51 protein-coding genes and 2 pseudogenes (1 of these 53 only partly in view) are annotated in these 57,072 nt (G+C 59.4%); 24 read left to right on the forward strand and 29 right to left on the reverse strand.

From position 1 onward, the window contains the following. Nucleotides 1-621: the 3' portion of a circularly permuted type 2 ATP-grasp protein gene (locus HFK74_RS14140; protein ID WP_180204026.1), read on the forward strand. Its footprint begins 1,866 nt before the window's first position; 621 of the gene's 2,487 nt are visible here — the last part of the coding sequence; its start codon lies off the left edge, out of view; the stop codon is at nt 619-621. Further along, nucleotides 621-1,511, forward strand: a complete 891-nt coding sequence (locus HFK74_RS14145) for a transglutaminase family protein (protein ID WP_180204027.1) — start codon at nt 621-623, stop codon at nt 1,509-1,511. The genes HFK74_RS14140 and HFK74_RS14145 overlap by 1 nt, the downstream gene beginning before the upstream one ends. A 215-nt stretch (nt 1,512-1,726) precedes the next feature. Here the strand turns inward: HFK74_RS14145 and HFK74_RS14150 are convergent, their stop codons facing one another. Beyond that, nucleotides 1,727-1,906: a hypothetical protein gene (locus tag HFK74_RS14150; RefSeq protein ID WP_046819824.1), complete on the reverse strand. Its 180-nt coding sequence runs from the start codon at nt 1,904-1,906 to the stop codon at nt 1,727-1,729. Nucleotides 1,907-1,976: 70 nt separating this feature from the next. After that, entirely contained in the window at nt 1,977-2,564 is a 588-nt protein-coding gene (locus tag HFK74_RS14155; protein ID WP_180204028.1) for a TIGR00730 family Rossman fold protein, read from the reverse strand. A gap of 343 nt (nt 2,565-2,907) precedes the next feature. Here HFK74_RS14155 and azu point away from each other — a divergent pair, with 343 nt between their 5' ends. Further along, a complete protein-coding gene (azu, locus tag HFK74_RS14160; RefSeq protein WP_180204029.1) occupies nt 2,908-3,354 on the forward strand; it encodes an azurin in 447 nt (148 codons plus the stop codon). Between the two features lie 176 nt (nt 3,355-3,530). Here the strand turns inward: azu and nadE are convergent, their stop codons facing one another. From nadE to HFK74_RS14175, 3 genes are all read right to left on the reverse strand, one after another. Next, nucleotides 3,531-4,358, reverse strand: coding sequence for an ammonia-dependent NAD(+) synthetase (gene nadE / locus HFK74_RS14165; protein ID WP_180204030.1), 828 nt, complete (start codon nt 4,356-4,358; stop codon nt 3,531-3,533). 14 nt (nt 4,359-4,372) lie between these two features. Next, nucleotides 4,373-5,578 carry a nicotinate phosphoribosyltransferase gene (pncB, locus tag HFK74_RS14170; protein WP_180204031.1) on the reverse strand — a complete coding sequence of 402 codons (1,206 nt, stop codon included), beginning with the start codon at nt 5,576-5,578 and terminating at the stop codon, nt 4,373-4,375. Between the two features lie 77 nt (nt 5,579-5,655). After that, complete coding sequence (locus HFK74_RS14175; RefSeq protein ID WP_180204032.1) at nt 5,656-6,543, reverse strand: LysR family transcriptional regulator; 888 nt, start codon at nt 6,541-6,543, stop codon at nt 5,656-5,658. Nucleotides 6,544-6,718: 175 nt separating this feature from the next. On the opposite strand from HFK74_RS14175, the gene HFK74_RS14180 reads away from it, so the two are divergent. The 9 genes from HFK74_RS14180 (at nt 6,719) to HFK74_RS14220 (ending at nt 17,715) form a co-directional block, all read left to right on the forward strand. Further along, nucleotides 6,719-8,209, forward strand: coding sequence for an aldehyde dehydrogenase family protein (locus HFK74_RS14180; protein WP_180204033.1), 1,491 nt, complete (start codon nt 6,719-6,721; stop codon nt 8,207-8,209). 175 nt (nt 8,210-8,384) lie between these two features. Next, complete coding sequence (locus HFK74_RS14185) at nt 8,385-9,668, forward strand: FAD-binding oxidoreductase (RefSeq protein ID WP_180204034.1); 1,284 nt, start codon at nt 8,385-8,387, stop codon at nt 9,666-9,668. 362 nt (nt 9,669-10,030) lie between these two features. Beyond that, complete coding sequence (locus tag HFK74_RS14190) at nt 10,031-11,164, forward strand: branched-chain amino acid ABC transporter substrate-binding protein (RefSeq protein WP_180204035.1); 1,134 nt, start codon at nt 10,031-10,033, stop codon at nt 11,162-11,164. Nucleotides 11,165-11,404: 240 nt separating this feature from the next. After that, complete coding sequence (locus HFK74_RS14195; RefSeq protein WP_180204036.1) at nt 11,405-12,319, forward strand: branched-chain amino acid ABC transporter permease LivH; 915 nt, start codon at nt 11,405-11,407, stop codon at nt 12,317-12,319. Nucleotides 12,320-12,322: 3 nt separating this feature from the next. After that, the gene (gene livM / locus HFK74_RS14200; protein ID WP_180204037.1) at nt 12,323-13,606 is read left to right on the forward strand and encodes a high-affinity branched-chain amino acid ABC transporter permease LivM; all 1,284 of its coding nucleotides are present in this window, start codon (nt 12,323-12,325) and stop codon (nt 13,604-13,606) included. Beyond that, nucleotides 13,603-14,475 carry an ABC transporter ATP-binding protein gene (locus tag HFK74_RS14205; protein WP_180204038.1) on the forward strand — a complete coding sequence of 291 codons (873 nt, stop codon included), beginning with the start codon at nt 13,603-13,605 and terminating at the stop codon, nt 14,473-14,475. The genes livM and HFK74_RS14205 overlap by 4 nt, the downstream gene beginning before the upstream one ends. Further along, nucleotides 14,472-15,188, forward strand: a complete 717-nt coding sequence (locus tag HFK74_RS14210; RefSeq protein ID WP_008058947.1) for an ABC transporter ATP-binding protein — start codon at nt 14,472-14,474, stop codon at nt 15,186-15,188. Before HFK74_RS14205 ends, HFK74_RS14210 begins: the two co-directional genes overlap by 4 nt. Before the next feature lie 722 nt (nt 15,189-15,910). Continuing rightward, complete coding sequence (locus HFK74_RS14215) at nt 15,911-16,681, forward strand: SDR family oxidoreductase (protein ID WP_180204039.1); 771 nt, start codon at nt 15,911-15,913, stop codon at nt 16,679-16,681. Nucleotides 16,682-16,809: 128 nt separating this feature from the next. After that, nucleotides 16,810-17,715 (forward strand): cation transporter, encoded by a 906-nt coding sequence (locus HFK74_RS14220; protein WP_180204040.1) that lies wholly within the window; start codon nt 16,810-16,812, stop codon nt 17,713-17,715. Nucleotides 17,716-17,728: 13 nt separating this feature from the next. Here HFK74_RS14220 and HFK74_RS14225 read toward each other — a convergent pair whose 3' ends face one another. From HFK74_RS14225 to HFK74_RS14255, 7 genes are all read right to left on the reverse strand, one after another. Next, on the reverse strand, nt 17,729-18,862 hold the full coding sequence (locus HFK74_RS14225) for an AGE family epimerase/isomerase (protein WP_180204041.1): 1,134 nt from the start codon (nt 18,860-18,862) through the stop codon (nt 17,729-17,731). A gap of 173 nt (nt 18,863-19,035) precedes the next feature. After that, on the reverse strand, nt 19,036-19,608 hold the full coding sequence (locus HFK74_RS14230; protein WP_180204042.1) for a HupE/UreJ family protein: 573 nt from the start codon (nt 19,606-19,608) through the stop codon (nt 19,036-19,038). A gap of 29 nt (nt 19,609-19,637) precedes the next feature. Next, complete coding sequence (gene ureG, locus HFK74_RS14235) at nt 19,638-20,252, reverse strand: urease accessory protein UreG (RefSeq protein ID WP_008058937.1); 615 nt, start codon at nt 20,250-20,252, stop codon at nt 19,638-19,640. A 37-nt stretch (nt 20,253-20,289) separates the two neighbouring features. Next, the gene (locus tag HFK74_RS14240; protein ID WP_180204043.1) at nt 20,290-20,964 is read right to left on the reverse strand and encodes an urease accessory protein UreF; all 675 of its coding nucleotides are present in this window, start codon (nt 20,962-20,964) and stop codon (nt 20,290-20,292) included. Continuing rightward, complete coding sequence (ureE, locus tag HFK74_RS14245) at nt 20,961-21,461, reverse strand: urease accessory protein UreE (protein WP_180204044.1); 501 nt, start codon at nt 21,459-21,461, stop codon at nt 20,961-20,963. Before ureE ends, HFK74_RS14240 begins: the two co-directional genes overlap by 4 nt. 187 nt (nt 21,462-21,648) lie before the next feature. Further along, on the reverse strand, nt 21,649-22,281 hold the full coding sequence (locus HFK74_RS14250) for a TetR family transcriptional regulator (protein ID WP_180204045.1): 633 nt from the start codon (nt 22,279-22,281) through the stop codon (nt 21,649-21,651). Between the two features lie 173 nt (nt 22,282-22,454). After that, nucleotides 22,455-22,871 carry a hypothetical protein gene (locus HFK74_RS14255; RefSeq protein WP_180204046.1) on the reverse strand — a complete coding sequence of 139 codons (417 nt, stop codon included), beginning with the start codon at nt 22,869-22,871 and terminating at the stop codon, nt 22,455-22,457. A gap of 376 nt (nt 22,872-23,247) precedes the next feature. Between HFK74_RS14255 and HFK74_RS14260 the strand changes: the two genes are divergently transcribed. Beyond that, nucleotides 23,248-25,317 (forward strand): AsmA family protein, encoded by a 2,070-nt coding sequence (locus HFK74_RS14260; RefSeq protein WP_180204047.1) that lies wholly within the window; start codon nt 23,248-23,250, stop codon nt 25,315-25,317. A gap of 79 nt (nt 25,318-25,396) precedes the next feature. Here HFK74_RS14260 and HFK74_RS14265 read toward each other — a convergent pair whose 3' ends face one another. The 3 genes from HFK74_RS14265 to HFK74_RS14275 form a co-directional block, all read right to left on the reverse strand. Further along, a complete protein-coding gene (locus tag HFK74_RS14265; RefSeq protein ID WP_180204048.1) occupies nt 25,397-26,077 on the reverse strand; it encodes a hypothetical protein in 681 nt (226 codons plus the stop codon). Between the two features lie 75 nt (nt 26,078-26,152). Further along, nucleotides 26,153-26,914, reverse strand: a complete 762-nt coding sequence (locus HFK74_RS14270; RefSeq protein WP_180204049.1) for a hypothetical protein — start codon at nt 26,912-26,914, stop codon at nt 26,153-26,155. Nucleotides 26,915-27,108: 194 nt separating this feature from the next. Then, nucleotides 27,109-28,047 carry a LysR substrate-binding domain-containing protein gene (locus HFK74_RS14275; protein WP_180204050.1) on the reverse strand — a complete coding sequence of 313 codons (939 nt, stop codon included), beginning with the start codon at nt 28,045-28,047 and terminating at the stop codon, nt 27,109-27,111. Between the two features lie 120 nt (nt 28,048-28,167). Here HFK74_RS14275 and HFK74_RS14280 point away from each other — a divergent pair, with 120 nt between their 5' ends. The 3 genes from HFK74_RS14280 (at nt 28,168) to HFK74_RS14290 (ending at nt 30,110) form a co-directional block, all read left to right on the forward strand. Next, nucleotides 28,168-28,806: an FMN-dependent NADH-azoreductase gene (locus HFK74_RS14280; protein WP_180204051.1), complete on the forward strand. Its 639-nt coding sequence runs from the start codon at nt 28,168-28,170 to the stop codon at nt 28,804-28,806. After that, nucleotides 28,807-29,112 (forward strand): multidrug efflux SMR transporter, encoded by a 306-nt coding sequence (locus HFK74_RS14285; protein WP_046819737.1) that lies wholly within the window; start codon nt 28,807-28,809, stop codon nt 29,110-29,112. Nucleotides 29,113-29,219: 107 nt separating this feature from the next. Beyond that, nucleotides 29,220-30,110: a triacylglycerol lipase gene (locus HFK74_RS14290; RefSeq protein WP_180204052.1), complete on the forward strand. Its 891-nt coding sequence runs from the start codon at nt 29,220-29,222 to the stop codon at nt 30,108-30,110. 4 nt (nt 30,111-30,114) lie between these two features. On the opposite strand, the gene HFK74_RS14295 is transcribed toward HFK74_RS14290, so the two are convergent. Beyond that, nucleotides 30,115-31,002 carry a DMT family transporter gene (locus tag HFK74_RS14295; RefSeq protein ID WP_180204053.1) on the reverse strand — a complete coding sequence of 296 codons (888 nt, stop codon included), beginning with the start codon at nt 31,000-31,002 and terminating at the stop codon, nt 30,115-30,117. A gap of 95 nt (nt 31,003-31,097) precedes the next feature. On the opposite strand from HFK74_RS14295, the gene HFK74_RS14300 reads away from it, so the two are divergent. The 4 genes and pseudogenes from HFK74_RS14300 (at nt 31,098) to HFK74_RS14310 (ending at nt 33,519) form a co-directional block, all read left to right on the forward strand. Further along, nucleotides 31,098-31,886 (forward strand): helix-turn-helix transcriptional regulator, encoded by a 789-nt coding sequence (locus HFK74_RS14300; RefSeq protein ID WP_180204054.1) that lies wholly within the window; start codon nt 31,098-31,100, stop codon nt 31,884-31,886. A gap of 72 nt (nt 31,887-31,958) precedes the next feature. After that, nucleotides 31,959-32,255, forward strand: a pseudogene (locus tag HFK74_RS14305) (PsiF family protein); the annotation flags it as partial. A 45-nt stretch (nt 32,256-32,300) separates the two neighbouring features. Beyond that, a pseudogene (locus HFK74_RS33485) lies at nt 32,301-32,396 on the forward strand (PsiF family protein); the annotation flags it as partial. Between the two features lie 109 nt (nt 32,397-32,505). After that, the gene (locus HFK74_RS14310; RefSeq protein WP_180204056.1) at nt 32,506-33,519 is read left to right on the forward strand and encodes an AI-2E family transporter; all 1,014 of its coding nucleotides are present in this window, start codon (nt 32,506-32,508) and stop codon (nt 33,517-33,519) included. Between the two features lie 114 nt (nt 33,520-33,633). Here the strand turns inward: HFK74_RS14310 and HFK74_RS14315 are convergent, their stop codons facing one another. After that, on the reverse strand, nt 33,634-34,908 hold the full coding sequence (locus HFK74_RS14315) for an Hsp70 family protein (protein WP_180204057.1): 1,275 nt from the start codon (nt 34,906-34,908) through the stop codon (nt 33,634-33,636). A 296-nt stretch (nt 34,909-35,204) separates the two neighbouring features. Here HFK74_RS14315 and HFK74_RS14320 point away from each other — a divergent pair, with 296 nt between their 5' ends. Further along, nucleotides 35,205-36,152 carry a DnaJ C-terminal domain-containing protein gene (locus HFK74_RS14320; protein ID WP_180204058.1) on the forward strand — a complete coding sequence of 316 codons (948 nt, stop codon included), beginning with the start codon at nt 35,205-35,207 and terminating at the stop codon, nt 36,150-36,152. 23 nt (nt 36,153-36,175) lie between these two features. Further along, nucleotides 36,176-36,481, forward strand: coding sequence for a chaperone modulator CbpM (locus tag HFK74_RS14325; protein ID WP_180204059.1), 306 nt, complete (start codon nt 36,176-36,178; stop codon nt 36,479-36,481). A gap of 16 nt (nt 36,482-36,497) precedes the next feature. On the opposite strand, the gene HFK74_RS14330 is transcribed toward HFK74_RS14325, so the two are convergent. Continuing rightward, on the reverse strand, nt 36,498-37,625 hold the full coding sequence (locus tag HFK74_RS14330) for a sensor histidine kinase KdpD (protein ID WP_180204060.1): 1,128 nt from the start codon (nt 37,623-37,625) through the stop codon (nt 36,498-36,500). Nucleotides 37,626-37,866: 241 nt separating this feature from the next. Between HFK74_RS14330 and HFK74_RS14335 the strand changes: the two genes are divergently transcribed. Further along, on the forward strand, nt 37,867-43,149 hold the full coding sequence (locus HFK74_RS14335; RefSeq protein ID WP_180204061.1) for a DUF6543 domain-containing protein: 5,283 nt from the start codon (nt 37,867-37,869) through the stop codon (nt 43,147-43,149). A 57-nt stretch (nt 43,150-43,206) separates the two neighbouring features. Here the strand turns inward: HFK74_RS14335 and ureC are convergent, their stop codons facing one another. The 11 genes from ureC to urtA all read right to left on the reverse strand — a co-directional run bounded on the left by ureC (nt 43,207) and on the right by urtA (nt 53,421). Further along, nucleotides 43,207-44,907: an urease subunit alpha gene (gene ureC / locus HFK74_RS14340; RefSeq protein ID WP_180204062.1), complete on the reverse strand. Its 1,701-nt coding sequence runs from the start codon at nt 44,905-44,907 to the stop codon at nt 43,207-43,209. 145 nt (nt 44,908-45,052) lie between these two features. Then, on the reverse strand, nt 45,053-45,358 hold the full coding sequence (locus HFK74_RS14345) for an urease subunit beta (RefSeq protein WP_140669666.1): 306 nt from the start codon (nt 45,356-45,358) through the stop codon (nt 45,053-45,055). Then, entirely contained in the window at nt 45,358-45,891 is a 534-nt protein-coding gene (locus HFK74_RS14350) for a GNAT family N-acetyltransferase (RefSeq protein ID WP_180204063.1), read from the reverse strand. The genes HFK74_RS14345 and HFK74_RS14350 overlap by 1 nt, the downstream gene beginning before the upstream one ends. A 6-nt stretch (nt 45,892-45,897) precedes the next feature. After that, a complete protein-coding gene (locus HFK74_RS14355; RefSeq protein WP_180204064.1) occupies nt 45,898-46,431 on the reverse strand; it encodes a GNAT family N-acetyltransferase in 534 nt (177 codons plus the stop codon). Between the two features lie 9 nt (nt 46,432-46,440). After that, a complete protein-coding gene (gene ureA / locus HFK74_RS14360; protein WP_007937143.1) occupies nt 46,441-46,743 on the reverse strand; it encodes an urease subunit gamma in 303 nt (100 codons plus the stop codon). 135 nt (nt 46,744-46,878) lie between these two features. Further along, nucleotides 46,879-47,718, reverse strand: a complete 840-nt coding sequence (locus HFK74_RS14365) for an urease accessory protein UreD (protein WP_180204065.1) — start codon at nt 47,716-47,718, stop codon at nt 46,879-46,881. 30 nt (nt 47,719-47,748) lie between these two features. Then, complete coding sequence (urtE, locus tag HFK74_RS14370) at nt 47,749-48,447, reverse strand: urea ABC transporter ATP-binding subunit UrtE (protein ID WP_008031204.1); 699 nt, start codon at nt 48,445-48,447, stop codon at nt 47,749-47,751. Nucleotides 48,448-48,559: 112 nt separating this feature from the next. Next, nucleotides 48,560-49,432: an urea ABC transporter ATP-binding protein UrtD gene (gene urtD / locus HFK74_RS14375; protein ID WP_008058879.1), complete on the reverse strand. Its 873-nt coding sequence runs from the start codon at nt 49,430-49,432 to the stop codon at nt 48,560-48,562. Next, nucleotides 49,429-50,508 carry an urea ABC transporter permease subunit UrtC gene (urtC, locus tag HFK74_RS14380; RefSeq protein ID WP_180204066.1) on the reverse strand — a complete coding sequence of 360 codons (1,080 nt, stop codon included), beginning with the start codon at nt 50,506-50,508 and terminating at the stop codon, nt 49,429-49,431. Before urtC ends, urtD begins: the two co-directional genes overlap by 4 nt. Continuing rightward, nucleotides 50,508-52,010, reverse strand: a complete 1,503-nt coding sequence (urtB, locus tag HFK74_RS14385; protein ID WP_180204067.1) for an urea ABC transporter permease subunit UrtB — start codon at nt 52,008-52,010, stop codon at nt 50,508-50,510. The genes urtC and urtB overlap by 1 nt, the downstream gene beginning before the upstream one ends. Nucleotides 52,011-52,155: 145 nt before the next feature. Further along, nucleotides 52,156-53,421: an urea ABC transporter substrate-binding protein gene (gene urtA / locus HFK74_RS14390; protein ID WP_180204068.1), complete on the reverse strand. Its 1,266-nt coding sequence runs from the start codon at nt 53,419-53,421 to the stop codon at nt 52,156-52,158. Nucleotides 53,422-53,594: 173 nt separating this feature from the next. On the opposite strand from urtA, the gene HFK74_RS14395 reads away from it, so the two are divergent. After that, nucleotides 53,595-57,020: a hypothetical protein gene (locus tag HFK74_RS14395; RefSeq protein ID WP_368738163.1), complete on the forward strand. Its 3,426-nt coding sequence runs from the start codon at nt 53,595-53,597 to the stop codon at nt 57,018-57,020. Nucleotides 57,021-57,072: the final 52 nt, after the last annotated feature.

Here is a 57,072-nt window from a genome sequence, read left to right on the forward strand (position 1 = left end):
GAGACCGAAGAGCCGGACTTCGGCGAGTTACTCGACTTCCTCAACCGGCTGGTGATGTCCCTGGCGGCGCTGTCCGGTTTTGCCCTGGACGACATGACCCGGGACGAAGGCTGGCGATTCCTGATGATCGGCCGGCGGATCGAGCGCCTGCAATTTCTCAGCGGCAGCCTGGCGGCGTTTCTGCGTGGCGCCGGGGCTTTCGATCAGGCGGGACTGGAATGGTTACTGGAACTGGGCAACAGCAGCATCACCTATCGTTCGCGGTATCTGGCGGTGGCGCAATTGATCCCGGTTCTTGACCTGTTGTTGCTCGATGAGCAGAACCCGCACGCGGTGCTGTTCCAGTTGAAGCTGGTGACCCGCACACTCAAACGCCTGTGCGACGACTTCGGTGTACCTCGCGAAGCGGGCCTGCCGCCGTTGGTGGAGCGTCTGGCGCGCTTCGATCTGGGCTGCCTGGAAAACCCGTTGTTCGGCGCCGCCAGCGTGCGTGCTGCCATCGAAGGGCTGGCCGATCTGCTGCAGGAAATTGCCGATGCCAGCGGGCAGGTATCGGATCGCCTGGCCTTGCGTCACTTCGCCCACGTCGATGATGTCAGCCAGCGCACGGTGTCCGTCTGATGAGCGCTCATTACCAGATTTTCCACGATACCCATTATCACTATGACAGCCCTGTGTCCCTGGCCCAGCAACTGGCGCATTTGTGGCCCAGGCCTTGTGCGTGGCAGCGTTGCTCCGACCAGCAATTGCAGATCAGTCCAGACCCGACTTCACGCCGCGATGAGCTGGATGTGTTCGGCAATCCGTTGACCCGGCTGGCGTTCGAGCGCCCCCATGATGAACTGCTGGTCAATGCCAGCCTGACAATTGAGGTGCTGCCCCGGCCCTTGGTCGATTTCAATCGATCTCCAGCCTGGGAAGACACCCGCAATGCGTTGACCTACAGCGGCCAGCCGCTTTCGCCGCAATTACTCGAAGCCTGCCGTTACCGGTTCGAATCACCTTATGTGCATCTCAAGCGCAACTTCGTCGAGTTTTCCGAGAGCTGCTTTCCGGCGGGGCGGCCGCTGTTGCTCGGGGTCCAGGCCTTGATGGAGAAAATCTTCAGCGAATTCACCTTCGATGCCGAAGCGACGCAGGTCGCTACCCCCTTGGTGGAAGTGCTGGAACGCCGGCGCGGGGTTTGTCAGGACTTCGCCCACCTGATGCTCGCTTGCATACGCTCCCGTGGATTGGCCGCGCGCTACATCAGCGGCTACCTGTTGACCCAGCCACCACCCGGTCAACCGCGATTGATCGGCGCCGATGCGTCCCATGCCTGGGTCTCGGTGTTTTGTCCGGTGTCGGGCTGGGTGGATTTCGATCCGACCAACAATGTGCAACCGGCGCTGGAACACATCACCCTGGCCTGGGGCCGGGATTTCTCCGATGTGTCGCCGTTGCGGGGAGTGATCCTGGGAGGCGGTAATCATGATCCCGAAGTTCGGGTGACAGTGATGCCATTGGAGTAAACCAAGCCCCCCCTGTGGGAGCGAGCCTGCTCGCGATAGCGCCGGCACACCCAGAAGTTCTGTTACAGGCAGATCGCTTTCGCGAGCAGGCTCGCTCCCACAGGGGGATGCGGTGTTTGGGAGTCATTCGATCGGCCTGTGAGGGCCGGCAGCATCGCTGCCAACCCTGGACACAGATCCATGGGCCCGATCAGATCATCCGGCCCGGAGGGGACTCAGGCGTCGGGTGCCTGATCTTTCGGTGCATCAACATCGTCATCTGCTGCGACTTCACCGTCAGGGTTCAGTGCCGCTTCGTCAGCCATTGCTTTCTTGCGCTGAAGCTTTTCCTCTTTCTTCTGTTCCTTGGCCAGGTCTCTCTGACGTTTGGCGAAGGAGTAATTGGGTTTGGCCATGGGCGATCCTCTGGGGTCGAAGGTGAGGTTTGAGCGGCGCGTATTCTGCCCTGTATCGATGCCTAAGTCGTTAGTCGGGTTTTTGCTCAACCCATTTGGGCGCAACGGTCGGCTGCCAGCGATCGAGGGCGTCGAGCAGCGTCTGCGGCGATTCGCTCACCTGCAGCATGTCACGGTGTGCCGCGCGAACGAAGCCTTCGCCGACGATATGATCGAGAAAACCGGTGAGTTTGCTGTAGAAACCATTCACTTCCAGCAAGCCCAACGGTTTGCCGTGGTAGCCCAACTGGCCCCAGGTCCAGACTTCGAACAACTCTTCCAGGGTGCCCAAGCCGCCGGGCAACGCGATGAAGGCATCGCTGAGTTCAGCCATCCGCGCCTTGCGCGCATGCATGCCGTCGACCACTTCCAGGCGGGTCAGGCCGCTGTGGCCGATTTCCTTGTCCTTGAGGCTCTGCGGGATGATCCCGATCACTTCACCGCCGGCCGCCAATGCCGCGTCGGCGACGATACCCATCAGCCCCACGGCCCCACCGCCGTAGACCAGGGTCAGCTTGCGTTCGGCCAAGGCCTGGCCAAGGGTCACGGCTGCTTCACGATAAGCGGGGTTGGTGCCAGTGCTGGCGCCGCAAAATACACAAACGGATGTTAAAGACATGCCTTGCTCCTGGGTCGATCAGGGCCACAGGGTAAAGGCAGGCGCGTTGCGCTCCAAGGGCTAAACTTCGCGCTTGGGCGTTTCGCAGGTTCCGCTGGCACCGCAGGCATAGGCGGCGAGCAAGCTGCACAACAGGGTATTGATCGACATGACAGACGCTCCGAAAAATGAGGACAGTCCATGATAGGGCCGGGGTAGACGCCTGGCTGGTAGATTGTCTTGATCGGTCCCATAGCCCGAAAGTTGTATACAATTTTTGCTTCAGGTCATAGGAACTTGCGAAGTTTTCAGGCAGTCTTCTGTTCATTCGCATTTTTCATTCACCCTGCCTTGGAGATTCACCATGTTTGCCAAACTTGTTGCGGTATCCCTGTTGACACTGGCCAGCAGCCAATTGATGGCTGCGGAGTGCAAAGTCACCGTTGACTCCACTGACCAGATGTCTTTCGACACGAAGGCCATTGAAATCGACAAGAGCTGCAAGACGTTCACCGTGGAGTTGAAGCACTCCGGCAACCTGCCGAAAAACGTCATGGGCCATAACCTGGTCATCAGTAAAGAAGCCGACATGCAGCCGATCGCGACCGACGGTCTGAGCGCTGGCATCGACAAGAACTACCTGAAAGAAGGCGACGCCCGCGTCATCGCCCACACCAAGATCATTGGCGCCAAGGAGACCGACTCGGTGACCTTCGACGTGTCCAAGCTCGATGCCAATGAAAAGTACGGCTTCTTCTGCTCGTTCCCGGGCCACATATCGATGATGAAAGGCACTGTGACCCTGAAATAAGCAGGTTCACCGCGTTATCGTTCTTCGCGGGCAAGCCTCGCTCCTACGGGTACAGTGGTGTACTTGTAGGAGCGAGGCTTGCCCGCGAAGAGGCCGGTAGCATCGACGCATGACACCGGCCAAAGAAAAGCCCGCTGAGAATCACTCCTCAGCGGGCTTTTTCATTCACTCACGCCTCAAGGCGCAAACGGCATCACCCGCTTGTGATGCGTCTTGTTGTACGTATTCACGATGATCTGGAACGCCTCTTCGCGCACCGGCTGCCCATGCAGGAAGGCGTCGATCTCGGCGTACGTCACGCCATGGGACGCTTCGTCCGGTTTGCCCGGAGACAGGTCTTCAAGGTCGGCAGTCGGGATTTTTTCCACCAGCGATTCGGGTGCGCCGAAGCTGCGGGCGATGGCCCGGACCTGGTTTTTCACCAGGCCACTGAGCGGTGCCAGGTCGCAGGCGCCGTCACCGAACTTGGTGAAGAAGCCCATCACCGCTTCCGCCGCATGATCGGTGCCGATCACCAGGCCATGGGCCGCGCCGGCGATGGTGTACTGGGCGACCATGCGCATGCGCGCCTTGGTGTTGCCGAGCACGAAATCCACCGACACCGCGTGCTTGCCTTCGAACGCCGCGACTTCGTTGGCCAGGGCCTTGACCGCCGGGCCGATGTTCACCGTGTGGCGCTCGTCCGGTTTGATGAAGTCCACCGAGGCCTGGGCGTCATGTTCATCGAACTGGGTTTCGTACGGCAGCCGCACGGCGATGAATTTGTAGGCGGCATCGCCGCTGCGCTGGCGCAGCTCACGGACCGCACGCTGGGCCAGCAGGCCGGCGGTCAGGGAGTCGACGCCGCCACTGATGCCCAGCACCAGGGTCTTGAGCCCGGAATTGACCAGGCAATCCTGGATGAAGGTAATCCGCCGGGCGACTTCGGCTTCGAGGGCAGCTTCGTCGGCGAATGGCGGTTGAACCTTGAGCTGATCAGCAATCTCACGCTGTACGGCTTGCATGAATTCACTCCTTGCTAGAGGGGGGCAGGAACTTGGAAAACGTGTCGCAAATAGGCGACGAAATTCGGGTCTGTGCAGTGAGTCTTGCCGGGCTCGTCGGAGATCTTCGCCACCGGCGCGCCGTTGCAGGCCGTCATTTTAAGCACGATGCTCATCGGTTCGACACCCGGAATATCACAGGTCAGGTTGGTGCCGATGCCGAAGCTGACATTGATTCGACCCCGCAGCGCCCGAAAAATCTCCAGGGCCCTGGGCAGCGTCAGGCTGTCGGAGAAGGTCAACGTCTTGCTCATCGGGTCGATGCCAAGCTTGTGATAGTGCGCGATGGCTTTTTCCGCCCACGCCACGGGATCGCCCGAGTCGTGGCGCAAACCGTCGAAAAGCTTGGCGAAAAACAGGTCGAAATCGCCCAGGAACGCATCGATGGTGATGCAGTCGGTCAGCGCGATCCCTAGCAGGCCACGGTATTCGCGAACCCAGCAATCGAGGGCGGCGATCTGGCTGTCGATCAGCCGCGGGCCGAGCTGCTGGTGGGCCATGATCCATTCGTGGGCCATGGTGCCCAACGGTTTCATGTCCAGCTCCCGGGACAGGTGCACGTTGCTGGTGCCAACGAAGCGCCCAGGGAAATCGTGCTTGAGCACGTTCACCACTTCTTCCTGTACGCGGTAGGAGAAGCGACGACGGGTGCCGAAATCGGCTACCTGCAATTCGGACAATTCCTCGCTGCTGGCGTTGGCGCTCAGCCAGTCGAACTTGCGATAGAGCTGCTCGCGCGCCTGCTCCAGGACAATCTCCCGATAGCGATAGCGGTTACGCACCTCACTGACGATGGCCAGAATCGGTACCTCGAACAGGATCACGTGCAACCACGGGCCTCGCAGGCGGATGAACAGTTCGCCGTTTTCGATGCCGGTGTGGATGTAGCGCAAGTTGAAGCGGAACAGCCCGAGAAAACGCAGGAAATCCGGCTTCAGGAAGCTGATGCGTTCCAGAAAACTCAATTGGTCGGCGCTCAGGCTCAGCTCGGCCAGCCGTTCGATCTGGAAACGGATCTCCGCCAGGTACGGGCGCAGATCTTCACTGTTACGGCAACGAAACTCCCATTCGACCTCTACGTTCGGGTAGTTGTGCAGCACCGCCTGCATCATCGTCAGTTTGTAGAAGTCGGTGTCGAGCAGGTTCTGCACGATGCGATCGGCAAACACACTCTCGCTCATAACGGGGGTTCTCCACATTGAATAAGGCTAGTGGCGCATATCGCTGGTGTTGATTGCCAGCGATTTTTGAAGCGTCCCTACACCTGCTCCAGCATCCACCTCACGAAATCGCGCACCTTGGGCACTTCCGCCGAATGTTCCGGGTACGCCAGGTAATAGGCGTCGGTGCTGGGCATTGCATGCTGCCAGGGAATGACCAGCTTGCCGTCGGCCAGTTCCTCTTCCACCAGGAACCTTGGCAGCAGCGCCACACCGCAGCCGACTTGCGCCGCGCGGATGCACATATAAAAGGTTTCGAAACGCGGGCCGTGGTAGCTGTGTTCGGTGTGGTAGCCCTGACTGTCGAACCAGTCGTGCCAGGCTTGGGGGCGGGAGGCGTTTTGCAGCAGGACCAAGTCGGTGAGTTGCGTCGGGTCGGTGAACGGCATGTCGGGCAGGCTGCCCGGGGCACAGACAGGCACAAGCTCTTCGCTGAACAACTTCAGGCATTCGGTACCGGGACGTGAACCCTGGCCGAAGTAGAACGCCAGGTCGCTGCGCCCTTGCAGCAGGTCGTCGGCTTCCTGTTCATTGCACAGGTCCAGATGGATCGACGGATGGCGCAGGCGCCAGCCCTTGAGGCGTGGCACCAGCCAGCGGGCGCCGAAGGTCGAGGGTGTGGAGACGCGCAGGACTTCGGTTTCACCCCCGTAGGAACGCAGGTAATGGGTCGACATCTCAACCTGGGTGAGGATTTTTCGTACCTCCACCAGGTACAGGTCGCCTGCTGGCGTCATTTGCAGGCGTCGGCGGACCCGGCGAAACAGCAGGTGCTGCAACAGCTCTTCCAGTTGCGCCACCTGTTTACTGACGGCGCTCTGGGTCAGGTTCAGCTCTTCCGCCGCCCGAGTGAAACTCAGGTGGCGGGTCACGGCTTCGAAACACTGCAGCGCAGTGATCGAGGGCAAATAGCGTTTGTTCAGCATGGGCGGTCCTTTGTACTTGTCTCTTTATTGCCAACAATGCACAGCATGAATAAACGGAATGATATCTCTCTTAATGGTCGTTTGTTGAGTAACCTCGGGAGCGCTAAAACTACAGGTCTGATCAGTCGTGATTCGGCGGCTGCACACGTTCCGTTTTTTGCTTGAGGAGTGACCCATGGTTGCCGCATTGCTTGATCGTCTTGGTGTGAACCCGGCCCTGTACCAGAACGGCAAAGTGCCGGTGCATTCGCCGATCGATGGCAGCACGATTGCCACCGTCAACTGGGAAGGTGCCGCTGAAGTCGAGCAGCACATCAGTCGTGCAGATCATGCATTCGAACTGTGGCGCAAGGTTCCGGCCCCGCGTCGCGGCGAGCTGGTACGGCAACTGGGTGACATCCTGCGCGAATACAAGGCCGATCTCGGCGAACTGGTGTCCTGGGAAGCGGGCAAGATCACCCAGGAAGGCCTGGGTGAAGTTCAGGAAATGATCGACATCTGCGACTTCGCCGTCGGCCTGTCCCGTCAACTGTACGGCTTGACCATCGCCTCCGAGCGCCCTGGCCACCACATGCGCGAAACCTGGCACCCGCTGGGCATCGTCGGCGTGATCAGCGCCTTCAACTTCCCGGTGGCGGTCTGGGCCTGGAACACAACGCTGGCGCTGGTTTGCGGCAATCCGGTGATCTGGAAACCGTCGGAAAAAACGCCACTGACCGCACTGGCCTGCCAGGCACTGTTCGATCGCGTGCTGAAAAACTTCAGCGATGCACCACCGCACCTGAGCCAGGTGGTCATTGGCGGTCGCGATGCTGGGGAAGCCCTGGTCGATGACCCGCGTGTCGCGCTGGTCAGCGCTACCGGCAGCACCCGCATGGGCCGTGAAGTGGCGCCGAAAATCGCCGCGCGCTTCGCCCGCAGCATTCTCGAGCTGGGCGGTAACAACGCGATGATCCTTGGCCCAAGTGCCGATCTGGACATGGCCGTTCGCGCGATCCTGTTCAGCGCCGTCGGTACTGCCGGCCAACGCTGCACCACGCTACGCCGCCTGATCGCCCATGAGTCGGTGAAGGAAGAAATCGTCACCCGCCTCAAGGCTGCCTACTCCAAAGTGCGCATCGGCCATCCGCTGGAAGGCAACCTGATCGGCCCGCTGATCGACAAGCAAAGCTTCGACAACATGCAGGACGCCCTGGAACAGGCCCTGAGTGAAGGCGGCAAGGTGTTCGGTGGCAAGCGTCAGCTGGAAGACAAATTCCCCAATGCCTACTACGTTTCGCCGGCCATCGTCGAAATGCCGGAGCAGAGCGATGTGGTCTGCCATGAAACCTTCGCGCCGATCCTGTACGTGGTTGGCTACAACGATTTCAACGAAGCCCTGCGTTTGAACAACGCCGTGCCGCAAGGCCTGTCGTCGTGCATCTTCACCACCGACGTGCGTGAAGCCGAGCAATTCATGTCGGCGGTGGGCAGTGACTGCGGCATCGCCAACGTCAACATCGGCCCGAGCGGTGCGGAAATCGGTGGGGCGTTTGGGGGTGAGAAAGAAACGGGCGGTGGTCGTGAGTCCGGTTCTGATGCATGGCGTGGGTACATGCGTCGTCAGACCAATACCGTGAACTATTCGCTGGAGTTGCCGTTGGCCCAAGGTATTACGTTTGACTGATGGTTAATCCCCTGTAGGAGCGAACTTCTGTGGCGAGGGGATTTATCCCCGTTGGACTGCGCAGCAGTCCCATTATTTGGGGCCGCTTCGCAGCCCAGCGGGGATAAATCCCCTCGCCACATAGATGACCACATTGAATGAATGTGTTTGTTAGGTTTCTGATTGGAGTCTGGCAATGCCGTTACGCGAAGAGTGTCTGTGGGAAAAACTGACGCCGCAAAGGCCCGACAACTCGGCGCTCAAGGGTGAGGTGAAAGTCAATGTCTGCGTCATTGGCGCCGGTTTCACCGGGCTGTCGGCGGCGGTGCATCTGCTGGAGCAGGGCAAGACGGTGTGTGTGCTGGAAGCCCATCGCGCCGGTCACGGCGGTTCGGGGCGCAACGTCGGGCTGGTCAATGCCGGCATGTGGATTCCCCCGGACGAGATCGAAGCCGGGTTTGGCGAGGGGGTGGGCAGCCAGCTCAACCGGATGCTCGGCGCCGCACCGTCCTTGGTGTTCAGCCTTGTGGACAAGTACAACATCGATTGCCAGTTGCGCCGCGAAGGCACGCTGCACATGGCGCACAACGCCCGTGGCGAAGCTGACTTGCGCAGTCGTGAAGAGCAATGGAAGCGCCGTGGCGCCCCCGTCGAGCTGCTGACCGGGCAAGCCTGTGAGCAAGCGACCGGCACGAAGAAAATCGCCGCGGCACTGCTCGATCGCCGTGCTGGCACGCTCAATCCGATGGCTTACACCACGGGCTTGGCCAAGGCGGCCATCGGACTGGGTGGTCAGTTGTTCGATCATTCCCCGGTCACCCGACTCGAGCGCCAGGGACAGCGCTGGTCGGTGCAAACCGCGCAGGGTTCGGTCCTGGCCGAGCAAGTGGTGATCGCTTCCAATGCCTACACCGAAGGCGACTGGACCGAGCTGCGGCGCAATTTCTTCCCCGGTTATTACTATCAGGTGGCCTCGGTGCCGCTGACCGAAGACGCCGCCCGGCAAATCCTGCCCGGTGGACAGGGTTCCTGGGACACCCGCCAGGTACTCAGCAGTATTCGCCGGGACAAGGACGGGCGTCTGCTGCTCGGCAGTCTCGGTAATGGCAACCAGAAGCCGACCTGGTTCCTCAAGGCCTGGGCGGATCGGGTGCAGCAGCATTACTTCCCCTACCTCAAGCCGGTGGAATGGGAATGCACCTGGACCGGGTGCATCGCCTTCACCCCCGATCATTTGATGCGCCTGTTCGAACCGGCGCCCGGAATAGTGGCAGTGACCGGCTACAACGGTCGGGGTGTGACCACCGGGACCGTGGTCGGTAAGGCATTTGCCGATTATTTGTGTAACGGAAATCCTCAAGCGCTACCCATTCCCTTCGCTCCAATGCAGCCACTGGCAGGGGTGGGATTGCGTAGTTGTTTATACGAGGCCGGTTTTTCGCTGTATCACGCAGGCCAGTGCCTGCGGATCGTGATCTGAATGTTGATTTTTGTTGTTGAAAGCGGCGCTTTTTTGATCAGCAGCTAGCCTGTAGTGGTGCGGGTTGTAGCAGTCCCGCACCAGCAGTGTGCACTTCGGTGACGCACGTTGTTACAGGCTGGTTGCACGTCGTTTAGTGCCGCGGTTGCAATGATGGCGCAGGCGGGTTGCGCCTCAAAAAAATAATGGTTTTACCTTCCGCGGTTTAGACGGTTGCACGCCCAATGAAAATGGGCCCGAGATAGTCGAAATAAGAATAAAGCAGCGACTTTTTTAAGAATAAAAAACCGATGGCACGGCCCTTGCTCTGAGCAATCAGTGAAGTCGCAGTGCCAATTAAAAAAACCATGGAGCACCACCTCATGTCCCAGACGTTTTACAAGAAAGGCTTTCTGGCCCTCGCAGTGGCAGCTGCGTTGGGTGTTTCTGCGTTTGCTCAGGCTGACATCAAGATCGGCGTAGCGGGTCCAATGACGGGTGCCAACGCGGCATTTGGCGAGCAGTACATGAAGGGTGCACAGGCAGCAGCCGATGCGGTCAACGCAGCGGGCGGCGTGAACGGGGAAAAAATCGTACTGGTCAAGGGCGATGACGCCTGCGAACCGAAACAGGCTGTAACGGTCGCCAAGGACCTGACCAACCAGAAAGTTGCCGGCGTGGTCGGTCACTTCTGCTCCTCCTCGACCATCCCGGCTTCCGAGATCTACGACGAAGCGGGCATCATCGCCATCACTCCAGGCTCCACCAACCCACAGGTGACCGAACGCGGCCTGAGCGCCATGTTCCGCATGTGCGGTCGTGACGACCAGCAAGGCATCGTGGCCGGCGACTACATCGTCGACGTGCTCAAGGGCAAGAAGGTTGTCGTGCTGCACGACAAGGACACCTACGGCCAAGGCCTGGCTGATGCCACCAAGGCCCAGCTGGTCAAGCGCGGCGTAACGCCTGTGCTGTATGAAGGCCTGACCCGTGGCGAAAAAGACTTCAGCACCATCGTGACCAAGATCCGCGGTGCCGGTGCCGACGTCGTCTACTTCGGTGGCCTGCACCCGGAAGCTGGTCCTCTGGTTCGCCAGCTGCGTGAACAAGGCCTCAAAGACGTCAAGTTCATGTCCGACGACGGCATCGTGACCGACGAACTGGTGACCACCGCTGGCGGTCCGCAATACACCGACGGCGTGTACATGACCTTCGGCGCCGACCCACGCCTGCTGCCAGACAGTAAGACCGTGGTAGACGCATTCCGCAAGGCCGGTACCGAGCCTGAAGGCTACACCCTGTACGCCTACGCTTCGGTCCAGACCCTGGCGGCTGCCTTCAACGGCGCCAAATCCAACAAGGGCGAAGAAGCGGCTGCGTGGCTGAAGAAAAATCCGGTCAAGACTGTCATGGGCGAGAAAACCTGGGACAGCAAGGGCGACCTGAAAATCTCCGACTACGTGGTTTACCAGTGGGACAAGGATGGCAAATACCACCAGCTGGAAAAACAGAAGTAAGGGCTGACTCAATCGGCTGATCCCTACCGTTCCCTTGTAGGAGTGAGCCTGCTCGCGATGACGGACTGACAGGCAACACATAAGTTGAATGTTCAACCGCTATCGCGAGCAGGCTAGCTCCTACAGGGGGCGGCGGTGATCGGGCTAATCGTGGCTGACATTGCTCCGACGTATATCTGTATTTTCCTTAGAAGAACCGCACCGGCAGGTGGACAGGTTCTCATTGCGTGAGATTGCGTTATGGATGGTATTTTCCTGCAGCAACTGGTCAACGGCCTGACCCTCGGGTCGGTCTATGGCCTGATCGCCATCGGCTACACAATGGTCTATGGCATCATCGGCATGATCAACTTCGCCCACGGCGAGGTTTACATGATTTCCGCTTACCTCGCGGCAATCAGTCTGGCTCTGCTGGCATACTTCGGTATTGAATCCTTCCCTCTGCTGATGCTCGGCACCCTGATCTTCACCATCGTCGTCACGGCGGTGTATGGCTGGGTCATCGAGCGCGTCGCCTACAAACCCCTGCGTAACTCCACCCGACTGGCACCGCTGATCAGCGCCATCGGTATCTCGCTGATCCTGCAAAACTATGCGCAGATCGCCCAGGGCGCCAAGCAACAAGGCGTTCCAACCTTGTTGACGGGTGCCTGGCGCGTCGACATCGGCACAGGTTTCGTGCAGTTGACCTACACCAAGGTGTTCATCCTGGTTGCAGCGTTCGTCGGGATGGCCCTGCTGACCTACGTCATCAAGTACACCAAGCTCGGCCGCATGTGCCGTGCGACCCAGCAAGACCGCAAGATGGCTTCGATCCTGGGGATCAACACCGACCGGGTGATTTCCTATGTGTTCATCATCGGTGCAGCGATGGCGGCCCTGGCCGGCGTGCTGATCACCATGAACTACGGCACGTTCGACTTCTATGCCGGCTTCATCATCGGCATCAAGGCGTTCACCGCCGCGGTGCTCGGCGGGATCGGCTCGTTGCCGGGCGCCATGCTGGGCGGGATCATCCTCGGGATTTCCGAGTCGCTGTTCTCTGGCCTGGTGAACTCGGACTACAAAGACGTTTTCAGCTTCTCGCTGCTGGTTCTCGTTCTGGTCTTTCGGCCCCAAGGCCTGCTCGGCCGTCCTCTTGTGTCGAAGGTGTAAGCGATGTCCTCAACCACTAAAAAAACCATTGATATCAAAAAAAGTCTGGTTGACGCGATTCTTGCCGGCCTCATCGCCCTGATCGTGTTCGGGCCGATTGTCGGCGTCGTTCTCGATGGCTACGGCTTCAACCTGGAAACCAGTCGCGTGGCGTGGATTGTCGCCATCGTCATGGCCGGTCGCTTTGCCCTGAGCATGTTCCTGCAAACCCCCAAGGGCTTGAGCATCCTCGAAGGTTTTGAAACCACCGGTTCCGGGGTGCACGTACTGGCGCCCGATTACAAATCGCGCCTGCGCTGGATCATCCCGTTGATGATCGTCATCGCCGTGGTGTTCCCGTTTTTCTCCAACTCCTATGTGCTGGGCGTGGTCATCCTCGGGCTGATCTATGTGCTGCTGGGCTTGGGGCTGAACATCGTAGTGGGCCTGGCCGGCTTGCTCGACCTGGGTTACGTGGCGTTCTACGCCATCGGTGCCTATGGCCTGGCGCTCGGTTACCAGTACCTGGGGCTGGGTTTCTGGACGGTGCTGCCGCTGGCGGCGATCACCGCCGGGCTGGCCGGTTGCATCCTCGGTTTCCCGGTGTTGCGCCTGCACGGCGACTACCTGGCGATCGTGACCCTGGGTTTTGGTGAAATCATCCGGCTGATCCTCAACAACTGGCTGTCCCTGACCGGCGGTCCGAACGGCATGCCGGCGCCACTGCCGACCTTCTTCGGCCTGGAGTTCGGCAAGCGCGCGAAGGACGGAGGTGTGCCGTTCCACGAGTTCTTCGGCATCGCCTACAACCCCGACGTGAAGTACTACTTCATCTACGCGGTGTTGTTCCTGGTGGTACTGGCCGTGTTGTACATCAAGCATCGCCTCACCCGCATGCCCGTCGGTCGTGCCTGGGAAGCCCTGCGTGAAGACGAAATTGCTTGCCGCTCCATGGGCCTGAACCACGTGCTGGTCAAGCTCTCGGCATTCACCATCGGCGCATCGACGGCCGGTCTGGCAGGCGTGTTCTTCGCTACCTACCAGGGCTTCGTCAACCCGACCTCGTTCACCTTCTTCGAATCGGCCCTGATCCTCGCCATCGTGGTCCTTGGCGGTATGGGTTCGACCATCGGTGTGGTGATTGCTGCTTTCGTATTGACCGTCGCTCCGGAGCTGCTGCGCGGTTTCGCCGAATACCGCGTGCTGCTGTTCGGCATCCTGATGGTATTGATGATGATTTGGCGACCGCGTGGCCTGATTCGAATCAGCCGTACCGGTGTGACCCCGCGTAAAGGAGTAGCGCCATGAGCGAAGTCGTACTCTCCGTAGAGAAGTTGATGATGCACTTCGGCGGCATCAAGGCGTTGAATGATGTCAGCCTGAAGGTCAAGCGCAACTCGATCTTTGCCCTGATCGGCCCCAACGGCGCCGGCAAGACCACGGTGTTCAACTGCCTGACCGGGTTCTACAAGGCCTCCGGCGGCAAGATCGAACTCAACGTGCGTGGCCAGCAGACCAACGTCATCAAGTTGCTGGGCGAATCGTTCAAGCCGACCGATTTCGTCTCGCCCAAAAGCTTCATCACCCGGCTGCGCTACAAGATGTTCGGCGGCACCCATCTGGTGAACCGCGCCGGCCTGGCGCGGACTTTCCAGAACATTCGCCTGTTCAAGGAGATGTCGGTGCTGGAAAACCTGCTGGTGGCCCAGCACATGTGGGTCAACCGCAACATGCTGGCGGGCATCCTCAACACCAAGGGTTACCGCAAGGCGGAAAGCGATGCACTGGACCACGCGTTCTACTGGCTGGAAGTGGTGGACCTGGTGGACTGCGCCAACCGCCTGGCCGGTGAACTGTCCTACGGCCAGCAACGCCGACTGGAAATCGCCCGGGCCATGTGCACCCGTCCGCAGATCATCTGCCTCGACGAACCGGCCGCCGGCCTCAACCCTCAGGAAACCGAAGCGCTCAGCGCGATGATCCGGCTGCTGCGCGACGAGCATGATCTGACGGTGGTGCTGATCGAACACGACATGGGCATGGTAATGAGTATTTCCGACCACATTGTGGTGCTGGACCACGGCGTCGTTATCGCCGAGGGCGGCCCCAATGACATCCGTAACGACCCGAAAGTGATTGCCGCCTACCTGGGCGCCGATGAAGAGGAAGTGGTATGAGCAAACCCATCCTCGAACTCAAGGACCTGGACGTGTTTTACGGGCCGATCCAGGCCCTGAAGAACGTCTCGCTGCACATCAACGAAGGGGAAACCGTCAGCCTGATCGGTTCCAATGGCGCCGGCAAGTCGACCCTGCTGATGTCGATCTTCGGTCAGCCGCGGGCGGCGGACGGGCAGATCGTTTATCAGGGCGTGGACATCACCCACAAATCTTCGCACTACATTGCCTCCAACGGCATCGCACAGTCGCCGGAAGGACGGCGGGTGTTCCCCGACATGACCGTCGAGGAAAACCTGCTGATGGGCACCATCCCCATTGGCGACAAGTACGCCAAGGAAGACATGCAGCGCATGTTCAAGCTGTTCCCACGGCTTGAAGAGCGGCGCACCCAGCGTGCGATGACCATGTCGGGTGGTGAGCAGCAGATGCTGGCCATCGCCCGTGCCCTGATGAGCCGGCCGAAACTGCTGTTGCTCGATGAGCCGAGCCTTGGGCTGGCGCCCATCGTGGTCAAGCAAATCTTCGCCACGCTGCGGGAACTGGCCAAGACCGGCATGACCATTTTCCTGGTCGAGCAGAACGCCAACCACGCGCTGCGGCTGTCGGACCGGGCCTATGTGATGGTTAACGGCGAGATTCGCATGAGCGGTACCGGCAAGGAACTGCTGGTCAACGAGGATGTGCGTAACGCTTATCTTGGCGGGCACTGATTCGCTGTTGGAACGACAAAGCCCCGACGAGTAATCGCCGGGGCTTTTTTCATTCCACAGTCATTGGGGAATTGTGGAAAACAAAATTGTCGAGCTCCGAAAGTGCGACATAAAGCCGCCGCAATTAGTTGTTTTTCCACAGTTTTGACTTGTCCCCGTTTGCTGTGGAGCTGGCTGTGAATAACGTGGGAGTAGCTGGCTGAAAGCCTTTGAATCCGTGGCTTGCAGCGCTATGGTTGTTTTTTGATCAGGGTTTTTTCCGGGGCTCCAGGGCAGCTTTGTCAACCTTTTTCTTGGCAAGGAAAGTGCGGCAAATCGCAGTGCACAAACCTGTGGATAAGTCTGTGATTAAACTCTGGAAAGACTCGGCTGAGGGCCGTGGTTACTGGCTTGGCGCCATCGCAGGCTTGACCGCGCGGTCGGGAAATTGACCCTGGGTTACACAGCAGGCCGATGGGGGTCAAGCAAAAAAGTTTTAAATCGGCCCGCAAAGCCTTGTGGATAGCGGCTTTCAGCTTTTCCACTTGCCCCCGGAATGTGTGGATGGGGCTGTGGATAAGGTGCGTGCATATGGCTGCAAGCCACGGCCGGCAAGGTGTTGCACGTTTTGATCGTTTTTTGTACAGATAGCGCGCCGGTTGCCGCTGTGCGCAAGGCCGGGCATGCTGCCTGCTGATTTTCTATTCCAATGGCTGCCGATCAGCCGTAGCAAGGAGAACACCATGTCCAACACCCTGTTTATTACCGGCGCGACTTCCGGTTTTGGTGAAGCCTGTGCCCGTCGTTTTGCCGAGGCCGGCTGGAAACTGGTGCTGACGGGGCGTCGTGAAGAGCGCCTCAACGCGTTGTGCGCCGAGCTGTCGAAGCAGACCGAGGTGCACGGCCTGGTACTCGATGTGCGTGACCGCAAGGCCATGGAAGAAGCCATTGGCAACCTGCCGCCATCCTTCGCCAAGCTGCGCGGACTTATCAACAACGCTGGCCTGGCCCTGGGTGTCGACCCGGCGCCCAAGTGCGACCTGGACGACTGGGACACCATGGTCGACACCAACATCAAGGGCCTGATGTACAGCACCCGGTTGCTGCTGCCGCGCTTGATCGCCCATGGTCGTGGCGCGGGCATCGTCAACCTTGGCTCGATTGCCGGCAACTACCCCTACCCGGGCAGTCATGTGTATGGCGCGAGCAAGGCGTTCGTCAAACAGTTCTCCCTGAACCTGCGCTGCGACCTTCAGGGCACCGGCGTGCGAGTCAGCAATATCGAACCGGGCCTGTGTGAAAGCGAGTTCTCGCTGGTGCGTTTCGCCGGTGACCAGGAGCGCTACAACGCCACCTACGCCGGTGCCGACCCGATCCAGCCGCAGGACATCGCCGACACTATTTTCTGGGTGCTCAATGCTCCGGCACACATCAATATCAACAGTGTTGAGCTGATGCCGGTGAGCCAGACCTGGGCCGGGTTTGCGATTGATCGCAGTGGGGGCAAGGCGTAAGACCGCGTCACGGCTGTTCGCGGGCAAGCCTCGCTCCTACAGGAGCTCCGCTTGCCCGCGAAGGGGCCGGAATGGACACCGCTGGACATCAGCTAGACTCCTCACCCAACAACCCCCGAGGAGAGAATGTGAGCAATCGAGGCGAGCAGGCGCTGCTCAAGCAATCGACCTTCCTGATGCTGGTGGTGACATTCGCCGGGATCATCACCGGGTTTGTCTCGGGTGCCCAATCCATCCTGTTCGATGGCTTCTTCTCGCTGGTTGCAGCCTTCATCAAGGTCCTGATGCTGATCACCGCCAGGCTGATCGCCAAGGAAAGCAATCAACGTTTCCAGTTCGGCTCCTGGCACCTCGAACCCATGGTGCTGGTGATCGAAGGCAGTTTCCTGTTGCTGGTGGCCATTTATGCCTTTCTCAACGGCGTGTTCGGCATCATCAGTGGCGGGCGCGAGGTCGAGCTTGGCCTGGTGATCTTCTACGCGGCGGTATTCACCGTCGTCGAGCTTATTTATTTTTTTTACGTCCGCCATCGCAATCGCACGCTCAAATCATCGCTGATCCAGTTCGACAACATCAGTTGGCTGGTGGACGCGATGCTCTCGGCCGGCCTGTTGGTGAGTTTCCTCATCGCGCTGCTGCTCAAGACCCAGGGCTACGATAAATGGGCGTTGTATGTCGACCCGATGATTCTGATTCTGCTGGCCCTGGGCATGCTCCCGCCGGCGTTCAAGATCCTCGGCCCGGCGTTGCGCGACGTACTGGGAATTGTCCCGGATCAACTGGACGACAAGGTGCGCCAGGTGATGGAGGAGGCCAAGATCGAGCATGGTTTCGACGACTACATTTCCTACGTTCAGAAACACGGAAGGGCGTGTTTCATCGAGATTCACATCGTGTTGCCGACCAATTACCGGCTGCACAGCGTGGTGCAACTGGATGCACTGCGAGAGGAAATTTCCGCGAAACTCGGCAAGCCCGATGCGGCGAGATGGCTGACCATCAGCTTTACCGGGGATCGCAAGTGGATTGCCTGAGGCGACCGTTCAGTCAGCCAAGATACTCAGCCAACCCGCGATAACAAGTCGCCAGGTGATAAGGCGTAGTCGAAGGCATGTCCCGACGACTCACTTCACCGTGCTCGTCACGGCATTCATACCAGCCACCCGCGTGCAGCGAGCGCTGCTGCAACGCCTGCAATTGACGCAACACCGCAGCCTCGCTGCCCGGGCGCAGGGTCAATGCGCGCAGGTACTCGGCCTGGGCCCAGATTCGCTGCGTCGCGTCCCGGGAACCGCCGTCCGGCCCCAGGTCCAGCATGGCCCGCACAGCACCGGTCTGTGGATCGACACCCAGTTGTTCGGTGAAGGCAAAGGCGCGCTCCAGCGACGCATGCAATGGAGAACCGCGAAGAAGATCGGATGACTCCAGCAAGAAATACCACTCGAATTGATGCCCGGGCTCGAACCAGTTATCCACAGTGCCCAGCGGTTTTTCCATCAACACGCCGTGTTGCGGATCGATAAACCGCTTCTGCATCCCTGTGCATAAGTCCACGAGCGCCTGCTGCACAGCGAGGTCCTCGCGCACCGACAGCGTGGCGAGGAAGGCTTCAGCCAGGTGCATCAGCGGATTCTGCAGCGGTCCGCTGTTCAACGATGACCAGTCACGTGCAAGTTCCGCTTCGTAGAGGCCGTCGCCGCTGGCGAAACGTTGCGCGATCACTTCCAGGGCCGCGTTGAGCACCGACTCCACCAGCGGTTCGCGGATTTTGTCCCAGTAGTGGGCGCAGGCGAACAGAATGAAGGCGTGGGTGTAGAGGTCTTTACGCTGATCCAGCGGCGCGCCCTGCGGGTCGATGCTGTAGAACCAGCCGCCGTGCTCGGCATCGTGGAAGTGCCGCTGCAAGGAACGGAACAGCGCCGCCGCGCGCTCGTGGGCGCCTGGCACCTGGCCGATCAGGCTGGAAAACAGATACAGCTGCCGCGCGCAGGCCATCGCCCGGTAGCGTTGGGGGGACAGCGGGTTGTGCTCGGCGTCCAGCGCCTCATAGGGCAGCGCCATCTCGGCATTCCAGCCGCGACCTTGCCAAAGCGGCACGATCACGTCCTGGAAATGCTGTTGCACCGAGGCAAACAGGGCGGTCAATTCAGGCTGGGAGGCAGAGCGGGAAACAGGCGGCATTGGCTGGCGTCGTCACGGCAGGGTTGATTGCGCGACATGTTAGCAGGCCTGAGAGGTGTGTTGTCTCTCAGGCCTCCTTCGCGAGCAAGCCCGCTCCCACATTTGCCCTGCGTACAGAGTTCCACTGTGGGAGCGAGCCTGCTCGCGATGACGGCATCACAGTCGATAGAGAGCTAGCCCGCCAACAACCAGACTCCGGTCGCCGCCGAAGCCGCACCCGCGAGTCGAACCAATGGCGCAGCAGCTTGCGGCAACACCCGCACCAGCGCATAACCAGCGGCATGCAGCGCTGCGGTCGCCGCGACAAACCCTGCGGCATACGCCCAAGGGCTGGACATATCCGGCAATTCCAGGCCATGGGCTACGCCATGGAACAGCGCAAACAGAGCCGTTGCCCCCATTGCCAGGCTCAACGGTGGACGCACCGCCAAGGCTACCGCCAGCCCCAGGGCAAGCACCGACGCAGCAATTCCACTTTCAAGCGCCGGCAGTTCCAGCCCTTCGAAGCCCAGCATCCCGCCGATCAGCATGGTGCCAACGAAAGTGCACGGCAGCGCCCAACGAGCAGCTCCTTGCTGCTGGGCCGCCCACAGGCCGACCGCGAGCATTGCCAGCAAATGGTCGAGGCCACCAATCGGGTGACTGATCCCGGCGAGCAGGCCGTTGTCGCCGTGCCCCGGGTGGGCGAACGCAATGGCGGGTGTCAACAGCAGGGTCATGGCGCCCAGAATGCGTTTCAGTGTCATGGAGTAGCTTCCTTGTTGATAAGTCATGATCAGGCTGCCGTCAGCAGGCCCTGGCGTTCGATGAAGGCGATGATCGCGTCCAGGCCCTGGCCGGTTTTCTGGTTGCTGAACACGAACGGCTTGCCGTTGCGCATGCGCGTGGTGTCGCTGTCCATCAGCGTCAGCGAGGCTCCCACCAGGGGGGCCAGGTCAATTTTATTGATCACCAGCAGGTCGGATTTGCAGATCCCCGGCCCGCCTTTGCGCGGCAGCTTGTCGCCAGCGGAAACGTCGATCACGTAGATGGTCAGGTCGGACAGCTCCGGGCTGAAGGTGGCCGAGAGATTGTCGCCACCGGACTCCACCAGAATCAGGTCCAGACCCGGGAAACGGCGGTTCAACTGATCCACGGCCTCAAGGTTGATCGAGGCGTCTTCGCGGATCGCCGTGTGCGGGCAGCCGCCGGTTTCCACGCCGATGATGCGTTCCGGCGCCAGCGCTTCGTTGCGCACCAGGAAATCAGCGTCTTCGCGGGTGTAGATGTCGTTGGTCACCACCGCCAGGTTGTAGCGTTCGCGCAGGGCCAGGCACAGCGCCAGGGTCAGGGCGGTTTTGCCGGAACCGACCGGGCCGCCGATGCCGACGCGCAAAGGTTGTGTGTTCATGTGGTTCTCCAAAAAAGGGCGGCCAAAATAACAGGCCCTAGGAACGGAACAGGCGGCTGTACTGGCGCTCGTGGGCCATGCACGCCAGGGACAGGCCAAACGCGGCGCTGCCAAAGTGTTCGGGGGTGATTCGGGTCGCGTCCTGCTGGGCCTGTTGCAACAGCGGCAGCAGTTCACTGGTCAAGCGCTGCGCGGCCTGCTGGCCCAGCGGCAGGGTTTTCATCAATACCGCCAGTTGGTTTTCCAGCCAGCTCCAGAGCCAGGCGGCCAGTGCGTCCTGCGGGCTGATCCGCCAGGCGCGAGCGGCCAACGCCCAGCCCAGGGCCAAATGGGGTTCGGGTCGCTGTGCGAGAAAGGCGCGGGCCGGTGAATCGAGTTCAGGCAGGCCGTTGAGCAACTGCTGCAAGGAGTAACCCATTTGCCGACTTTCCTGATGCAGTTCGCGGGTTTCCCGGCTGGCACGGTGTTCTTCGCAGCGCTGCAGCAGTTCGCTCCAGTTGTCCTCGGCCGCGGCCACGCAATGGGCGAGCAGCAGCGGCGCCTCGAAACGGGCGAGATTGAGCAGCAATTGATCGCCGATCCAGCGTCGTGCGCTGTCGGGATCGTGCACCCGGCCGTTGTCCACCGCCATTTCCAGGCCTTGGGAATAGCTGTAGCCGCCGATCGGCAATTGCGGACTGGCCAGGCGCAGCAAAGCCCATGCAGGGTTCATGGGCGCACGCCGAACTGGTGCAGTTTTGGCGGATAGTTGAAGTCTTCGTCACCGTGGCGCGAATGGTGATGGCCGCCGCCGTAGGCGCCGTGTTCAGGTTGAAACGCCGCCTCGATGGGCTCGGCTTGCGCGCCGAGTTGTTCGAGCATGGCCTTGAGCACGTAGTCGTCGAGCAGGCGCAACCAGCCGTCGCCCACTTGCAGGGCAACATGGCGATTACCCAGGTGATAGGCGGCCCGAGTCAATTCGAAAGCATTGGCGCAGGTGACGTGCAGCAATTGCTCGGGACGGGCACAGACGCGCACGACGCGACCGTCTTCGGCTTGCAGACATTCGCCGTCATACAAGGGCGATTGACCGCGCTCCAAAAACAACCCCACGTCCTCACCCTCAGCACTGAAACAGCGCAAGCGGCTTTTGCTCCGGGCCTCAAAGGTCAGGTGCAGTTCGGCGGCCCACTCGGGTTGAGGGTCGATTCTGCGATGAATCACCAGCATCGGAAAGCTTCCAGCAATGGACAATGCTCAGGCTAGAGCAAGGGGCTTGCCAATCCGGGGATGCGTAGGAAATACCTGTAGGAGGCGTAGGAAAAGTTTCTAGATGCGCAGGATTTTGGCTGAAATTGGTGCGCAGGTTTTTCCCTGTGCACCAAGTTGAGGCCCGGTGCGTGTGCCCTGGCGGTGCTTATTCGGTACTGCCGAGCCCCTGCCAATGCTTGAGGCCGATAAAGATGAACCGCAGCTGCTGGGTGATCTTCGCTTGCGGGGTCAAGTGCTCGGGTAGCGCTTCGACGGGTGGGTCGATGATGTCCGGCAGGGTGGCGAACACGCTTTTGACGATCAGGTCCGCCATGACGCTCAGGCCGGCCATGTCCAGGTGTTGCAGTTTCGGCATCAAGGACAGGTCGGCAGCCAGGTCCGAACTGATGTTCTCGCGCAGGCGACCAATGGCCAGGCGCACTGGCAACGAGCCGCCGTACTGCTCTCTGGCCAGAAACAGGAATTGCGAACGGTTGGCCGACACCACATCGAGAAATATCCGCACGGACGCGTCGATGATGCCGCCCATGACGAACTCGTTGTGCCGCACCAGGCGAATGGTTTCCCGGAAGGTTTGGCCCACTTCGCTCACCAAAACCAGGCCGAGTTCATCCATGTCGGCGAAATGCCGGTAGAAACCGGTGGGGACGATTCCGGCGGTTTTCGCAACTTCGCGCAGGCTCAGGCTGCCAAATCCTCGGCCGCCCTCCATCAAATGGCGGGCCGCGTCCATCAAGGCATTGCGGGTTTGTTGTTTCTGTTCGGCACGGGGCAGCATTACAAGGGCGTTTTCTGAAAAGGACTGCGGCGCACTCTAGCAAATCGGCTTTGCCGGCGTCGAACGACATGGGGGGGAGATCAGGCGGGGAGGTTCAGTTTTAACAAAGGTAATGACCAGAAAATCAAAAGCCCAATCCGGTGATTGGGCTTTTTTTCACGGCCACCATGGGCTTAGCTCATGGCGCTGTTGCGTTCGATGACACGGTCACCACCGCCTTCGGCAACGGTTTGACCAGGAGTGCGGTCGGAACCGTCAGCGGCAACCGTTTGACCTTGTGGAGTCTGATCGTAGCCGTCTTCCGTGATCAGGCCTTTTTCTTTCAGGCGATCGTTACCACCTTCGGCGACGGTTTGACCTGGAGTGCGGTCGGAGCCATCAGCGGCGATGGTTTGACCTGGGGTACGGTCGGAGCCATCAGCAGCGACGGTTTGACCTGGGGTACGGTCGGAGCCATCAGCAGCAACGGTTTGGCTGAACACCGAGTGAGTGTCTTTCACTTGCGGGGTGGCCTGGTCAGCGGCCGGCAGTGCAAAAGCAGTGCTGGCCAACATTGAAAGTGTAAGGCTAAGCAGAAGTTGGCGTTTCATGATGGGGTGCTCCGTAGGAGGGCGATAAATTGGGTACGAAGGCAATGCTACTCTTGATAAGTCGATATAAAAGTTCATAAACGCAATGTTAATAATCAACGGAATTGATTGTTCTCTACAGCCCTTCTAAACCGGGCCTTTGCGGCGCACCGAGGTGGGTATTTTCGACTCAACCGCGCCACGCAAAAGTGCGGGGCCGGTAACGCCGGAGGGGAGAAGGGCGCGCGTTCAATCGGTCAATGGCGGCTAAATCGGCATTTCGATTAAACCTGCGGGCCATTTTCCAGTCGTAGATTCCATGACGGGCCAGTTCTGGCCCTGCGTTTCTCCTGAGCATCGCGATCGTGACGCTCAGCCGTATCAGGAGCTCTGTGCAATGACGCGCACCCGTAAGATTCTCGCCTGGAGCATGGCCAGCTTCGTTGTGTTGTTGGCCGGGCTGGTGCTGGTCATCGTGTTCTTCGACTGGAACCGGATCAAACCCCCTCTCAATGCCAAGGTGTCCGAAGAGCTGCACCGTCCGTTCGCCATCAACGGCGATCTGGCGGTGGTCTGGCGGCGCGAGGCCGACGAGGGTGGCTGGCGTGCCTGGGTGCCCTGGCCGCATGTGGTGGCGCAAGATCTGAGCCTGGGCAACCCGGACTGGTCGAAGACACCGCAGATGGCCAGCCTCAAGCGCGTCGAGTTGCGCATCTCGCCCCTGGCCTTGTTGGCGCAGCGTGTGGTGATCCCGCGCATCGATCTCACCGAGCCCAATGCCCAGCTACAGCGCCTGGCCGACGGTCGTGCCAACTGGATCTTCAAGTTCGACCCGAAAGACCCGAACGCCGAACCTTCGCCATGGGTGGTGGATATCGGCGCGATCGGCTTCGACAAGGGACATGTCACCCTCGACGACCAGAGCCTGAAGACTCAACTGGACCTGCTGATCGACCCACTGGGCAAGCCGATTCCCTTCAGTGAAATCGTCGGTGAGAAAGCAGCGAAAACGGCCTCCGAGCAGGGCCGCGCGCCTCAGGATTATGCGTTTGCGCTGAAGGTCAAAGGCCAGTACCACGCTCAGAAACTCACGGGCCAGGGTAAGATCGGCGGCTTGCTGGCGCTGCAAGACGCGGCCCGGCCGTTTCCGCTTCAGGCGCAAGCAAAGATCGGCGACACCAGCGTCGAGCTGGCTGGCACGCTGACCGATCCGATGAATCTGGGCGCCCTGGATCTACGCTTGAAACTGGCCGGCACCAGCCTGGGCAACCTTTACCCCCTGACTGGCGTGACCCTGCCGGATACGCCGCCCTATGCCACCGACGGCCATCTGATTGCCAAGCTTCATGAGCCGGGTGGTGCGGTGTTTCGTTACGAAGCGTTCAACGGCACGATTGGCGCGAGCGACATCCATGGCAACCTGACCTACGTCGCCGGCCAGCCTCGCCCCAAACTCAGCGGTTCGCTGTTATCCAACCAATTGTTGTTTGCCGACCTGGCCCCGTTGATCGGCGCCGACTCCAATGCCAAGCAGAAAGCCCGCGGCGGCGAGAGCAAGCAGCCGGCGGACAAGGTACTGCCGGTCGAGGAGTTCAAGACTGATCGCTGGCGCGACATGGACGCGGATGTCGAATTCACCGGCAAGCGCATCGTCCACAGCGAAAAGCTGCCCTTCAACGATCTCTACACGCATCTGGTGCTCAGCGATGGCGTACTCAGCCTTGAGCCACTGCGCTTCGGTGTGGCCGGTGGCAAACTGGATGCACAAATTCGCCTGGACGGGCACGCCGAACCGCTGGAGGGCCGGGCACAACTCACCGCCCGGGGTTTCAAGCTCAAACAGTTGTTCCCGACCTTCGAACCGATGAAAACCAGCTTCGGCCAACTCAATGGCGATGCCGACATTACCGGGCGCGGCAATTCGGTGGCCAAGTTGCTGGGCAGCGCCAACGGTAAGCTGAAAATGCTGATCAACGACGGTGCCATCAGTCGTGAACTGATGGAGCTGGCCGGGTTGAACGTTGGCAACTATGTGATCGGCAAGATCTTTGGCGACAAGGAAGTGAAGATCAACTGCGCCGCTGCCGACTTCGACATCAAGAGCGGTCTGGCCACTACGCGGTTGTTCGTCTTCGATACCGAGAACGCCATCATCTACATTGATGGCACGGCGAACATGGCGACCGAGCAACTGGACTTGACCATCACGCCGGAATCCAAGGGCTGGCGGCTGATCTCGTTGCGTTCGCCACTGTATGTGCGGGGCAAGTTCATCAAGCCTGACGCCGGGGTGAAAGCCGTGCCCTTGATGTTGCGTGGGGCCGGGATGGTTGCACTGGGTGTGATTGCTGCGCCAGCGGCGGGGTTGCTGGCATTGGTGGCGCCGAGCGGCGGAGAACCGAATCAGTGCGCGCCGTTGCTGGAGCAGATGAAGGCGGGCAAGGCGCCGAAGTCGGTGGAAAGATAGAGGACTGGTGCGTTGTTTAACAACGCACGCTAGTGGGGTTGAGTTGCCAAGAGCGTGCCGGGCGGATGGTATATGATTGTTAATTTTCCAAGGGTGCAGCATCAAGATGAAATAGTCTTGTTTTAATTTTGCTGCCAAGTTTTTGGATTACAGTGTTTCGAATGTTGGCGTAACTGTTTTCTTCCAGATAAGTAACCCATTGGTTGATTTCCGGCGTGTCGATTATTTTACTGGAGGACAGTTCCTCGTCGAAAATGGCAATGTCGACGGGGGTGGCTGTTTTGAAGCGAATAAGCGATGAAATGACCATGCCGTCTTCCCGGACAATGGTCAGCAGAGGGCAGACTGTGGTAATTGTCTTTTTGTCGCTTTCCTCTGTTGATTGAATTCTATTCAGTATTGCCGACAGGCTCTCGGAATCATCAGGTAGAAGTTTTATTTTAGATAAGCAGTCGGTTATATTTTTCAGTTGAGTGGCTGATAAGTAGCGGGATAAGGCAAGTTTTGTAAGGCTTACTAAGCTTGCTGATTGCTTTTTTGGGGTTTGAGTACCTTGACTTTTAAGTATCCATGATAGAGAACCAAGGAGTTTTTTATACGAGTAGAACCAAGCGTCTGAGGCAATGCCATTCGGGTTTGAAACCAGATGTGCGAGCAAGCTGGAGTTCAAAATATCGTTCTTGAAGGAACTTGAATGCTCTCCGAGAAATAGAGTGATGTTTCCATCGACAACGTAGGTGTCCAATGTAATGTCGGTCATTTGAATTTTCGCTTTTTTCATTATCGTTGGATAGCTCATGGCGGGCCGTGAGCTAGTGTAGGAAAGCGTTTGCCTTTACTCCATGTTCTCAATCTCAGAAAGAGCATTTTTGGCAGATTGACCGATTTTTTCGAGAACACCTTGACGTATTCCCGCATAACTATCCACGTTGAGATATACGGCTTGTGCGGCGGTTTTTATTCTTGTTTCCTGTGTGGTAGATTTCCACCAGAGAATACCTCGACTGCTTTCGCTTACATTCAGGCTGTTGCAGTTAAGAATCATCATTGGATAACCTTCCTTGGTCTCCCAAATCGGCGACATGTCGAACTTTGCGTCAGAACCTACATTGGCTGTACTGTTATAAATGTTAACTAGGCCATCACTCTTTTTGATGTTTTCTACGCCTTTTCCGGCCAGTTCGGCCAGTTTTGAGATGTTGGCGCCTACAAAACTTTGCATTACATACAGAGCTACGGTGTCCATGGTCAGGCCACTGCGTTTAATCGTCTGCTCCTTGAGTTGGGAGGCTTGGATAACCCAGCCGAGCTTTTGCATAGTGTCGACGTAGTACTTATACCATTGATACAGCTCTTTTTGTGGGTCGTAACGATTGGTGGCGGCATTTTGTACCAATTGCTTGCAATTGTTCACGTCTTTACGGTTTTGTAGGCTAACGCCCTCCATGAAGAGGTTGATCATTTCTTTTCCGACAGTGCCGCTTGACTTGCTTGGGTCAATTGGGAATTCAGGTGCGAAAGCTCGAATAGATGGCATGCTGGTTGCGGGCAGAGCAGGCAGGGAATCGAGGAATTCAAGTCGTTGTTCGATGTGCATGTCTATAGTCCTTTATAGTTGAGCAGACTGTTTGTCTGTTGGATCAATATAAAGAACTGGGTTTTGGTGTCTAGGCAGTGTTTGTAACTTTATGCTGTTAGTTAGGTTGTGGGTGCAGTAAGTAATGGAAAGCTTTGTTGAAAACTAACTCGATAAGGCTTTCCAGTTATTACAGGATGCTCAGAGTGCCCACTCTATCTGTAGGTCAGGGTTGAACTCTGCTTTCCCACTGCTCGATGCGCTCGACCAGACAATTGAACTTCCTCCCGCAACCACGCAAAAAACGCCCGAACCGGTGGATGTCGCTCACGTCCCGGCACGCACAGTGCGCTGTAGCCAGCGCCATCCACCTGCATATCCCCCCGATAAGGCAGCAGCAATCCACTGGCCACGCTTTCCGACACCAGAATATTGCTCGCCAGCACCACCCCCTGTCCGGCAATCGCCGCTTGCAGCGCGTAGTGCTCTTCATCGTATTCACGCACGGTGGGCTGACCCGCCAGCCAGGTCTCGCCGGATTGCGCACACCAGGCCTCCCAGCCATGGGCGTAGAGTTTGGAGTTGTGCCAGCGCACGCTGATCAGCGTAGGCGTGTGATGGGCTGCCAAGGCAACTTGCCCGGGCGAGCCGTAAACGCCAAACGACTCATCGAACAGACAAAGGCCATACAGATTCGGATAGTCATCGAGGCTGTAGCGCACCACCAGGTCGACACTGGCGTCCTGATGTAAATCGATGACCTCGCAATGGGTGTCCAGGCGCAGGCTGATGTTCGGGTGGCGGGCATAGAAACGACCCAGGCGCGGCACCAGCCACAGGGCGGCAAAGGCGGCGGTGGTGGAGATCGTCAGGTTCGTGCCGCTGCGGTGCGGGCGCAGGGTGTCGACGCTTTGCGCCACTTCCAGGAAAGCGCCGTGCAGGCTGTGGAACAATCGCTCGCCGCCTTCGGTCAGGCGTACCTGGCGCGGCAGGCGCTCGAACAGCTGCACGCCGAGCCAGGTTTCCAGCGAGCGGATTTGATGGGATACCGCCGTTGGAGTGACTGACAGTTCTTCGGCGGCGGCCTTGAAACTCAACAGGCGGGAGGCGGATTCAAAAGCACGCAGGGCGGTCAACGGCAACGAGGCGAACATGGCAACTCCATGGATGAAATGGATTCATCCAGACTGATTTTTGTTCAGTTGAAGTGGGACAGCACTGAGCTCCAAGCTGCAAGCCACCAGCAGTTTTAGTTTAGTCCCAAGGAGAGTCAGATGAGTACAGTTCTTGCGATTCATGCCAGCCCACGGGGTGAACGTTCGCACTCCCGGCATTTGGCGGAAGTCTTTCTGTCGGCCTGGCAGGCCCGTCACCCGCAATCGAAGCTGACCCGCCGCGAAGTCGGCCGGGCCTTGATTCCACCGGTGAACGAAGCGTTCGTGGCCGCCGCGTTCTATCCCCAACCCGATGCGCGACCGCTGTCGATGCAAGCGGACCTGGCGTTCAGCGACACGCTGGTCGACGAGTTGCTCGGGCATGACCTGCTGGTGATTTCCACGCCGATGCACAATTTCAGCGTCCCAAGCGGCTTGAAAGCCTGGATAGACCAGATCGTGCGGCTGGGGTTGACCTTCAATCACACCCTGGATAACGGTATCGCGCAGTACGAGCCGCTGGTGCAGGGTAAAAAGGCCTTGATCGTAACCAGTCGCGGCGGTTTCGGCTTCGGCCCGGGCGGCGAACTGGAGGCCATGAACCATGCGGATACTCTTCTGCGCACGGCGCTGGGTTTCATCGGCATCACCGATGTCACCGTGGTCGCCGCCGAAGGCGAAGAGTCCGAGGCGCGCACCTTCGAAGTCTCTGCCGCCGAAGCGGAGCAGCGCTTGTTGGCCCTGGCCAGGGAGTTCTAGATGGCCTGGCTGTTTTTGCTGATCGCCGCCGGGTTCGAAGTCACCTTCGCCATGGGCATGAAGTACGCCGAGGGCTTCACCCGGCTCTGGCCATCGTTGATGACCATCGTCGCGGCGGTGGGGGGGATTTACTTCCTGACCCTGGCCATGCGCGAACTGCCGGTGAGCATCGCCTACCCGATCTGGACCGCCATCGGTTCGCTGGGCACGGTGTTTCTCGGCTTTGCCTTGCTCGGTGAAAGCCTGACCGCGGTCAAGCTGCTGTCGGTCGGGCTGATCGTGGCGGGTGTGGTGGGGCTGAAGTAGGGCGGATGTCCTAGACTGGTCGTCGGTTTGTCATGTTCGCTGGCGAAGCTTGGCGGATGTCTTGCAAATGCCAGGCGTCACCCCACCGATCACAAGGATGTTCGCCCATGTCGCAAGGTTCGGCCACGCGTTACCCGCTGGTGCTGGTCCCGGGAATGCTCGGGTTTATCCGTCTGGTGCTCTATCCGTACTGGTACGGGATCGCCGAGGCCCTGCGCCGTGGTGGTGCGGTGGTGTTCGCGGTGCAGGTCTCGCCGCTCAACTCCAGTGAAGTGCGCGGCGAGCAGCTGCTGGCGCGGATTGAAGAGATCCTGCGCCAGACCGGTGCCGGGAAGGTCAATCTGATCGGCCACAGCCAGGGCTCGCTGACGGCTCGCTACGCGGCGGCCAAACGCCCGGATCTGGTCGCCTCGGTGACCTCGGTGGCGGGGCCCAATCATGGTTCGGAACTGGCCGACTACCTACATAGGCACTATCCGCATGACAGTGTCATGGGACGGCTGCTGAGCTTGTTGATACGCTGGGTCGCGGCGCTGATGAGCCTGCTGGAAACCGGCTATCGCGGAGAGAAGCTGCCGGTGGATATCCATGCCTCTCATCATTCGCTCACCACTGCAGGCGTGGCACTGTTCAATCAACGTTATCCACAGGGGCTGCCCGACACCTGGGGCGGGCAAGGACCGGAAGAGGTCAACGGCGTGCGTTACTACTCCTGGTCCGGCACCTTGCAACCGGGCAAGACCGATCGTGGCCGCAACCTGTTCGATGGCACCAACCGTAGTTGCCGGTTGTTCGCCCGCACCTTCGTTCGCGAGGCCGGGCATTGCGACGGGATGGTCGGGCGTTACAGCTCGCACCTGGGGACAGTGATTGGCGACGAGTATCCGCTGGACCATTTCGACATCGTCAATCAGTCCTTGGGGCTGGTGGGGAAGGGGGCGGAACCGATCCGTTTGTTTGTCGAGCACGCGGCGCGGCTGAAAGCTGCAGGCCTGTAGGAGATCAGGCAACGCTGGCCTTGCGGCCCAGCACGGTGGTCCAGCGCTCGGAAAGAATCACCCCGCCCAACGTCAACATCCCGCCCACCAGGTGGTACATCGCCAACTGTTCATGCAGCACCACCGCCGCAATCAGCGCGGTAATCAACGGCAGCAAATTGAAGAACAGCGTGGTCCGGCTCGGCCCCAAACGCACCACGGCTTGCATCCACGCCAATGGCGCGACCATCGAGGCCAGCAGGCAGGCATAAAGCACCAACGGAATATTGTGCAGGGTCGGGCCAATTTTCGGTGAGGCGAGAAACAGCGGAAACAACACCACCACCGCTACCAGTACCTGCAAATACAGCAACACCAATGGCGGCAAACGCAGCTGCCATTTTTTCAGCAAAGTGCTGTAGATCGCGTAGGCCAGGGTGGCGATCAGCATCATCGCGTCGCCCAGGTTCACCCCGTGCTCCAGCAGCACGCCAAGGCTGCCGGACGAGACGACCACCAACACCCCGGCAAACGACAGCACCGCACCCGCCAGTGCGCCGAGGGTCAGGCGTTGGCCGAGGCTGATGATCGCCATGGCCAGCGACATCAGCGGCATCAACGACAGGATGATGCCCATGTTGGTCGCGGAGGTCAGGCTCGCGGCGAAATACGCCAGGCTTTGGTAAACCGCCATGCCGAGTACGCCGAGGACAAAGATCTTGCCCAGGTTCGGGCGAATCGACGGCCAGTGGGCAATCACCGGTTTGAGCATGAAGGGTGTGAACAGCAACCCGGCCAGCAGCCAGCGGTAAAAACCGATCTCGGCGGGGTAGATCGCCCCGGCCGACATTTTGGTGATCACGGTGTTGCCGGCCCAGATGAAAATGGCCAGCAGGGGATAAGCGTATTGCATGGGAAAAACCAGAACGTTGATGAGGGTTGATTATCCCTTGTCTGGATACAGCCCTATACTTCGATCCAGACAACCCGCCCCTGATTCCGGACAGCATGACCAGTAAACACATCGACCTGCTGGATTTCACTGAGCTACCCGCCCCGGTCTACTTCCGCTACGCCGATTTCGATGCGCATCGTTTTGCCTCGGCGCATCGCCACCCTTGGGGCACGCTGGAGTATTCGGCCCATGGTGTGCTGCACATGGAAATCGGCGGCAGTCGTTTCATGTCACCGCCGCAATACGCGGTATGGGTGCCCCCCGAGACCGAGCACAGCTTCTACAGCAACCAGCCGATCAATTATCGTGCGGTCTGCCTGGCGCCCACCCTGTGCGCAGATCTGCCACAAGGGGCCTGCACCCTGGCCATCAGCGACATCCTCAAGGCGATCCTCAGGGACTTTGCCGCCCGGGACGTGAAGATCCCCGAGCAGGCCGCGGACAAGCGTCTGGCCCAGGTATTGGTGGATCAACTGCAGCAAGCGCCCGTGCATGAGTGTTATTTGCCCTACGCCAGCAGTTACCGATTGCTTGGCATTCTGGAGGCCCTGCAGGCCGAGCCTGGGGATAACCGGCCACTGGCAGACTGGGCCGCACAGATTCATGTCAGCGAACGCACGCTGGCGCGGCAGTTTGTCCGTGAGTTGGGCATGAGTTTCGGTGAATGGCGCCAACGCCTGCGCTTTCTGACGGCGATCGAGGCGCTGGACAGCCACCGTAGCATCCAGGACGTCGCCTTCGATTTGGGCTACAGCACCGGCTCGGCGTTCATCGCGATGTTCCAGCGCCAGGCCGGGTGCACGCCGGAGCAGTACCGACGTAGCCACCTGGAGACAAGATGAAGGTGTAACAGGCGTTGTCTACACTGCAGGACAAGGCCGTTCCCCTCGGTGCGGCACCAAGGAGAAAACTCCATGAAGATGCTGCGTGCCCCTTTGCTGATGATCGGTTTGCTCCTGTGTTCGCAAGGCTTCGCCGCCACTGACCAACAGAACAAGATGACCACCTGCAACGCCGACGCTACGGCCAAAAGCCTCAAGGGCGATGAGCGCAATGCCTTCATGAGCACTTGCCTCAAGGCGACTCCGGCGGCCAGTGATGCCAAGGCCCTGACCCCTCAGCAGGAGAAGATGAAAACCTGCAATGCCGATGCCGCGACCAAAAAACTCAAGGGCGATGAGCGCAATGCCTTCATGAGTACTTGCCTCAAGGCGACGCCGGCGGCCAATGATGCCAAGACCCTGACCCCTCAGCAGGAGAAGATGAAAACCTGCAATGCCGATGCGGCGACCAAAGCCCTAAAGGGCGATGAGCGCAATGCGTTCATGAGTGAGTGCCTGAAGAAAAAATAATATCGGGTTGAAATAGGTGGGGGCTCCAAGGCTCCCACACATTCCCTAGTGCTGACACCGGATCGCTGGCAGACTGCCAATCCTTTTACGCCGTTCGTTTTGAGGCTGTATGCCAACGTTTTCTCAACGTCAAGTTTTGCTGGTCATCAGCTGGGTCATCATTTTCGGCGGACTGCTGCTGGTGATTCCGCTGCGGTTGCTGCCCAGCCTGTTGGCCGGGTTGCTGGTGTTCGAACTGGTCAACATGCTCACCCCGCAATTGCAGCGTCTGATCGAAGGTCGGCGTGCGCGCTGGCTGGCGGTGGCATTGCTGGGGACTTTGATTGTCAGTGTGCTGTCGCTGATCTTTGCCGGTGCCATCAGCTTTCTACTGCACGAGGCGGAAAACCCCGGCGCATCCCTCGACAAGTTCATGGGCGTGGTCGACCGCGCTCGCGGTCAGTTGCCCCCCTTCATCGATGCCTACCTGCCCGCCAGTGCCGCCGAGTTTCGCGTGGCGATAGGCGAATGGGTCAGCAAGCACCTCAGCGATTTGCAGCTGGTGGGTAAGGACGCGGCGCACATGTTCGTGACGTTGCTGATCGGCATGGTACTGGGTGCGATCATTGCCCTGCAGCGCATTCCGGACCTGACCAAGCGCAAACCGCTGGCCGCTGCCCTGTTCGACCGCCTGCACTTGCTGGTGCAGGCGTTTCGCAACATCGTGTTCGCCCAGATCAAGATTTCCCTGCTCAACACGTTCTTTACCGGGATATTCCTGGCAGTGGTGCTGCCGATGTTCGGCATCAAGCTGCCACTGACCAAGACCCTGATCGTGCTGACCTTCCTGCTCGGCCTGTTGCCGGTGATCGGCAACCTGATGTCGAACACCCTGATCACCATTGTCGGCCTGTCGCTGTCGATCTGGGTGGCGCTGGCCGCGCTGGGCTATCTGATTGTCATCCACAAGCTCGAGTATTTTCTCAACGCGCGGATCGTTGGCGGGCAGATCAGTGCCAAGTCGTGGGAGTTGCTCCTGGCAATGCTGGTGTTCGAAGCCGCGTTCGGCCTGCCGGGGGTGGTGGCAGGACCGATTTATTACGCGTACCTGAAGAGCGAGTTGAAGCAGGTGGGGATGGTCTGATCAGGTCGATATGCGTTGTCTGATCTGACGCCTTCGCTGGCAAGCCAGCTCCTACAAGTGACGCATTACCCGTAGGAGCTGGCTTGCCAGCGAATGTCCCACCTCGGTTTCGGATCAGTCCATCGAACCGTAACGCTTGGCCGCCTCGATCGCCAAGCCACTGCCGATGCTGCCAAAGATATTCCCTTCCACATGCCGCGCATTCGGCAACATTGCCGAAACGCTGTTGCGCAGCGCCGGAATACCGCTCGAACCACCGGTGAAGAACACCGTGTCCACCTGATCGACCCGCACGTCGGCGTCTGCCAGCAACCGGCTGACGCTGTTGCGCACACGCTCCAGCAAATTGTCGATGGCCGATTCGAACAATGCGCGGCTCAGCTCCACACTCAATCCGGGTTCGATGCGGTCCAGAGGGACAATACGGCTATCGACATGGGTCAGTTCGATCTTGGTTTCTTCCGTCAGCATGGCCAGCCAGTGCCCGGCGCGCTGCTCGATCAGCTTGAACAGGCGGTCGATGCCGCCGGTGTCTTCGATGTCGTAGCGCATGCTGCCCAGGGCCAGCTGGGACTTCTGCGAATACACCGAGTTGATGGTGTGCCAGGTCGCCAGGTTCATGTGATGGCTGGTCGGCATGTAGGCGCCGCTCTTCATCCGGCTGCCGTAGCCGAACAGCGGCATCAGGCCCTGCAAGCTCAGTTGCTTGTCGAAGTCGGTCCCGCCGATGTGCACACCGCCCGTGGCGAGGATGTCATCCTGGCGGTTATCCACACCCCGACGCTCTGGCGACAGGCGCACCAGCGAGAAGTCGGAGGTACCCCCGCCGATGTCGACGATCAGTACCAGCTCTTCCTTCTCGATGGTCGACTCGTAGTCGAACGCGGCGGCAATCGGTTCGAACTGGAAGGACACTTCCTTGAAGCCGATCTTGCGCGCAACGTCCACCAAGGTGTCTTCGGCTTCTTTGTCGGCCATCGGATCATCGTCGACGAAGAACACCGGACGACCCAGCACCACTTCTTCGAACTCCCGACCGGCGGCGGCTTCGGCACGGCTCTTGAGCTGACCAATGAAAAGGCCCAGCAGGTCCTTGAACGGCATCGCCGTGCCAAGAACACTGGTGTCGTGCTTGATCAGCTTGGAGCCCAGCAGGCTCTTGAGCGAGCGCATCAGCCGGCCTTCATAGCCTTCCAGGTACTCGTGCAGCGCCAGGCGGCCGTATACCGGGCGGCGTTCTTCGAGGTTGAAGAAGACCACCGAGGGCAAGGTGATCTTGTCATCCTCCAGCGCAATCAGCGTTTCCATGCCGGGGCGCAGCCAACCGACGGTGGAGTTGGACGTGCCAAAGTCGATACCTACGGCACGGGCTGGAGATGCGTTTTTCATGTCTTTCGAGTTCCGGTTAAAAAACGGCCGCGCAGTGTATGCCAGTGCGGCACAGAATCGAAGGCCGGTTATCCGCTAAATCTTGCCGTTCAACGCTTGAAAGACGTGCCATCACCCCCAAACTACCCTGCATCAACCGGATAGCCTCGGGGCGAACACAAGTCGCCCTGCACGCTGCCGATAAACTTCTGATGCGCTGCCCGGTCACAACCTTGAGATCGGTCAACCTCTGCGCTGCAAACAGGCGCATGCTGTGGCAGGTGGCGCGATTTCGATAACGGATGGTGATTCCCGCGATGGACTTCAAAGACTATTACAAGATTCTCGGTGTGGAGCCGACGGCAGACGACAAGGCGATCAAGGCCGCCTATCGCAAGCTGGCGCGCAAATACCACCCTGACGTCAGCAAGGAAAAGGACGCCGAGGCCAAGTTCAAGGACGCCTCTGAAGCCTATGAGGCGTTGAAAAGCGCTGACAAACGCGCCGAATACGACGAATTGCGCCGCTATGGCCAGCATGGTCAACCGTTCCAGGGTCCACCAGGCTGGCAGAGCCGTGGCGGCTTCGGCGGTGGCCAGGACACTGGCGATTTCTCGGACTTCTTCAGTTCGATCTTCGGTAACCGCGGCCCCGGTTTTGCTGGCGGTGGACAACAATCACGTCGCAGCACCGGACGTCGAGGGCAAGACGTGGAAATGGAACTTGGGGTGTTTCTGGAAGAAACCCTGTCGACCGAGTCGAAGAAGGTCACCTTCCAGGTCCCGCAGTACAATGCGGCCGGCCAGCATGTGAGCAACACCAGCAAAAGCCTGAACGTGAAGATCCCGGCGGGCGTGAGCGACGGTGAACGCATTCGCCTCAAGGGCCAGGGTGCTCCGGGCGTCGGCGGTGGTGCCAATGGCGACCTGTACCTGACCATCCGCTTTGCGCCGCACCCGAAATTCGACGTCGAAGGCGAAAACCTGATCATCACGCTGCCGCTGGCACCGTGGGAGCTGGCGCTGGGCACCGAAGTCGCCGTGCCGACCCTGACCGGCAAGATCAACCTCAAGGTTCCGGCGGGCAGCCAGAACGGCCAACGCATGCGCGCCAAAGGCCACGGCCTGTTGAACAAGGCGGGTGAACGCGGTTACCTGTTCATCCAGTTCAAAGCCGTCATGCCCAAGGCCGCAGACGATGACGTCAAGGCGCTGTGGCAGGAACTGGCAAAGAAAGCCGCCTTCAACCCACGAGAAAACTTCTGAACCCAGCGACGGAGTAGCCCATCATGAGCAGCCCCCTGATCGTTCAACTGGACCTGGCAGAATTCTGTGAGGCGACCGACCTGTCGGACGTCTACGTGATCGAAATCGTCGAGCACGGCATCCTCGAACCTCAGGGTGGGCAGCCCAAGGATTGGCGCTTCACCGATTACGAACTGACCCTGGCCAAACGCGCCGCCAAGCTGCGGCGCGATCTGGAGCTGGAATGGGAAGGTGTCGCCCTGGCGTTGGACCTGCTTGAAGAGGTCCAGCAATTGCGGGCGGAGAATCGGATGCTCAAGCAGCGGTTGGGGCGCTTGGTGGTGGAGTAGGTGACGCCTCGATGCGTCACACTTTTCTCGGCAGCACCACGGTAAACAACGTACCGTCTGTTTCGTTCGAACTGACCTCAACCGTCCCGCCGTGCGCTTGCACCACTTCCTTGACGATAAACAATCCCAAGCCGAGGCTGGTGGACGGTTGCCCCAGCTCTTCGTCGGTGCTGCGTACCAATGGATCGAAAATCGTACCGATGTCCTTCTCGGCAATCGGTGCGCCGTAGTTGTGCACCGTGAGGTAAACGGTGTCCGGTTCGCCGCTGAGCGACACCGTGACATCGCCTTTGGTCGAACCATGCTGCAATGCATTGCCGATAAGGTTTTGCAGCAATTGACTCAGCCGCGCGGCATCCCAGACGCCCTGCATATCCCCCGCTACTTTTAACCTTGGATCGCACTCGGGGTTTCCTGCGCACGCCTGGGCAATCGCCTCCTGCGCCACGGCAGCCAGGTCCGTGGGCGCGGGGTCTATCGGCAGGCTTTTGCCCAGGCGGCTGCGCACCAGTTCCAGCAAATCATTGACCATCGCCGCCATATGCCGCGTGCCACGCTTGATGTTGTTGGCGCAGGTCAGTCCAGCGCCTTCCAACGGCGTTTTGCGCATCAGCAATTCGGTGGACATGCTCACCGCCTGCAAGGGCGCACGCAGGTCATGGCCGAGAATTGCCAGGAAGATATCCCGCGAACGATTGACCTGTTCGGCATAGGCAGCGGTGGATTCGGCGAGGGCTTCGTCGATGGCTTCGTTGAAGCGGATCATGTCCTGGAAGTACGACATATCCGGTGATTCCAGGCTGTTGACCCAGAGGCGAATCACACAGGCACGCAGGTGACGAAACTCGCTGGTCATCTGCACCAGATCGAAACCCACGGTGTGCCGAAGCTCGCCATGGCTGGCGCCGGCTTCGTCCAGGCTCGGGGTTTTTTCGGGTCCTTCGCCCTTGGCCTTGGCCAACTGTTCGCTGGCGGTCTGTGCAGTGCTCATGTCGCGGGCGGCGGCCAGCAGTATCGCCTTGGCATGGTCACGCAAGGCCACACGGTCCAGGTTGTCTGCCGCCGGGGTGATGGTTCTGGCGAACTGCTCCCATTCATCAACGATACGGTCCACGTGTTGCCTGATGAAGTCGGGGAGACGCATGGCCAGATTCCTGAGGGATAGGTCTGGCGCATCTTAGCCCTTTTGCCGGGCGCTAAAAACTACCATTACGCGGCGCAAGCACCTGCGGGGGAAATGGGTGCGGTAATTAGTTGTTTTTTAGATTCTCAAATTCAATGCGACGACAGCTGAATAATGATTTTCTCCGTTGTTTTTTAATCTTTTGTTTTTTTAGAACCTCCATAAAACTGATAAGTCAATTTACCGCATAAGGATGTGCAAGATGAGCCAGGTATCGGGTTCTCCCGAAATAGAAGTGCTGTACTCATATAGCGTGGGGCAGCAAAACGCCTACCGTGATTATCTTCTGAGCAAGTTGCCGACGCCGATAAGGGATGCTCCACCCTCGCGCCTGGTCTCGCTCGCCAACGCACAACCGGGCTTTCCTGATTGGTACATGAATGCGCGTTCAATAGACCGCCAGTACCTCAAGGATCTTATTGGCGAGCGCTGGCGTTTGCAGGGGGCATTGGAAACAACGCTGGAAAATTTGCAGCAAGACATTAATGCCTTTGCCGAGCCCTTACTGGTCTGCGCGTTGAAAGACGAGTTGGAGCTGGAGCTGGACGTCAATGCCACAGTGATTCGATTGTATATCCCGGCTAATCTGTTTCCTGGTATCGATAATAATGCGAGTCGGATTCGACAATCTACATTGCTTGAGGCGGCCCTGCATAACTTCGAGGAACCAGAGACACTGGCAGGGGCGTTTCGTGATGGCTCCGGCATCTTCACCGTTGACAGTACCAACGCGTTGCAGCGGCATGCATTGATCGTTGAGAAATTTGCAATCCTGTGCCGCAAACTTGATCTGGGTGCACAATATCAGCGACATATAAAGGCATTGCTGATGCCCGAGGGCACCGATTCAGGCGAAACAGTCGCACAACAGACCATCAACATCGAAAAGGCCGCTTTCAACGAATCGATTTGCATCGCTCATCTGAAAAATGACGTGTCTTCCGCAAGTTACGCAAAGCTGCAGCAGGTTCGCGACGAGAAACAAGGCATCCTCCTGGGTAATCGTCCCCTGTTATCCCATCGTCTATCGCTGATGGGCTTCAACCTGTCCGGAATCGTATTGTTCAGCGCCGTTGCGGACCCTTCACAAGTCAAGCGACTTTATGACGGCCTGGTTCCGCAGCACCAGCGAACGCTCATGGAGTGGTCGCGTCGCCTGACGTTATTGCCTGGACAGGAATTCGATCAGTTCAAGTTGCTGAAGGCATTTTTCGCCAATGGCCCCAAGGCTTTGGTCGATGCCATGCTGCAACGCAATGATATTTACCAGCAGAGTCGCCTTGATGGAACGTTGCTGGTTTACGTGCCCGATGACCCTGATCACCCCGTCAAGGAGTATGACTCCGTGGCGGACTTCATGAAGGAACTGGTGAGCCAGCTGCGCTCGCCAAGTTATCAGCAGTTTTTCAGCCGTTTTGTTGCACAGAAGGATAAGGGCAGGTTTTTCGCCCGGGTGCGCGAGCGCTTGAGCACATTCACCTGGACTGCGCGCGGACCATTGGACATGGGGCCCTGGTGGCGCGAAACCGCCGTCGAGAACCCCAATGCCGAACCTTTCACCAACATCATCCAGGGGGCGTTATGGCCGCAACTGGGTCGTTGGCGCAGGGAAAAGGCGATTGCTGACGCGCGGCAAATCGCGGTGCTCACCGATGATGAAGACGCCACCACCCGCTGGAACAGGCTGAGCACTTACCTGAACATCGGCTGGAACGTGTTCAATTTCGGCGCCATGCTGGTTCCAGGGCTGGGCGGACCGCTGCTGGCCGTGATGGTCGGGCAAATGCTGTTTGAAACCATGGAAGGTATCGAAGAGTGGAGCAAGGGTGACAAGGAAGAAGCAGCGGCTCACCTGGTCGGGGTCATGATCAATGCCGCGCAATTGGCCCTGATGGCAGCAGGGCATGTTCTGCCCACCGGTGCACCGGTGCCGGTCAAGCCGTCTTCCCTCATCGACGGGCTGAAGCCGGTTCAACTGCCCGATGGCAGCGTACGACTGTGGAACAGAAACCTCAGCCCCTACGGCCATGATATCGCTCTCCCTGCAGAGGCGAAGCCCAACGAGCTTGGCTTGTTCCGGCACGGTGACAAAGACATTCTCAAGCATGAAAACAAACGCTTTGAAGTGCGTAACGACCCGCGCACCAGCCAGCCAGCCTTGCAGCATCCGAACCGGCCCAAGGCGTATCAACCCAAGCTTGAGCACAACGGTGCGGGAGGGTGGAAGACCGAGCTCGACCGCCCGATCGAGTGGGACAATGCCACGCTCATGCGCAGAATGGGGCCGGCAACCGAAAGCCTCTCCGACGCCACTCTGGAGCAGATCCGTATCGCCAGTGGGGTGGAGGAGGGCGAACTACGCAGGCTGCATGTCGTCAACGATCCACCACCCGCCGTGCTGACCGATACGCTCGAACGTTTCAAGACTTGGGCCGATGTGGGTAAATTGCCCGAGCAGATTCGGCTTGGCGTGGTACCGCAAGCGTTCACTGAGCAGGTACCCCGCTTACTGCTTGAAGTGCCTGGATGGCCCGGGCACATCGGCATCGAACTCTTTGAAGGTGCCGAACACTGGGGGCCGTCGATGAAACTCGGTGACCTCGACGCATCGCCAGCGAATACCTTGAAAATCACCCGCGCTGAAGTCCTCTCAGGGAAACTGCCTGAGTTTGCCGTGAAATTCATAGGCGAAAACGACATTCACGCCATGCTTGGGCAGGGTATTTCCCGAGAGCAGCCCATGCGGATCAATGCGTTGAGAAACAAGCTCGCCGAGCAAGCGAACATCCGGCGCGAAACCCTGTTTGCAGCGCTCAACCGCCAGAAACAGCAAACGGGCTCCTCGCCGGTGGTGGCGCTGCAGGATGCTTTCAGCGGACTGTCCACGGCAGCTGCCGAAGCGTTGCTGGCCGACGTCGCCCCCGAGGATTTGCTCAAGATCACTGACTCGTCGCACATCCCCCTGGCGCTCAGGGAGCGTGCGCGAGTCTCTGTACTGACATCACGAGCTGCACGCGCTTATGAGGGATTGTTCCTTGATCTGCCCTACAGTGCGGACACCGAGCGTCTGGCGTTGCACTCGTTGCAGGCATTGCCTACTTGGCCCGAAAACCTGCGAATCGAAATCCGTACCTCTTCATTTGACGGGCCGCTGAGCAACAGCGTCGGTCCTCGGGATGCCGCCATTCGCCGGGTTCTGGTCAGCGAAAACGGCCAATACGAGGCTCGAGATGCCGATGATCTCCACCTGCATGGGCCCGACGACTTGTACGCTAGCGTGTTGCATGCTTTGCCCGACGCCGAGCGCGACGCCTTGGGGTATCAGATCAATCAGGGCGCCACACTCAAGCAGACCATTCAACAGGCGCCATTGCCACGAGACAGGTTTAACGTCCTGCTGGCGGACAATCCCATCCGCAAACCGTCGTACGATCCGGTAACCATGCGCCTGCGAGGCGGCATGCGCGGCGCTTTTCGGGGGCTGGATCAGGCCAGGGGACAACTGACAGCCCAGGAGCGTGTCCGTGTCGTACGCCCCGGGTGGTCGGAGGCTGAAGCCCAGGTTTACCTGCGGGCCGGTGGCAGTGAGGCGAGTATTGAGCAAAGGGCAAGCGCACTTGAAGCCGAATTCAATCGGCTCAACGCGAATTTTCAACGCTGGCTGAACTCACCGACCCAATCGTTCCGATACTCGTCCGCCGGCATCGCCGAATGGCAGGCTCGTAACGCGGTGTACAAAGCCGTCAGGGAAGCCTGGCAGCAGACCGGCCTGCGCGACGTGGATTCATCCGGTGACTTGCAAGGCGCGGTACTCGATCTCCACGATCTCCCAATGGGGCGGCATTGGGAGACCATGCCGGCATTGGAGGGCAACTTCGATCACGTCACCCGACTCGATCTGTCCAACACCGCATTTGACGATGGTCACATAACCTTCCTCGACCATTTTCCCCGCTTGCGCTCGCTCAACATCAACGGTAATTCGCTCACGAGAGTTCCAAATGTCATTGGGCGCATGCGCAACCTGACCGAATTGAGCCTGCGCGGAAACCGAATTGTGCTGGACCCACAAGGGATTGCCGACCTGGCTGAACTCACCGAGCTTCATACGCTCGATCTTGTGGGCAATCCTCTGCGAGAGGCTCCCGAGATTGGCAGGATGAGAATGTTACATACGGTCTTGCTGGCCGATACAGGTATTCGAACCTGGCCGAGCGGACTGTTTTCGCAACCGCGGTTCCGCCATTTTTACCTGGATATCCAGCGCAATCTGATCACGGATATACCGGTGGTGCCTCGAGGTTCAGTGCAGGCCGAACTGCTGGCGCGAACAGTGGTGAGTCGCGATCCGGAATTTCTCTCGGCCAGCCATTTGCAGACGCTGCGCGATTACATCGAGTCTGTCGGCCTGGACCCTGATAGACCCTATCCGCCTCGTGGCGTGCGCGACAGTCTCGATTGGGAAGAGGGCCTCTCACGCCCCGAGTGGGTCACTCGGCAGAAAATCTGGAACAGCGTCGAGGATGAGACCGGATCGGTCCCGTTTTTCAACGAGATCCGTAAGCTGACCATGTCCTCACATTATGTTCATGACACGCTCTACCGAGTCGATCTGACGGCCAAGGTGTGGCGAATGCTTGATGCGATGTCCAAGAACAGCGAGTTGCGCCTGAAACTGTTCACCATGGCCTCCCCCGGCACCGCGTGCGTCGATGCTGGAGCGCAGTTGTTCAACGCCATGGGCATGGAGGTACTGATCCATGAGGCTTACGAACTTGCCAATCCAGGCCTGGTAGAGATCGAACTGGCCACGCTGGCTCGGGGCAAGTCGCGCCTGGACGAGTTGACCCGGATCGCCCACAAGACGGTTTCCGAGCGCCTGGAGCAGGGCGAGCATTTCAGGCGAGTGGATGCCCTGGGTCAGGTTGAAGGGACTATCGACGAAGTTGAAGTTCATATGGCCTTTATGACGGATCTCGCTGATCGGCTGGACTTGCCCTGGCAGTTTCGCAAGATGCAGTTCCGAAAGATTGCGGGTGTCGACAAGGCAATGATTGATGCGGCCTATCGAAGAGTGTTGGACCTTGAGGAAGGAGAGTTGCTGGATGAGTTGCTCGTCGACCAGCAGTTCTGGTCAACCTACGTCGAAGATTCCAACCGTAGCGCCTTCACAAGCTTCAGACGCAGGACCAGCGCTACGACGGATTTCTACATGGCACTACAGAAGCGCGTGAATGACTCTACCCTTTCCCTTGAGGAGAACGCCCGACTCAACATCGAGATCAGGGGGCTCGCCGCAGAGCTGGGCAAACCGGAAAGTGCGTTTGCCCCTGGCCGCGTCATGACTGAAGCGCAGTACACCGCTGATGTACAGGCGATAGAGGATGAAAAGAGGGCGTTGCTCAAGACTTTGACACGTCAGGCGATTGACCGGGCAAAGCTGCAGCGGGTAGAAATTCCCTTTACCGTTCAACCGGCAAGCTGATCGCTGTCGATATCGCAGGAACCTGGCGCGCCAGGTTCCTGCGTGCTGATCCCATTGTCAGAACAGGAAGTACCGTTGCGCCATCGGCAACACATCTGCCGGCTCACACCACAGCAGTACACCATCGGCCTTGACCTGATAGGTCTGCGGATCGACGTCGATGTCCGGCAGGTAGTCGTTGTGAATCAGATCGGTTTTCTGCACATCACGACAGCCTTTGACCACGGCGATTTTCTTTTTCAGACCCAGGGTTTCGGGCAAGCCGGCCTCCTGCGCCGCCTGGCTGATGAACGTCAGGCTGGTGGCGTGCAGAGAGCCACCGTAGCTGGCGAACATCGGGCGGTAGTGCACCGGTTGCGGTGTCGGAATCGACGCGTTGGCATCGCCCATCAAGCTGGCCGCAATGGCACCGCCTTTGAGGATCAGCGTCGGCTTTACGCCGAAAAACGCCGGGCGCCACAGTACCAGATCCGCCCATTTCCCCACTTCCACCGAGCCCACTTCATGGCTGATGCCATGGGTGATTGCCGGGTTGATGGTGTACTTGGCGATGTAGCGTTTGGCGCGGAAGTTGTCGTTGCCCTCACCGTCCAGGGGCAGCGGGCCGCGCTGCTTTTTCATCTTGTCGGCGGTTTGCCAGGTGCGGGTGATCACCTCACCGACGCGGCCCATGGCCTGGCTGTCGGAGCTGATCATCGAGAACGCGCCGAGATCGTGAAGGATGTCTTCGGCCGCGATGGTTTCGCGGCGAATGCGGCTTTCGGCGAAGGCCACGTCTTCGGCAATGCTCGGGTCCAGGTGGTGGCAGACCATCAGCATGTCGAGGTGTTCGTCGATGGTGTTGCGGGTGAAGGGCCGGGTCGGGTTGGTCGAACTCGGCAGCACGTTGGTAAAACCGCAGGCCTTGATAATGTCCGGGGCATGGCCGCCACCTGCACCTTCGGTGTGGTAGGTGTGGATGGTACGGCCCTTGAACGCGGCGAGAGTTGTTTCGACGAAGCCCGACTCGTTGAGGGTGTCGGTGTGGATCGCTACCTGCACATCGTACTGGTCGGCGACACTCAGGCAATTGTCGATGCTGGCCGGGGTGGTGCCCCAGTCTTCGTGGAGCTTGAGGCCAATGGCGCCGGCCTTGACCTGTTCGATCAGCGGCTCGGGCAGGCTGGCGTTACCCTTGCCAGTCAGGCCGATGTTCATCGGGAAGGCGTCGGCGGCCTGGAGCATGCGCGCCAGGTGCCACGGCCCGGAGGTGCAAGTGGTGGCATTGGTGCCGGTGGCTGGCCCGGTACCGCCACCGATCATGGTGGTGACACCGCTCATCAGCGCTTCTTCGATCTGCTGCGGGCAGATGAAGTGGATGTGGGTGTCGATGCCGCCGGCGGTCAGGATCATGCCTTCACCGGCAATCACTTCGGTGCTGGCGCCAATGGCAATGTTCACGTTGGGCTGAACGTCGGGATTACCGGCCTTGCCGATGGCGGCGATGCGACCGTCCTTGAGGCCGACGTCCGCCTTGACGATGCCCCAGTGGTCGATGATCAGCGCATTGGTGATCAGGGTGTCAACGACCTCGGCAGCGAGCAGCTGGCTCTGGCCCTGGCCGTCGCGGATGACTTTACCGCCGCCGAACTTCACTTCTTCGCCGTAGGTGGTGAAGTCTTTTTCAACTTCGATCCACAGCTCGGTGTCGGCCAGGCGGACCCTGTCACCGACGGTGGGGCCGTACATGTCGGCGTAGGCTTGTCTTGAGATTTTCATGGGCTTGCCTTGGGATTCAATTGATTTCGAGACCGCTCGCGTTGCTCGCTATCGCTGGCAAGCCAGCTCCTACAGGGTGCATGGCTGGGGATCTTTTGTAGGAGCTGGCTTGCCAGCGAAGAGGCCGGTGCAGGCACTACATAACTTACAGGTCACCCATGATCCGCCCGGCAAACCCGAACACCCGGCGATGCCCAGCGAGGTCGACGAGCTCGACCTCGCGGCTCTGCCCCGGTTCGAAGCGCACGGCGGTGCCAGCGGGGATGTTCAGGCGCATGCCGCGGCTGGCGGCGCGGTCGAAGGTCAGGGCGTCGTTGGTTTCGAAAAAGTGGTAATGCGAGCCGACCTGGATCGGACGGTCGCCGCTGTTGGCCACTTTCAAGCTGACAGTGCGACGATCAACGTTGAGTTCGATGTCGCCGGGCTGGATCTGGTATTCACCGGGAATCATCAATGAGCTCCTTGGAGAATCTTGTAGTAAAGGGCTGTCGGCTTGTAGCGGCCGCTCGGGTCGCAGGCGTAATCGGGGATTTCACCGGCGCGGGTGTAGCCCAGCGCCTTGTAGAAGTCTTCAGCCGGGGAGCCGGCCTCGGTATCGAGGTAGAGCATGCCGCGTTTGTGTTGCAGGGCCGCCTGCTCCACCGCCGCCATCAATTGCTGGCCCAGGCCGCGGCGCTGCGCGTGCTCGCGCACCAGCAATTTCTGCACCTCGGCGCGGTTCAGGCCATTGGCTTTCTGGCACAGGGTCAACTGTACGCTGGCCTGCACTTGTTCGTCCTTGACCACCACCCACAACAACACGTTGCCCTTGTTCAGGTTCTCCTGGACTTCATCGAAATATGCGCGGGCCTGCGTGGCATCCAGGTTGGCCATGAAGCCGACGCTGGCGCCATAACCGACGGCATCGAGCAGCAAGTCAATCAATCCCTGACGATAGTGCGCAAAGCTTTCAACGTTGACGCGTCGCAGTTGGGCGGGGTTCATCGGGTATCACTCCTTGCTGGCGGTCGGTGGTTGCGCGCCAGGATTGAGGGTCAGTTGCATGAAGGTCAGGTCCAGCCAGCGACCGAACTTGGTGCCCACCTGAGGCATCTGCCCGGTGATCACGAAGCCGATGCGCTCATGCAGGCGAATCGAGGCGGCGTTGCCACTTTCGATGGCTGCGACCATCACGTGTTTGCCGCAGGCCCTGGCGCGCTCGACCAGGGCATCCATCAGTTTCGGGCCAAGGCCATTGCCGCGTTGGTCGCTGCGCACGTAGACCGAGTGCTCGACGGTGTGGCGGAAACCATCGAACGGTCGCCAGTCACCGAACGAAGCGTAGCCCAGTACGCTGTTCTCGCCGTCGACGATCACCAGGATCGGATAACCCTGGGATTGCCGGGCGCTGAACCAGGCCTGGCGGTTGCCGAGGTCGACCGCCTGTTCGTTCCAGATCGCCGTGGTGTTGAGCACGGCGTCGTTGTAGATGTCACGGATTGCCGGCAGGTCGGCGTGTACCGCATCGCGAATGGTGTAAGTCATGGTGCAGCCTCAGGCGATCGGTTGGTGGACGGTGACCAGTTTGGTGCCGTCGGGAAAGGTCGCTTCGACCTGGATCTCCGGGATCATTTCCGGGATGCCTTCCATCACTTGTTCGCGGCTGAGCAGGGTGGTGCCGTAGTGCATCAGCTCGGCTACGGTCTGGCCGTCGCGGGCGCCTTCGAGCAGCGCGGCGGAAATGTAGGCCATGGCCTCCGGGTAATTGAGTTTCACGCCGCGGGCCAAACGCCGCTCGGCGACGAGGCCGGCGGTGAAGATCAGCAGCTTGTCTTTTTCGCGTGGGGTCAGGTCCATCGTAGAAATCCATCTGGGCAGATAAAAAGTTCGGAACTGTAAATGCATCATTTGTAGGCGCTGGCTTGCCAGCGAAGGCGTGCTCACTGACGCCAGAGGCTTCGCTGGCAAGCCAGCTCCTACAGGAATCGCATTTCAGGTGCTCCATATTCTGGGTGGGACGGCTTCACGACCGAGCAACGCCGGCCTGAGCAATCGCCACAAATCGATCATCCAGCCGCGTGCCAACAAGGCTTCGCTGGCCAGGCAACGGGCGACTAAAAGCCCCGGCAACTGAGTCAAATCCCCGCGCACGTCATTGGGCAGCGAACGGCATTGCTCCAGCAATTGGCTATCAATCTCGCCAGTCACCAGCAACGTGGCAAACACCGGTTGCCCGTCCAGCCCAATCGGCGAATCGAGCAAACCGTCATTGCCGACGATGCGCTGGCGTTCATGCCAGAGCAACTGACCATCACGGCGGATATCCAGTTGCGCCTGGAAATGCCCGAGGTCGAAGCGCTCGCCACTGGCCGGGCGACCCAGCGCCACCACGTCCCAGTAGAACAGTCGTGCATCGCCTTGCAGCTCGATGGAGGTGCTGAGCTCGGCGCGGGCATCGCTGTAGACGATCGTCTCCTGTGGCAGCCACTCCAGTGTCGCGCCGTGGGCCACCTTCAGGTCGAGTTTCTGATAAGCCGGCGCTGCCGCGCGATACCACTTGGCGGCGCCGGGGCTGGTGATTTGCGCCCACGCCGCGTGGCCGACGCTGGCGCTGATGTCCAGCCGGTCACCGCCGGCAATCCCGCCCGGTGGATGCACGATGATGTGCTGGCACACCTCGGGCCCTTCTGCATACAGGTGCTTCTGCACCCGCAGCGGGCCTTTGTGTCGTCGTTGGACAGGGCGCGTGCTGTCGCCAAATCGGGCATAGCCCAGTTCCAGCTCGGCATGCCAGCTCGGGGTAAACAGGGCAGTGGGAAGAGGTAAATTCATATTTTCTGATTATCGCCGGGACGCCACAGATTAGATCGTTACCAGACCGCGTACACCCTCGGCTTCCATGTTTTCTCCACGGCCCTGCTGCACGATCTCGCCACGGGACATCACCAGATACTGATCAGCCAGTTCGGCGGCGAAATCGTAGAACTGCTCTACCAGCAGAATCGCCATGTCGCCGCGCGCCGCGAGTTTCTTGATCACCGCGCCAATTTCCTTGATCACCGACGGCTGGATGCCTTCGGTGGGCTCATCGAGGATCAGCAGGCGCGGACGGCTGGCCAGGGCTCTGCCGATTGCAAGCTGCTGCTGTTGGCCACCGGACAAGTCACCGCCGCGTCGCTGCTTCATTTGCAGCAGCACCGGAAACAGTTCGTAGATGAACGCCGGAACTTCTTTCGCCTCGGAGCCCGGGAATCGTGACAGGCCCATCAGCAGGTTTTCCTCCACGGTCAGGCGGCCGAAAATTTCCCGGCCTTGCGGCACGTAGGCGATGCCGGCATGCACCCGCTGGTGCGGCTTGAACGTGGTGATCGGCTTACCCTCCCAATTGACCGCGCCTTCCTTGGCGGGTAGCAGGCCCATCAGGCACTTGAGCAGGGTGGTCTTGCCCACGCCGTTACGGCCGAGCAGGCAGGTGACTTCGCCGACCTTCACGTCAAACGTCAGGCCGCGCAGGATGTGGCTACCACCGTAGTACTGGTGCAGCTTGTCGACTTGTAGCATGTTCAAACTCTCCCCAATCCCCTGTAGGAGCTGGCTTGCCAGCGAAGGCGTACTGATGGACGCCAAAAGCTTCGCTGGCAAGCCAGCTCCTACAGGTTCTTTATTTGCAGGCCTAGCGACCGAGATAAACGTCGATTACCCGTTCGTTGTCCTGCACCTGCTCCAGCGACCCTTCGGCCAGCACGCTGCCCTGGTGTAACACGGTGACATGGTCGGCGATCGAGCCGACAAACCCCATGTCATGTTCCACCACCATCAGCGAATGCTTGCCGGCCAGGGTCTTGAAGAGTTCGGCGGTGAATTCGGTTTCGGCGTCGGTCATACCGGCCACCGGTTCATCGAGCAGCAGCAACTGCGGGTCTTGCATCAACAGCATGCCGATTTCCAGGAACTGCTTCTGGCCGTGGGACAGCAAGCCGGCGGGACGATTGACCGAAGCGGTCAGGCGAATGGTGTCGAGCACTTCGGCGATACGGTCTTTCTGCTCGCCGCTCAAGCGTGCCCGCAGGCTGGCCCACACCGATTTGTCGGTTTTCTGCGCCAGCTCCAGGTTCTCGAACACACTCAAGGCTTCGAACACGGTCGGCTTCTGGAACTTGCGGCCGATGCCGGCCTGGGCAATCTGCACTTCGCTCATTTGCGTCAGGTCCAGGGTTTCGCCGAACCAGGCCTTGCCGTGGGTGGGGCGGGTCTTGCCGGTGATCACGTCCATGAGCGTGGTCTTGCCCGCGCCGTTAGGGCCGATGATGCAGCGCAACTCGCCGACCCCGATGTACAGGTTCAAGTCGTTCAACGCCTTGAAGCCATCGAAGCTAACGCTGATGTCTTCCAGGGTCAGGATGGTACCGTGGCGCGTGTTCAAGCCTTTGCCGGCACGCTGGCCGAGGCCGATGGCATCGCGGCTGCTGCCGGCGTCCCGGTTCGGTTCCAGGGGCGGGAAAAATGCCGGTTCGAGCATGAATTCAGCGCTTGCAGTGACTCTCATTGTTCACCTCTTTTCTTCAGCAAACCGATCACGCCCTTGGGCAGGTACAGGGTCACGATGATGAACAGCGCGCCGAGGAAAAACAGCCAGTATTCCGGGAACGCCACGGTGAACCAGCTCTTCATGCCATTGACCACGCCGGCGCCAAGCAATGGGCCGATCAAAGTGCCGCGACCACCGAGGGCTACCCAGACCGCCGCTTCGATCGAGTTGGTCGGCGACATTTCGCTCGGGTTGATGATGCCCACCTGCGGCACGTACAACGCACCGGCCAGGCCGCACAACACCGCGCTCAACACCCACACGAACAGCTTGAATCCGCGCGGGTCATAGCCGCAGAACATCAAGCGATTTTCCGCATCGCGCAGTGCGGTCAGCACGCGGCCGAACTTGCTCTGCGCCAGGCGCCAGCCGATGTACAGGCTCGCCACCAGCAGCAGCACCGTGGCGAAAAACAGCACTGCGCGGGTCCCCGGTTCGGTGATGCCAAAGCCGAGTATGGTGCGGAAGTTGGTGAAGCCGTTGTTGCCGCCAAAACCGGTTTCGTTGCGAAAAAACAGGAGCATGCCGGCGAAGGTCAGGGCCTGGGTCATGATCGAGAAATACACGCCCTTGATCCGCGAGCGGAAGGCGAAGAAGCCGAACACCAACGCCAGCAAACCCGGCGCCAGCACCACCAGGCACAGGGCCCAGAGAAAGCTGTCGGTGCCGGCCCAGTACCAGGGCAATTCGCTCCACGACAGGAACGTCATGAAGGCCGGCAAGCCATCGCCCGAGGCCTGGCGCATCAGGTACATGCCCATGGCGTAACCGCCGAGGGCGAAGAACAGGCCATGGCCGAGGGACAACAGGCCGGCATAACCCCAGACCAGATCGAGGGCCAGGGCGACGATGGCGTAGCACAGAATCTTGCCCACCAACGTCAGCGTGTAGGCCGAGACATGGAAGACGCTGTCCGGCGACAACAATGACAGCAACGGCAACGCCAACAGTAAGGCAAGGATCACCGCACCGACGGCGATCGTGACTTTGGGGCCGGCCTTTTGGCTGGCCGTGAGCATCAGGGGCTGGTTCATCAGTCGATCACCCGTCCTTTCAGTGCGAAGAGGCCTTGCGGACGTTTCTGGATGAACAGAATGATCAGCGCGAGGATGAGGATCTTGCCGAGCACGGCACCGATTTGCGGTTCGAGAATCTTGTTGGCGATGCCCAACCCGAACGCGGCGAGCACGCTACCGGCCAGTTGCCCGACGCCGCCGAGCACCACCACCAGGAACGAGTCGATGATGTAGCTCTGGCCGAGGTCCGGGCCGACGTTGCCGATCTGGCTCAGCGCCACGCCGCCGAGGCCGGCAATGCCCGAGCCGAGGCCGAAGGCGAGCATGTCCACGCGCCCGGTGGGCACGCCGCAGCAGGCCGCCATGTTGCGGTTCTGGGTGACGGCGCGCACGTTCAGACCCAGGCGGGTCCTGTTCAACAGCAGCCAGGTGAGCACCACCACAAACAGCGCGAACGCGATGATCACGATGCGGTTGTACGGCAGCACAAGATTGGGCAGCACTTGAATCCCGCCGGACAACCACGCCGGGTTGGCCACCTCGACGTTTTGCGCACCGAACACCAGGCGCACCAACTGGATCAGCATCAGGCTGATGCCCCAGGTGGCGAGCAGGGTTTCCAGCGGGCGACCGTAGAGGTGGCGAATCACCGTGCGCTCCAGCGCCATGCCGATCCCGGCCGTGACGAAAAATGCCACGGGCAACGCGATCAACGGATAGAACTCGATGGCTTGCGGGGCGAAGCGCTGGAACATCAGCTGCACGACGTAGGTCGAGTACGCACCGAGCATCAACATTTCGCCATGCGCCATGTTGATCACCCCAAGCAGACCGAAGGTGATCGCAAGTCCCAGGGCGGCGAGCAGCAGGATCGAGCCGAGGGACATGCCGCTGAAGGCCTGGCCGAGCATTTCGCCGACCAGCAGTTTGCGTTTGACCTGGGCCAGGCTGGTTTCGGCAGCGGTGCGCACGTTGGCGTCGGCTTCGACACCCGGTTCCAGCAGACTTTCCAGGCGAGTGCGGGCCAGGGGATCACCGGTTTCCCCGAGTAGGCGCACAGCGGCGAGGCGCACGGCCGGATCGCTGTCCACCAGTTGCAGGTTGGCCAGGGCCAGGCTGAGCGCGGCGTGAACGCTTTCATCTTTTTCGCCAGCCAGTTGCTGGTCGAGGAATTTCAGCTGCGCGGGTTTGGCGCTTTTCTGCAATTGCTGCGCAGCGCCCAGACGGGTCTTGGCGTCGGCGGCGAGCAATTGGTGGCTGGCCAGGGCGGTGTCGATCAGACCCCGCAGGCGGTTATTCAGGCGCAGGGTTTTCGGCTGGCCATCGACCGTCAGTTCGCCTTGTTGCAGGGCGTTGATCAGTTCGATGCGCGCAGGATCAGGCTGCGCGGCCCATGCTTCGAGCAGTTTGGCCTGCTGCATGGGATTGGCGGCGACGAAGTCTTCGGCGTCGCTGGCAAAAGTGACCATCGGCAACAGAAGTGCGATGGTGAGGATAAAGCGGTAAAAGGCAGTGGGCATAGCAAATGTCCTGGTCATGCGCGGACCCTGTAGGAGCTGGCTTGCCAGCGAAAGCGGATTGATTGACACCAAAAGCTTCGCTGGCAAGCCAGCTCCTACAGGTGTTGTGTCAGGCCCGAATCACCCGGGCCCGGCATCCATGGGCTCAGTTGCTCTTCACCGCATATTCCGGCTTCTTGTCGTTGCCCGGAATGAACGGGCTCCACGGCTGGGCGCGGATCGGTCCTTCGGTCTGCCACACCACGTTGAACTGACCGTCGGCCTGGATCTCGCCGATCATCACCGGCTTGTGCAGGTGGTGGTTGGTCTTGTCCATGGTCAGGGTGTAGCCGGACGGTGCGGCAAAGGTCTGGCCAGCCAAGGCTTCACGCACCTTGTCGACATCGGTGGACTTGGCTTTTTCAGCCGCCTGCGCCCACATGTGGATGCCGACGTAAGTGGCTTCCATCGGGTCGTTGGTCACGGCCTTGTCGGCACCCGGCAGGTTGTGTTTCTTCGCGTAGGCTTTCCAGTCGGCGACGAACTTCTTGTTGGCCGGGTTCTCCACCGACTCGAAGTAGTTCCATGCTGCGAGGTTGCCCACCAGCGGCTTGGTGTCGATGCCGCGCAACTCCTCTTCACCGACTGAGAACGCCACGACCGGAACGTCGGTAGCTTTCAGACCCTGGTTGGCCAGCTCTTTATAAAACGGCACGTTGGAGTCGCCATTGACGGTGGAGATGACGGCGGTTTTGCCACCAGCCGAGAATTTTTTGATGTTGGCCACGATGGTTTGATAATCGCTGTGACCGAACGGGGTGTAGATCTCTTCGATGTCCTTGTCCGCCACACCTTTGGAATGCAGGAACGAGCGCAGGATCTTGTTGGTGGTGCGTGGGTAGACGTAGTCGGTGCCCAGCAGGAAGTAACGCTTGGCACTGCCGCCTTCTTCGCTCATCAAGTATTCCACGGCGGGGATCGCCTGCTGGTTCGGCGCGGCACCGGTGTAGAACACGTTCGGCGACATCTCTTCGCCTTCGTACTGCACCGGGTAGAACAGCAGGCCATTGAGTTCTTCGAACACTGGCAACACCGATTTACGTGACACCGACGTCCAGCATCCGAACACCACGGCGACCTTGTCCTGGGTCAGCAACTGCCGGCCTTTTTCAGCGAACAGGGGCCAGTTCGACGCCGGGTCCACCACCACCGCTTCGAGCATCTTGCCGTTCACGCCGCCCTTGGCGTTGATCTCGTCGATGGTCATCAGCGCCATGTCCTTGAGCGATGTTTCGGAGATCGCCATGGTGCCGGACAACGAATGCAGGATACCGACCTTGATGGTCTCGGCGGCCTGGACAGTCCAGGTCATGCCCATCGCGGCAATGCTTGCCGTGAGTGTGAAAGCCTTGATCAAACTGCGACGCTTCATTGTGCGATCTCCATGAACTTATGAGTTTTCTTGGTTGGCAGATGCGGACTACTGAAGGGTCTTTAGCAAGGGGTGTGCCTGTTCGGCAAAGGCCGGGAAAACTCGTGATAGAGCCTTCGGCGGGTTCGCGCGCGCACCAGACTGGGGCCTGTTTGCAAGGCAGGTGCGCCTGTGTGCGCAGCATTGGTGCCGACGCCAGGGAGAAGAGTAACTATGTACCGCCATGGGCGTTCTTCTCAGTGCAACAGTGGGTGCTCAATCATGACTCAATGGAGTACCCCCTCATGGACGAACAACCACAAGGGCACGAATGGATAATCGCTGAATCAAAACTGACTGTTTCGGATCGGACCTTTCTTTCGATGGACGACGCCGCCTGTTATGCCCACGAACAGGTAGGCCGTCGTCGTGATCGCGAATACTACGGCTATATTTATCAGCGAAATGATCAACGGTACGTGGTGAGTGTGTTGTTGGAAAAACCAGTCAGTTGGCATCACCAGGTTACCCCCGACAATCATGTCTTGCGTGGTTCGTTTTACTCTCACCCAGCGCTTTCGACACTCGATACAGACAAGGTCGCCCAGCTGAAATGGTCCATCGAGGATGCGACGACGAGCTTGCTGATGTTCAGTGCCGAAGAGCTGCGCAAACTCCTCGGAACCGGCCCGGGCTACCTGTCGGGGGCCGAAGACAGTTTGATCCGATTCACCCCCGCCAGCAGCCCGGGCTCGTCGGCTCTGCTCAAACAACTGGGCACCAGCCAATCGCCCGGCAAGCTTGCCCTCGATCTGGAAACGGGAGTGGTCAAACCTGAACAACTGGTGACAGAGGCGATAGCCGCGGGTGATTTGCAGGTCATTATCAGCAACGGGCGCTGGCGACCTCGGGGGGCAGTCACGGAGCACGTCGTTCCCGGCCCTTGGCAGCGCAATGTACCGGAGAGAGTGTCATTGGGTGCGGTTTTCCAGTCAGCCGATGAAGCGGCACTCGATCGTTATGGCCGAAACACCCTACAACGTGATGAAGGACAGATCTGGTTCGGGTTCATTCTCAAACACAAGGCCAAAGAAGAATATGTCGCTTCAGAACTGGTTCCCGTCAGTTTTCCAAGAGACAAGCTTTTCCTCGAACGCAGTGTGTTCCGGTATAACCGATCCGGGGAATATGCCTATCCCGAGTCATTCACCCCTCACTCCTATTTCTATTCGCGCCAACGGGGCAAGCATGAGCGCGATGCCTCCCGACGCTGGCTGGCCGAGCATTTCATTGTTCCGAAGGATCTATGGGTCGCGGTCTACAACGCAAAAAAACGCCCAGCCATCGGGGCCAGAGTTCCGGCATCACTCTACGTGTCGACGCCGGACGGCGCACTGCTGAAGTATGTTCCGCGCCCGGACACGCCGCTGTTCGACAACGACGTCCCGAACATGGGCCTGGAGGTCATTCAAAAAAATCTGGCCAAGGGCGTGTCGAGCGCAACCGATTTTGTCACGATGGTCGCCCGTCACGATGAGTTGCAGGTGTTGCGCACCAGTGCCTGCTGGGACAGGAAGGGGCTGGTCGACACCCGCTGGGCGCCGAGCCAGAACCTGCAGCGTCGTTCGCTCGGTCCACTTTTCCTGACGGCGGATGACGCCGCCGTGCATGCGCGTTCGCAAGTGCCTGCCAGCGCGACAAGCGCATTCGGTGGTCTGATTCTCCAACGCTCTGACGGAAGGTACTTGGCCACTGATCCTGTCGACATTCCCCGGGAAGACTTTGATACAACGTGGATCTTTTCGGATGCTGCGATAGAACTCGGCCAGTTTCCACCAGACTGCACGATCGTTGCACGTTATCGCTCAAGGGTTCAGCGCGCCTTACCTGTCCTGCTATCCGCCGCCGACAAAGAGCTCTATGGCAACATGCTCTCTGTTGATTCCATCTACACCGCATTCATGAGGAGAACACGGCTGCTCGATGAATACCTGTTTGCGCCAGATGGGTCGACTATCCGTTACCGGATCGGTACTTGGGAGCGTATCCGCGCCGATCTGGCCATTGCGATAAGCCTGTCGGGAAAACCGGCTCGTGATCTGGATGCCACCTGGATCAAAGAGCAGATCCATGCCGGTACCTTGACGCCGACGGCGTGGGTTAAAAAGCTGGTCAATTCCGGGTATCTGAAAGTGGTTACAGGAAGTCGTCTCTGGGGGGCGGCTCGCGAAGTCACGGAATTTGAACCGTATCAAACAACGCCCCACACGACGGGCTACCCAAGGGCCTTGGTGGGACCGGCTTATAGCGCGGTCTGCATCCAGGAGCAGGATGCCGCACGTCTGGCGCATGAACAGGCCGGTAGTCGCTCATCACTCGGTTTTGGATTTATCCTGCGCAATGCCCACGACGGTTCTTTCCTCGCGACGCTGCCCGTGAGTGTGCACAACTCACGGTTGGCGTATGACCGTGTCTTCCCCGGTGTATTGCCTTACCGCTTCGTGGACAGTGGGCTCATCCTGTGTGCAGCTGCTACGCCGCCGGGATTGTCGGATGATGATTACCGACACTTCTTTTCACCCATGGACGTGAGTCTGGCGCGCGACAGCGCCCGAACGTCCAATGGGTACAGGCCGATTTATTTTTCCTGTGGCGACGGCGCACTGCTACGTCTTGAGCTCGCGCCATTCGATCCGGTTGAGTATCGGGACAAATTTGGTCAGGTTCAGGTCAGGGACAATCCGTTCGCGACAACGGCGCAGGCTCAACGCGATCAGGACGATATCAACCGCGGCTCATTCAAACTGACGGATTACATTCGGCGTATGGCGGCTGCGGGGAAATTGGAGGTGCTGTTGACCAGCGCTTACTGGTCCCGTTCGGGTGAGGTTGGGCAGGACTGGATTGCTGGTATGCCGTCTGTGTCCGTCGAAGCAAGGTGGGCAAGCAAGTCCAGGCTGCCGTTTGGGCCAATGTTTCATCATCCTGACGATGCAGCTCGTTATGTTCAGCTTCGAGCGGCACGATTCAACATAGGCGCGGCGTGTACAAGCGCAATCCTGGCCAAACCCGATACCTATTCGTACGTTGGCATGGAGCCCCTCGCGGGTACGCGTGATCCCGAGGATGCCATCAAGTTGATCTTCCGCACGGCGAGCGACGTTTCAGTTTCACCCGGTACTCGATTGCCGCGCTTGCCTGATAACTACAAATGGATGGCCAGTCATCAGATTGTTCAGTCGGGATCAAATGCTGACGCTGACAATTTCGCTTCCCCCGAGTCGATTCATTCGCACACGCAGCTCTTGAAAAACAAAGGCTTTGATATTACGGCGTTCTACTATTCGACACGCGACGGTGCATTGCTGAAGTACCTGCCGACCTATTCGATAGCGGAGCAAGCGCTGCTTGCAGTAAAACTGGTGCAACCTCCGAATGATCAATGGGCCACCGTGTTGTCGTTCGACGCGTTCATTTCCAGGCTGGCTAACGGCAGTACTTTAGAAGTGTTGAAGGCCGGCGGTTATTGGCGCCAGGCCGGGCGACTGGGAACCGATTGGAAAATCATACGTCAACAGGTTCCCGACGTATCCGCCCAACATACTCGGGATGAGTTGTAACCGTGTCAGCAGCCTGACCGCCTGGCATCCGGTCAGCGCGCTGGTTCAAAAG

The sequence above is a fragment of the Pseudomonas sp. SbOxS1 genome (genome assembly GCF_013416725.1).
Classification (GTDB): Bacteria; Pseudomonadota; Gammaproteobacteria; order Pseudomonadales; family Pseudomonadaceae; genus Aquipseudomonas.

Coding starts and splice junctions, on each gene's coding strand:
- HFK74_RS14145 (WP_180204027.1), top strand. CDS start 621: ATGAGCGCTCATTACCAGATTTTCCACGATACCCATTATCACTATGAC.
- HFK74_RS14150 (WP_046819824.1), bottom strand. CDS start 1,906: ATGGCCAAACCCAATTACTCCTTCGCCAAACGTCAGAGAGACCTGGCC.
- HFK74_RS14155 (WP_180204028.1), bottom strand. CDS start 2,564: ATGTCTTTAACATCCGTTTGTGTATTTTGCGGCGCCAGCACTGGCACC.
- azu (WP_180204029.1), top strand. CDS start 2,908: ATGTTTGCCAAACTTGTTGCGGTATCCCTGTTGACACTGGCCAGCAGC.
- nadE (WP_180204030.1), bottom strand. CDS start 4,358: ATGCAAGCCGTACAGCGTGAGATTGCTGATCAGCTCAAGGTTCAACCG.
- pncB (WP_180204031.1), bottom strand. CDS start 5,578: ATGAGCGAGAGTGTGTTTGCCGATCGCATCGTGCAGAACCTGCTCGAC.
- HFK74_RS14175 (WP_180204032.1), bottom strand. CDS start 6,543: ATGCTGAACAAACGCTATTTGCCCTCGATCACTGCGCTGCAGTGTTTC.
- HFK74_RS14180 (WP_180204033.1), top strand. CDS start 6,719: ATGGTTGCCGCATTGCTTGATCGTCTTGGTGTGAACCCGGCCCTGTAC.
- HFK74_RS14185 (WP_180204034.1), top strand. CDS start 8,385: ATGCCGTTACGCGAAGAGTGTCTGTGGGAAAAACTGACGCCGCAAAGG.
- HFK74_RS14190 (WP_180204035.1), top strand. CDS start 10,031: ATGTCCCAGACGTTTTACAAGAAAGGCTTTCTGGCCCTCGCAGTGGCA.
- HFK74_RS14195 (WP_180204036.1), top strand. CDS start 11,405: ATGGATGGTATTTTCCTGCAGCAACTGGTCAACGGCCTGACCCTCGGG.
- livM (WP_180204037.1), top strand. CDS start 12,323: ATGTCCTCAACCACTAAAAAAACCATTGATATCAAAAAAAGTCTGGTT.
- HFK74_RS14205 (WP_180204038.1), top strand. CDS start 13,603: ATGAGCGAAGTCGTACTCTCCGTAGAGAAGTTGATGATGCACTTCGGC.
- HFK74_RS14210 (WP_008058947.1), top strand. CDS start 14,472: ATGAGCAAACCCATCCTCGAACTCAAGGACCTGGACGTGTTTTACGGG.
- HFK74_RS14215 (WP_180204039.1), top strand. CDS start 15,911: ATGTCCAACACCCTGTTTATTACCGGCGCGACTTCCGGTTTTGGTGAA.
- HFK74_RS14225 (WP_180204041.1), bottom strand. CDS start 18,862: ATGCCGCCTGTTTCCCGCTCTGCCTCCCAGCCTGAATTGACCGCCCTG.
- HFK74_RS14230 (WP_180204042.1), bottom strand. CDS start 19,608: ATGACACTGAAACGCATTCTGGGCGCCATGACCCTGCTGTTGACACCC.
- ureG (WP_008058937.1), bottom strand. CDS start 20,252: ATGAACACACAACCTTTGCGCGTCGGCATCGGCGGCCCGGTCGGTTCC.
- HFK74_RS14240 (WP_180204043.1), bottom strand. CDS start 20,964: ATGAACCCTGCATGGGCTTTGCTGCGCCTGGCCAGTCCGCAATTGCCG.
- ureE (WP_180204044.1), bottom strand. CDS start 21,461: ATGCTGGTGATTCATCGCAGAATCGACCCTCAACCCGAGTGGGCCGCC.
- HFK74_RS14250 (WP_180204045.1), bottom strand. CDS start 22,281: ATGCTGCCCCGTGCCGAACAGAAACAACAAACCCGCAATGCCTTGATG.
- HFK74_RS14255 (WP_180204046.1), bottom strand. CDS start 22,871: ATGAAACGCCAACTTCTGCTTAGCCTTACACTTTCAATGTTGGCCAGC.
- HFK74_RS14260 (WP_180204047.1), top strand. CDS start 23,248: ATGACGCGCACCCGTAAGATTCTCGCCTGGAGCATGGCCAGCTTCGTT.
- HFK74_RS14265 (WP_180204048.1), bottom strand. CDS start 26,077: ATGACCGACATTACATTGGACACCTACGTTGTCGATGGAAACATCACT.
- HFK74_RS14270 (WP_180204049.1), bottom strand. CDS start 26,914: ATGCACATCGAACAACGACTTGAATTCCTCGATTCCCTGCCTGCTCTG.
- HFK74_RS14275 (WP_180204050.1), bottom strand. CDS start 28,047: ATGTTCGCCTCGTTGCCGTTGACCGCCCTGCGTGCTTTTGAATCCGCC.
- HFK74_RS14280 (WP_180204051.1), top strand. CDS start 28,168: ATGAGTACAGTTCTTGCGATTCATGCCAGCCCACGGGGTGAACGTTCG.
- HFK74_RS14285 (WP_046819737.1), top strand. CDS start 28,807: ATGGCCTGGCTGTTTTTGCTGATCGCCGCCGGGTTCGAAGTCACCTTC.
- HFK74_RS14290 (WP_180204052.1), top strand. CDS start 29,220: ATGTCGCAAGGTTCGGCCACGCGTTACCCGCTGGTGCTGGTCCCGGGA.
- HFK74_RS14295 (WP_180204053.1), bottom strand. CDS start 31,002: ATGCAATACGCTTATCCCCTGCTGGCCATTTTCATCTGGGCCGGCAAC.
- HFK74_RS14300 (WP_180204054.1), top strand. CDS start 31,098: ATGACCAGTAAACACATCGACCTGCTGGATTTCACTGAGCTACCCGCC.
- HFK74_RS14310 (WP_180204056.1), top strand. CDS start 32,506: ATGCCAACGTTTTCTCAACGTCAAGTTTTGCTGGTCATCAGCTGGGTC.
- HFK74_RS14315 (WP_180204057.1), bottom strand. CDS start 34,908: ATGAAAAACGCATCTCCAGCCCGTGCCGTAGGTATCGACTTTGGCACG.
- HFK74_RS14320 (WP_180204058.1), top strand. CDS start 35,205: ATGGACTTCAAAGACTATTACAAGATTCTCGGTGTGGAGCCGACGGCA.
- HFK74_RS14325 (WP_180204059.1), top strand. CDS start 36,176: ATGAGCAGCCCCCTGATCGTTCAACTGGACCTGGCAGAATTCTGTGAG.
- HFK74_RS14330 (WP_180204060.1), bottom strand. CDS start 37,625: ATGCGTCTCCCCGACTTCATCAGGCAACACGTGGACCGTATCGTTGAT.
- HFK74_RS14335 (WP_180204061.1), top strand. CDS start 37,867: ATGAGCCAGGTATCGGGTTCTCCCGAAATAGAAGTGCTGTACTCATAT.
- ureC (WP_180204062.1), bottom strand. CDS start 44,907: ATGAAAATCTCAAGACAAGCCTACGCCGACATGTACGGCCCCACCGTC.
- HFK74_RS14345 (WP_140669666.1), bottom strand. CDS start 45,358: ATGATTCCCGGTGAATACCAGATCCAGCCCGGCGACATCGAACTCAAC.
- HFK74_RS14350 (WP_180204063.1), bottom strand. CDS start 45,891: ATGAACCCCGCCCAACTGCGACGCGTCAACGTTGAAAGCTTTGCGCAC.
- HFK74_RS14355 (WP_180204064.1), bottom strand. CDS start 46,431: ATGACTTACACCATTCGCGATGCGGTACACGCCGACCTGCCGGCAATC.
- ureA (WP_007937143.1), bottom strand. CDS start 46,743: ATGGACCTGACCCCACGCGAAAAAGACAAGCTGCTGATCTTCACCGCC.
- HFK74_RS14365 (WP_180204065.1), bottom strand. CDS start 47,718: ATGAATTTACCTCTTCCCACTGCCCTGTTTACCCCGAGCTGGCATGCC.
- urtE (WP_008031204.1), bottom strand. CDS start 48,447: ATGCTACAAGTCGACAAGCTGCACCAGTACTACGGTGGTAGCCACATC.
- urtD (WP_008058879.1), bottom strand. CDS start 49,432: ATGAGAGTCACTGCAAGCGCTGAATTCATGCTCGAACCGGCATTTTTC.
- urtC (WP_180204066.1), bottom strand. CDS start 50,508: ATGAACCAGCCCCTGATGCTCACGGCCAGCCAAAAGGCCGGCCCCAAA.
- urtB (WP_180204067.1), bottom strand. CDS start 52,010: ATGCCCACTGCCTTTTACCGCTTTATCCTCACCATCGCACTTCTGTTG.
- urtA (WP_180204068.1), bottom strand. CDS start 53,421: ATGAAGCGTCGCAGTTTGATCAAGGCTTTCACACTCACGGCAAGCATT.